A 57,671-nucleotide genomic window follows, 5' to 3' on the forward strand; every position below is an offset into this window, starting at 1 on the left:
AAAAAAGAAAATTAAAAATTTTTTTAAAACAAGGAAAGTTTCTTTTTTTTTAAGAAAAATAGCTTTTCCAACGAGAAGCAACTTGCTTCTTAGTGATCTCGTCTGCTTCCACTTCTTTAGGATACTGAGGTTTCATAAGAGCATTGAGGATCATAGGAGGAGTATAGTGGATCTTATGATTTGTGACGTGACTAAAGGGAATGTGTAGATCTGTTGCTGGAGATGACCGAGTAAACGTTCGCCACAAAAATTCCTTCTGGGATGAAAAAGATTTAGATAGATTTTCCAGCAAAATAACTAAAGGCCAGGATGCTAGGTAAGGTGTTTTAAGTAGAGAAGAAATATCCACTTGTTGAACCGAGGTTTCTAAAATTAAGCATCCTTTGCAAAATACTTCTATACGAGAAATTCCTGGAAGAGAAGGCCCACAATATCGCTCAGGTAAAGAGCGAATAGGTTCTCCAACGCCTAAAAAGATACTTTTTGATCCTCGGTTCAGTGCTGTGCCTGTGTAATCCAAGGTATCATTTGCGGTATCCGACAGAATAAGAAGATCACGATCCAGACGTATCCGTTCCAGAACACATTCGAGTAGTTTAGAGAAGTTGTTAAGATCAACAGGCTGATCTGTAACAAATAAAAATTTTGTTAAAGAGAGCTGTCCTTCTCCGAGTATTCTCAAAGCTGAGCGTAAGGCTTCTTTCCAATAACGTTCCTTAACTACAGCTGCTGCTACAGCATGGAAGCCAGCCTCCCCATAACTTTTTAAATCTTGAACTCCTGGCATAATAAGAGGAAAGAGTGGAGATAGAAGTTCTTGTAGTTTATTTCCGAGGAAAAAATCCTCCTGGAAAGGTTTACCTACAATAGTTGCTGGATAGATAGCCTTCTTCTTATAGTACAAGCGTTTACATTTGAAGACAGGGAAGTCGTGCGTTAAACTATAGTAGCCAAAATGATCTCCAAAAGGTCCTTCTGGACGACGTTCTCCTGCAATAGCTTCTCCTGTTAAGATGAATTCAGAATCACACAGAAGCGGATGCCCAGACTGCGGAAGTTTTTTTGTAAAAGTGAGTTTTTTATTTTGCAAAAAAGAACAAAACACTAGTTCTGGAACATTTTCTGGGAGAGGAGCAATCGCTGATAAAATAAGAAAAGGGTTTCCAGAAAGAAATACTGTAACAGGAAGATTTTGCTGTTTTTTTTCTGCTTCTATGAAGTGGGCTCCACCACCTTTTTGGATTTGGAAATGCAGCCCTAAAGTATGATGGTCGAAGCGTTGCATACGATACATCCCTAGATTAGGAGCTCCATTATCGGGTGATTGGGTATATACCAGGGGAAGAGTCAAAAAGGGGCCACCATCTTCAGGCCAGCTTGTGAGCATTGGTAACTGCAAGAGATTAGGAGGATCTTGCGTAAGAAAAGGAGAAGAGAGACAACATCGTTTATGTAGTCCTAAAGATGACATTCCTCGCTTTAAAAGAGAGCGATGTTGCCATAAGGAAGAAAGAGAAGGGGAGGAAGATAATAAACGGACGATCTGATCGAAAAGACTCGAAGAAAGTTCTGGGAACAACAGATTGACACGCTTCTGTGTTCCAAACAAGTTTGTAAGTACCGGGAAAGGGGACCCTTGAACACAATGAAATAGAAGGGCCGGACCTTCTTCATCCACAACACGACGATGAATTTCAGCAATCTCTAAGTAAGGATCTACAGGAACATAGATATCAATAAGTTCTCGTTGAGAACGTAAATAATCTACCAAAGACTGTAAGGAAAACACTCTGTAGTCCGTTTACTCGAAATTAAAAACAGTTTTCCATCCTCCCAAATAAATGAGGACGTCAAGGAGATTGCGGATACGCATGCCGAGATAGGATTTTGCTCCCAGCATGCGTATTGAGAATTAAAAACCTTTGCTCTTAGCTTTAGCAACAACCTTATCTAGCCCTAATTTATCAACAAGGCGTAAAGCTGCTGCAGAAATTTTAAACTTGAGAAAACGTTTTTCTTCCGTAGACCAAAGTCTTTTTGTCATCATATTAGGGAAGAACCGACGTTTAGTTCTCCCTGTGACTTTTAAACCAATTCCTTTTTTCTTCTTGGAAATCCCTCGGATAGCGTAGCTATAACCGCGACGAGGCTTCCTTCCTGTAAGCGCACACTTCTTCGACATGACTTTCCTATATTCACTGGCCGCTATCTCTCGACAGGGCAACCGTAACAAAAAGAGACTATGTTAGACCTTTTTTAATATATCGGGAAGAAGTTTTCTTGAAAATGTGGCAGAAAATGTATTTCAAAATAAAATTACTCAAGAAGGCTTAAAATAGAGACTCAAGCAAAAAATTCAGCTTTGAATGTGCAAATAATCTTTCAATAGAAGGTTTAACTCGATAGACCCAATTATTTTTTGAAATTGTTCCTGGGAGATTGATTCTTTCACGAAAAGAATCTTTTGAGATTAAGTCAGGACATAGAGCAAGGTAATCATTGATAAGATTGATGTGAAAAATTGAAGAAGTTTTATGAGACAGCTTTAGAATTTCCTTATGATTTTGAAAAGTAAGCGAGGTAGTATAGGGAATTTCTAAGAATTGAGAAAAAAGTTTAGCTTCTTGAGGAGATTCTTGCCACCATAAGGATAGTGTTGAGGAGTCGTGCGTGGAAAGACTAGTCACAGACAAGGGATCATATTGCTCAAAAGGAATGAACGCACCGCTTCCATTCCAATCTCTCTCCCAGCGAGGAATTCGTGTTCCACATATTGCTAAGGATTCTAATGTTTGTTTTACATCTAAAGGAATTGTTCCTAAATCTTCTCCTATGGGCAGCATAGAAGAGGATTTCAATAAATGAGATAAAATATCTTGTCCTTGAGATAAGTAGTCTTTAGGATCGTGAGGTTCAAAGCGTCCGCGCCCCGATTCATCCCACACCCAAAAACGAAACAGTCCTACAACATGATCAAGCCGATATAAGGAATAAAAATTTTCTGCATAGCGTAAGCGCTCTTTCCACCAAAGGTAGTTATCTCGTTTCAACACTTTCATGTTATAAATAGGGAGATGCCAATTTTGACCTTTTGTGTTGTAAAGATCTGGAGGAGCTCCTACGGATTCAGCAGAAGAGAAATATTCTCTATAAAACCAGACATCGCAGCTATCTTTACTGATTAGAATAGGGATATCTCCCTTAATGAGACAGTGCTTGTGATCAGCATGTTTACGAACTTGTCGCATTTGTTGGAAGCAAAGGTATTGTAGATAGGAATGAAACTGTATATTTTCTGCAAACGTTTGTTCATGTTGAGGAATATAAGAGAGATCGATGTAGGTTGCTGGCCAGTGATCGATCGGCAGGTGTTTGAGATGTTCACGAATAGAACAAAAAAGAGCATAGGGATGTAACCAATACTGTTCACGTTCGTAAAAAGCATAGACATCTGGATGCTCAGTGAGTTTTTTACTCTTACATATCTTGTAATATTCTTTTAAAAAAGCTCTCTTCATAGGGAGAAGACGTTCATAATCTACTTGAGAAAGCTGAGAAAGTTTCTGCATTTCTAAGAGATATTTTTCCGAAAAAGGGACTTCGTCTTTGTAAGGAAGAGCTGTTATAGATAGGTGTAAAGGATTTAAAGCTATGGAGGAGATACTATTATAAGGACTCGAACAGGATCCAGTATCATTAATAGGAAGAATTTGAAGAATTTGAAATCCTCGATCGGTACACCAGTTGATCATTGGTATTAAATCAAGAAACTCCCCAATGCCACAACTGTCTTGGGTGTGGAGAGAAAATAATGGAACACATACACCATGTTTAGGAGAAGTATCGATACATTGCCAAACTTTTCGAATAAGAGAATTTTGTATGATACGTGAAGAGCGAGATGACAATGGCATATTTTATAGGTGATACATACCTAAGGCATGTAGATCTGGGAGCTCTCCTTTTGACAGAGATTGCATCCAAATTTTTGCATGTTGAGAAAAGAGAACTAAGTAGCGCGCAAGTTTTTCGCCATTTAAGTAGGTCATGTTGAGTCGATCGCAAAGATATAATTGGTTAGAGATTTCTCCATAACCAAGAGTGCCTTTAATATTGGACTGTGGAGAACCATTGATCGATAAAGCTGCTTTGAAAACTTTTTGTCTAAAAGTGTCTTCCGTAAGTTTCCCAAGAATAACACCAGCCATTAAAAAACCAGAATTTCCATCTTCTTCAATTTGTACAGCGACGTTGTTGTACCCGAATCGAACAACGCAAGCATTATTTTGATCAGGAGAGAGAGGACTGTTGATTTGTGTACCAAGTTCCGTAAGAAGTTGTTCAAATTGATTTTGCATATTAGGAAGAGCACTTTTTCTGTTTTGGTTCTTATGTTAGGCTGCAAGTATTGTTGGTGAAGCTAGAATACTAGGGAGGAGGAGGTACAGGATCGTGAGGAGGTGTGCTGGAGAAAGAAGATCTCGGAAAATCTCCAGGTTTAGGATAATCTTCGTTATCGGCATTCACAGTATCTAATGCGTTAGAGATAGCTGTTGCCAGCTGTTGTTTTTTCTCCGCGCCAGTAAATATTCTAGGAGAGCAGCCATTAAGGGCTCGATAGAATAAATTTAAAACTTCTGTTTGTGGACCTGTATCAGGGCCAACAAGATCGGAGACTGCTTTTTGAGTTTTTGAAGAAGATGGAAATTTGTCTTCAACTAGCTTTAAAAAAGTTTCTGCAAGCTTGTTAGGGGTTAAGGATGGGCTAGTGGTATGGCCTTCGCTTTTTAAGTTTCCTTCTAAATTTTTTATATTTTTATCAAAAAAGCTATCTACAGAGTTAAGGGCTTGTAAATTACTTAGCTCTGACATGTATGTTTGTAGTTTGGGAGGTGAGATGGAAGGTCCTTCTGATTTGAGATCTGCAACCATTCCATTCATCAAAAAGTGTATGACCTCTCCTTTTTCTGAAGGAGAATAAGGGGAGAGCAATTGACGTAAACTTGCACAATTAGAAGAAGCCGAAGTTACTTGGAGATAGAGCGTCCGCAACGAAGATGGGGATGTATGAACTTTGGCAGCAAAAGTTTCTGATGCCATAAGGACATTGCGTCCTCCAAGTATAGCTTGAGGGTTCTGATTTACAAGTTGTTGTTTTGCTTGGATTAAAGCTGCTTTTAATTTCCCATCAGAAGGAGCTGTTTGAATAAGGTAATCAAGAGCAAGGTCTTTAGTTACCGGGTCAGAAAATTTGCTTGAGACTGCTTCAAGGATCTCTTCAGGAGAAGAGTCATCGTCTAAAGAATTTTTTAACCCTCGAAAATCTTCTCCTGAAACCTCGGAAAGATTTTCCGTAAAACGATCTTCTAAGGGCGTGTCTCCCTTCTCTTCAGTGCTTTCAGATTTTTTCTCAGTCTGGCTTGTAGTTTTACGACGAGCTTCTAGGGATTGAAATTTATCTTCTTTTTTTTTGACTCTAGTAGCTGCCGCAGGATTCGAGAGATCTTCGCTTCCTTTGACCATGCTCATTTCTGAAGTCTCTTGGGAAGCTATAATTTCCTGTGCATCTTGGGAAGCAGCAGCAGCTTGTGCTTGTGCTACGTTTACTGTTTGAGCGCCGCCTAGCCCCCCTGCTCCTCCAGATGCTGTCATTCTTTCTCACCTCACGGTTAGAAAATTTGAATTCTTCCTAAAGGCTGGATTCTGATTTCAGGCAAGACCTCTTGATAAGAAATCACAGCAATATCAGGGAATTCCGTTTCTATTAATTTCCGTACATATCGTCTGACGTCAATTGCTGTCAATAATACAGGAGGTTGACCTCCAGGTGGAGTTGGAGTAATCGTCATCCGCATAGATTTTAGGATGAGGTTTACAGAATCTGGGTCTAAGGCTAGATAAGATCCGGCAGAGGTTTGTTTAATAGCTCCACGGATCATTTCTTCAATTTCAGGATCTAACAGATATACAGAAATAGCAGACTGCCCTTGAGAGAATTTGAAACTGATATAAAGCTTTAAGGAAGAACGAACATATTCGGTGAGTAACACCGTATCTTTTTCTGTCTGAGCCCATTCACTCAAAGATTCTAAAATCGTACGCAAGTCCTTAATAGAAATTTGTTCCTGAACCAAACGTTTAAAGATTTCTGTAAGCTTCTGTAAAGGAATGAGACGGGTGACTTCTTTAACAAGGTCAGGAAAGGAGCGCTCCATAAATTCGATCATAGAGCGAACTTCCTGAATACCCAAGAATTCTTGAGAGTTTCTGTGGAAGAAGTAAGACAAATGCAGAATAATCACTTCCAATGGGGACCAGTATTTGATAGCAGCTTTCTCTAAAATAGTGAGAGCATCCGTACTGACCCATGTAGAAGGTAACCCTGCTGCATTCTTGTAAGTAATGAATGGTAAGTTATACCGAGCAAGGTTCTCTTCGACTTCATTTGTTAACACGTGATTAGGAGGAATTTTTCCTCGAACATAGGGGACTTCATTGAGAAGGATCATATAGTCATTCCCCTCTAAAGATGGAGAATCTGTGCGTACATGAATTCCCGGATAACGAATACCTATATCTTGGTAGAGAGCTTGGCGCATTTTAGGAATCATATCATCCACAAAGCTTTGACCTGTTTTAGTTCTTTGTTGAATGAGTTTAGAGAGATCTTTCCCAAGCTCAAGAATCACAGGGAGAGTGAGAGCATAATCATCAGAGTTTTCTCCTGAGGTTGCAGCTCCATCAGCGGCTCCTACAGTAGTAGAAGAGCTGGTACCTCCTTTTTTCCCTGAAGAATTTTTCTTTGTGATTAATAAAATACCCAATACGGCAAAGAGAACTGCCATTAAAGCAAATGACCATAAAGGGAAGCCTTTGAAGAATCCAATTCCTAAAGTCGCTCCTGCAGATAGGAGGAGCGCACGAGGCTCTTTAACCAACTGGCTAGAAATTTCTTTCCCTAAGTTTGTATCTTTATCACTGGATACTCGAGTAGTTACGATACCCGCTGTCAAAGAAATCAATAAGGAGGGGATTTGGGAGACTAAGCCATCCCCAATGGTAATCAGTGTATAAATATGAGCCGCTTGAGCCATCGTCATACCTTTCATTGTGATACCGATGACTAATCCTCCAACGATGTTAATCAGGGAAATGACGATTCCTGCAATAACGTCTCCTTTAATGAACTTCATGGCTCCGTCCATGGCTCCGTAAAGCTCACTCTCTTTCTGAATTTGGGCTCGTTTATCACGGGCTTGGGTTGCATCAATCATTCCTGCTCGAAGGTCTGCATCAATAGCCATCTGTTTCCCTGGCATGGCGTCTAGTCGGAATCGAGCGGCAACTTCAGCAACCCTTTCGGCACCTTTGGTAACCACAATGAATTGGATAATGGTAATGATTAGAAAGATAATGAACCCGACAACATAGTTCCCTCCAACGACGAAATCTCCAAAAGCTTGGATCACGTGCCCTGCATAAGCATGAAGGAGAATTTGTCGAGAAGAGGAAATGTTAATTCCTAGTCGAAACATCGTAGTAATCAAAAGTAAAGAGGGGAAAACAGAAAGTTGTAATGCGCTAGGAATATATAAGGCAACCATCAATAGGAACACAGAGATTGCCAAGTTAATGGTGATCATGAAGTCCACCATAACTGGAGGCAATGGCAGAATGATCATCAAGACCACTCCCAACATCCACATAGCTAGGATGAGGTCACTGGACTTGTTTATCATATTCAGGGCTGCATCTCCCCCGAATGTTCTACTAACAAAATTGAGTAGCTTGTTCATTACAGATTATCGAATTGGTTAATGTTTTTATTCTCAAGGTTTTGCGCATTAAGAGAAGTGATATAAAGAAGGATTTCCCCAACAGCTTCATATGTGGTCTCTGGAATAAACTTCAACTCTTTTCCTTCATCTAAAAGCTGATGTGCTAAAGGAACATTTCGCATGATGGGGATTCCATATTTCTCAGCTTCTGCAATAATCCTCTTAGCTCTTAAGTTAACTCCCATAGCAATGATCCATGGAGCTTTATATTTTTCTGGCATGTAGCCAATTGCTACAGCAATATCTTTAGGGTTAGACACAACAGTACTAGCATGTTTGATTTGTGACGACGTATCTTCGTAGGCGATCTCTTGGGCAATCTGTCGACGGCGTCCTTTGATTTCAGGGTTCCCTTCTGTATCCTTGAATTCTTGTTTAACTTCGAACTTTTCCATCTTTAGCTCCTTAGCAAAGCTATGTCGTTGATAAACGAGATCTATCACAGCAACCACTAAGAAGAACATCCCTATAGAAGTAACAGCTTTATACAAAATCTCTTTAAAGATTTGAGCTGTCACGATGGGAGGGACACCGGCTGTTTCAACAACGAGTTCTACACGATTTTTCAGGACAATATACAAAATAAGTGCCGCACCACAGATTTTAAAAATGGATTTTAGCAACTCGATAAAAGTTTTTAACTTAAATTTTTGTTTAAGGTTATCAATAGGATTAAATTTTTTTAAATCCGGTTTAAAAACTTCAGTAGAAAAAGTAGGGCCAACGACTAAAAAACCTATCAATAATCCAACAAATCCAACGGCTCCTAATAAGGGGAGTGAGGCTGTAAGAATTAGTACTAAACAGTTCTTCAGATAATAAACAGCTAAGCGAGGATCATGCTGGCGAGGCGCCATTTTGAAAACGGAAACCAGAAAACTCCCTAGATGCTCAGCAAAAAAAGTAGATAAAGAAAACGTCATAAACATGGATACAATGAACGTAATCGCAGAAGGAAAATCTTGAGATTTGGCTACTTGCCCTTTTTTTCTAGCGTCGCGAAGACGCTTAGGGGTCGCCTTTTCTGTTTTTTCGCCCATAAGTGGCCAGTTGCTTAAGCGCTATAAGGAATATCCCGCAAATTACCGCATGTAAATGTTTTTCTCAAGAAAGAAGGTGGTTGAAGTTTATCTCTTTCATAGGCAGTGAGTAAAGGATTTTTAGGAGAAAAGTGTTTTTCATGAAGCGCGAATCTGACTTTTTCTTTAAAATCCTTTTCCCCTTAGCAATGAAGAAAAAAGGCGTCTTTTGCCTTAAGGAAGGTTATAGAAATGGGACAAACAGAGTGTGGAATAGTGGGGCTCCCTAATGTAGGGAAGTCAGGGTTATTTAATGCCCTAACAGGGGCGCAAGTTGCTTCTTGTAATTACCCTTTTTGCTCAATTGATCCCAATGTTGGCATTGTTCCCGTTGTTGACTCAAGGCTAAAGACGTTAGCAGACATTAGCCAAAGTCAAAAAGTAATCTACGCCGATATGAAATTTGTAGATATCGCGGGATTGGTTAAAGGTGCTGCAAGTGGTGCTGGACTAGGGAATCGTTTTTTATCACATATTCGAGAGACTCATGCCATTGCCCATGTCGTGCGTTGTTTTGATAACGATGATGTGACACATGTATCTGGCAAGATCGATCCTGAAGAAGATATTGCTGTGATCAATTTGGAACTTGTACTAGCAGATTTTTCTTCTGCCACTAGTATTCGAGATAAATTAGGGAAACAGGCTAAAGGGAAAAAAGATATTGGGCAGTTAATTCCTCTTATGGATCGCATAATAGAACATCTAGAATCTGGTTTCCCTGTTCGAACTCTTACATTTTCTTTAGAGGAAAAGCTTTTACTGAAGCCATATCCCTTTTTGACTAGCAAACCAGTGCTTTATATTGCCAATATTGATGAAAATTCTCTAACGGATTTAGACAATCTTTATGTGCAAAAGGTACGGGAGATTGCTCAACGGGAGAATGCTGATGTAGTTCCTATTTGTGTAAAATTAGAAGAAGAAATTCTCTCTCTTCCTGCGGAAGAACGCGAAGACTTTTTACATAGTTTAGGTTTACAGGAGTCTGGGTTAAATCGTTTAGTATATTCAGCATATAGAACTCTTGGGTTGATTTCCTATTTCACTACAGGCCCACAAGAAACGCGGGCTTGGACAATTGCCAAAGGCGCTACAGCAGCAGAAGCTGCCGGGGAAATTCATTCAGACATTCAAAAAGGATTTATTCGCGCTGAAGTTGTGATAATGGAAGATATTGTTACTTATAATGGTAGAGCAGGAGCAAGAGAGGCTGGGAAACTGCGTGCTGAAGGACGAGATTATATTGTCCAAGACGGAGATGTTATACTCTTTTTACATAATTAAAAGAAAAGCTCTAACTCAGACGGGCTTTGCGAATATCTTCTTGAATCGCGCAGATAAGCTCATTTTTGGAGGAAAAGTTTTTTTCCTCCCTCAAAAACTGTTTCGGAATGATGGTAACGCGTTTCCGATAAAGATTTTCAGATAGATCGAAGATGTGCGCTTCTAAGCAAAGTTCATTTCTTTGTACTGTGGGAGCCACTCCTAAATTCATTACTCCTGAATAACTTTGCTTTTCAATGAGTACTGAGCAACTATACACTCCTAATGGGAGGAGAGAATGTGGGAGAGGTAAGTTGATAGTAGCATAGCCAAGAGAAGAACCTATTCCTTGGCCATGGGATACAATCCCTGTATAAGAAAAAGGACGACCAAGAAATTTTTCAGCTGAGATGAGGTCGCCTTCTCGAAGAAACTGTCGAATCTTCCTGCTAGATACAATGGTACCGTCGATACGTAATGGAGGGACCTCTTGTAAAGATATTCCTAAAAGCTTTGTGAAAGGTTTCAATGTTTGCGCTGTTCCAAGGCCTCCTTTCCCTAATCGAGAATCGTAGCCCAAGATGATTCTTGATGGCCGTAAAGTTTCGTGGATAGATAAAATAAACGTTTCTGCATCTTTATCTGCTACTTCCTGATCAAAAGGAAGAACGGCTAGGTAATCAATTTTACAATCTGCTAACAATCGAATACGTTCTTCCAGAGAAGAAATCGATGCTGGGGGGGAATTAGAAAGAATATATTCAGGATGTTGGCTAAATGTAATTACCCCAGATCTCCCAGGAAATTGTTTCATTACAGAAAGTAACTTCTGGTGTCCTAAATGACATCCATCAAAAAAACCTATAGTCACAGATTCAATAGAATCAGCGGGGGGATGCAGGCTGTAGAATAAGTCCATTTGCATCACGTAAATAGGGGGATATATCGAACCCGGGTTCGCTTAAAAGATTGCCATCGATGCACTGATCGATGGAGAAACTCCCACTGCGCAATCGACGAAGCTCTTCTAAATAAGCCCCACATCCCAGCATATTCCCAAGTTCATGAGCAATGCTTCGAATGTAGGTTCCTTTACTGCACTGAACAGTGAAATGTAAGCGAGGATATTCGTACTTCACCAAGCGAAGGGCTACTCTTACAGTCGCACAACTTCGTTCTATAGATAGCCCTTGTCTAGCATATTCATATAATTTTCTCCCCTGTACTTTCTTTGCTGAAAACATTGGAGGAATTTGCTGAATTTCTCCTTGGAAATAGCTTGTGCAAGCTAGGACCTCTTCGATTGTTGGAACTTTCTTAGACCGTCCAACAATTTTCCCATCACAATCATAGGTATCAGTTGTGGTTCCTAAATGGGCTACGGCAGCATACTCTTTATCTTCGAAAAGCATAACATCAGATAATCGGGTAAATTTTCTCCCAATTAACATAACCATAACGCCTGTAGCAAAAGGATCTAAAGTTCCTGCATGGCCGATCTTTTTCACGCCTATTAGCCTAACTAAAGAACGAATGAGGCTGAAAGAAGTTCTCCCCTGTGGTTTGTCTACCAGCAAAATGCCTTCAATAGATTCTGTCGCAAGTTCCATAGTATCGATAGTGGAGTTTAGAAGGATTTGTTGTTATGGGTTAGTTTTCTTATCTTGTTCTGCTATTTCCAGAAGAAGACGTTCTATATGGTCTTGCGGAGAGAAGATATCCTCCATATAAAAGCTTAAATCAGGAAAATACTTCAGAACTACGTCTTTCGAAGCTTGGAAAGCAATAAATCCTGCAGAAGCTTTCAATGCCTCAAGAGTTTCTTCCTGAGAGTTTTCATGCGGCATAATGGATACATAAACACGAGCAGACTGTAAATCTTTCGACAAGGATACTCGTGTTATTGTGATCCAGCGGTTTGAGATTTTGGGATGTTTGACATCCTTCAAAATAACTTTCGCAATTGCTTCTCGTAGCATAGCATTTGCTTTTTTTATTCGTCTATTTTCAGTCATATTAGCCTACAGTTTTTGTGGGTGATAAATGACCTCGTAGCACTGCAATACATCACCGATTTGTGCCTGCTGGTAATTATCCAAAAGAATACCGCATTCCATACCTTTTTTCACTTCTTTAACATCTTCTTTCAAGCGTTTTAAGGAGGAAAGAGATCCCTTCCAGAGAATTTCTTTATCTCTAATGATGCGAATTTTTTGATTACGCACCATAGTTCCTTCTGTAACTAGACAGCCATAAATTGTACCTAATTGAGAAGACTTGAACGTTGCTTTAATTTCCGCGGCACCCAAGTTTTTCTCTTCTGCTATAGGATCTAAAAGGCTTGTCATAATTTCTTTGATCGAATCTATGGCATGGTAAATTATATCGAATAGGCAAACTTTAATATTCAAATTTTTGATGAGAGCTTCGGCGTGGCTTTCGACACCTGTATGAAATCCGATAACCGTTGCTTTAGAAGCTGAGGCTAAGCGAATATCAGATTCAGAAATATCGCCAACCCCACTCGATAAGATTTCTACATCTACTTTCTCTGAACGAATGTTCAGTATCGAATGGGCTAAAGCTTCTATAGAGCCCTGAACATCTGCTTTGATAATTAATTTCAAAGTCTTCTTATTTTGCAACACAGCATCAAAATTTGGTCGTTTTTTCTGTAAAGCTGCTGATCTTTGCTGGCCTGCGAGTCGAGCGTTAATGATTTCTTTAGCTGCTTTCTCATTTTTTACGACTATGAAAGGATCGCCTGCTTTAGGAATCCCTGACAATCCCGTAATAAGCACTGGAGTTGAAGGTGTTGCTGACTGTAAAAGCTGATTATGCTCATTGTGCATGGTCTTCACTTTCCCATAACAGTCGTTAAACACTAAGGCCTCTCCAAGATGAAGAGTTCCATTTTGCACGAGTACAGTCGCAACTGCTCCTAACCCTTTATGTAGCTCAGATTCAATAACAATTCCTCGAGCTCTAGTAGAAGGATCTGCTTTCAATTCTAAAACTTCAGCTTGTAACGCGAGCATTTCAAGTAAATCTTGTAAGCCTTCTCCCGTTTTTGCAGAAGTATTAATGGTCGCGATAGATCCTCCCCAAGCTTCAGGAAGAAGATCAAGTTCCGCCAACTGACGATACACAGTTTCCGTGTTAAAATTAGGCTTATCACATTTATTAATAGCTACAACAATAGTAATGTTAGCAGCTTTTGCGTGTTGGATAGCCTCAACAGTTTGTTCCTTGATCCCTTCGTCCCCAGCAACAACTAATACTACAATGTCACAGGTTTCGGCTCCCCGGGCACGCATAGCCGAAAAAGCTTCGTGCCCTGGAGTATCAAGAACAGTAATGTCCCCGACTGGTGTACTGCATTTAAACGCTCCCATATGCTGGGTAATAGCACCAGCTTCTGAAGCTGCTATATTACTTTGGCGCAAAGCATCGATCAGTGTTGTTTTTCCATGATCCACGTGACCCATAAATGCGACAATAGGGGAGCGGATAACTAATTTTTGAGGATCTGTCTCATTGATTTCATCGCGAACTGTATTTTCCACTAAACAGAGTTTTTCTTTTTCTGAAGAATCAATCTCAATAGTACATCCAAATTCCAGTCCAATGTATTCCACAATAGTTTGACTATCTAAAACGTCATTTACTACGTAAGTCATACCATGAATAAACAGCTTCTGGATAAGCTCAGAAGCTTTTAGTTTCATCTCTGCTGCAAGATCTTTAACCGTAATAGGAAGGGCGATCTTGATATGCGAAGGACATTGTACGACATGCTCTTCAGACTGTTTTTTCGTTTTATGAACACGTTTTTTCCGCCATCTATCTTCTTCAGAAGAACCCTCGTTTAACCCGTAGCGATCTCGGCCTGTGAAAGCTTTCACGCTTTCGTCAGATCTTTTTGAACGCTCTCTTTCAGATCCTCGCTTCGAACTATTGTTATTGGAAGAATCCCTGCGATACGAAGGAGTAGCGAGAGTTGGACGAGTGTTTGTTCCAGAGGATGGCTGTTTATTAGCAGAAGTTGTCGGCTCTGTTTGAGATCGTGGTTGTTGCACGGACTCTTCAGCAACAGCCGCAGTCTTCGCTTCTTTAGCAGGAGCTTTGAAAGTTTTCGCTAATAGGTGGTTGATATGCTTTCCTGTAGGGCCAAATTTTGGCTTAATAGAAACTATGCTTTTAGGTTCTGTTCTTGTTCGGATAATGGGAGGCTCTTCTTTATGTTCCAAAACTTTTCCAGTAACTTCTGAAGACTCTTTTCCTTCTTGCTTACTGGAAAACGCTTCCGGAAGTTCCTCTTCTTGAAAAGTTATTTTTGGGGGAATAGAAGGATTTTCAACCAAATCTTGGGGTAAGGCGTCTAGTGTTAGACATGACGAATCCCCCGGTAAAACAGCTCCAGCTGCAATTGGCTCTACCGCAAATGAAGAATGATCTTTTGCTCGAATTCTTCGCGCTGTAGACTCTGCTATACCTGAATCTACCTCAGGTGTAAAAACAGGTGCGCCAGCAACCTTTTTAGAGCTCTTTTCTTTTGTTTGAGCCTTACTTGCTGGAGAATTTTTGGTATCAGAAGATCCGGCCTGAGCTAGTTTCTGTTTCAATTTATCTAAGCCAGCAGCCTTCGTCAATTGTGCGTTCTTAATCTTCAACTTTAGGTTTTTCGTCAACTTTGCCTTCTCCGTATTTGCTGACCTGTTCAAGAATCTTATAAGCCAGCTCTAGACTAATTCCTGGAACAGAAGCCAATTCGCTAGCACTAGCCAGCAATATTTTCCTAATCGTGTCGTATCCTGCGTGCTCTAGGTTCTGCAATACCAATGTACTGATTCCGTCCACTGCTAACGGTTGATCTAATCGAGGGTCTTCGAACTCTGCCAGCTGTAAACGTTGAATTTCCAACAATTTGTTGTACTCACTCATTCTTTGGACTTCAAGTTCATAGCCTAAAATTTGACTAATTAGGCGAGCATTGATACCTCGTTTACCAATAACGGTTGCGTAGTCCGAATCTTGGACGATAATAGCAATAACTTTATCATCTTCCAGAATAGCGATTTTTTGAATTTTTACAGGATAGAGCAAATTTTGTAACAATTCTGTCGATACAGGGGAATAATTTACAACGTCTATTTTCTCATCATTCAATTCGCGAATAATATTCTTAATACGAGACCCTCGCATCCCTACGAAAGCTCCTACAGCATCTGTTTGGGGATCCGAAGAGCGTACAGCCATTTTCGTTCGATAGCCTGCTTCTCTCGCAATCTTCACGATTTCAACTGATCCTTCTTCTAATTCAGGAACCTCTTGCATGAACAATTGCTTCACAAACTCTGGATGACTCCTGCTAAGAATGATTTCGGCTCCACCATTCTCAGATTCCTGTACCTCGTAAAGCAGAGCATAAATTTTATCGCCAATTTTATGTTTCTCTGTTTTTGGGTAAAAGCGAGTAGGCAACAACCCCTCTACCTTTCCTAAATCAATAATCAAATTCGCCCCTCGAGCAAAACTTTTGACCACTCCTGAAATGATCTCATTTTTGCGATGACGGTATTCTTCGTAAATCACATCACGTTCAGCATGACGAAGTTTTTGACCAATAACTTGGCGTGCAGCATGTGCAGCAATTCTTCCAAATTGATCAGAAATAAAAGGAACATCCATGTACTGCCCGATCTGACAGTCTGGATCATATTCACGGGCTTTGTCTAAAGGAATTTCCTTACTTGGATTTTGGCATTTTTCAACAATTTGTTTTTCGCAAAAAACTTCTATGTCCCCGGTGCGAGGATTGATACTCACGGATACATTTGCATCATCTCTAAGAGTCTTTTTCGCAGCAATTTTCAGAGCGGACTCAATAGCTCCAATGATTGTAGAGCGTTGAATACCTTTCTCTCTTTCCATGTAGTCAAAAATAGCCACAAGATCCTTGTTCATTAATACTCCTCTTATGGGTAAGGGAAAAAAAGCAAAAAAATAGCGCTAAGGGGAGCAGGGCTTTAGGCCCTGCCCTTATGTTTGCTCATTACTAACGAAACTCGCTAACAATGAGACTTAGTCTCTGTCAGAAGATATTTCCTCAGAATCTTGACCAGATTGTCCTCCATGAGCGAGGAATTCCTTAATAGAAAGAGAAACTTTCTTATGATCTGGATCTAACTTGATAACCTTAGCAAAAACCTTATCTCCAATGGAAAGAATATCTTCAATTTTAGCAAAAGGTTTATCAGAAAGTTCTGACACGTGAATTAGTCCTTCGATACCATTTTGTAACTCAACGAAAGCTCCGAAAGCCGTAATTTTAGTCACTATGCCAGAGATATCACTGCCAACAGGGAACATTGCTTCAATTTCATCCCATGGATTAGGAGTCAGTTGTTTCACTCCCAAAGTAATTTTTTTACTTTCTTTATCTACAGACAAAATAACTGCTTCAACCGTATTGCCCTTTTTGAAAAGTTCTGAAGGATGAGAAACTTTTTTAATCCAACTCATATCTGAAATGTGAATCAAGCCCTCAATTCCAGGTTCCAGTTCAACAAAAGCTCCGTAATTGGTCAAATTTTTGATCTCTGCGGATACTCGTAATCCAATAGGGTACTTCTCTTCAATATTATCCCAAGGATTGTGCTCTGTCTGCTTCAAACCAAGAGAAATTTTTCCTTCATCTTTTTGAATAGAAAGAACAACTACTTCAACTTCATCGCCTTTATTAACAACTTCGTTGGGATCTACGATATTTTTAACCCAAGACATCTCTGAAACGTGAATAAGACCTTCAATGCCTTCTTCAATTTCAATAAATGCCCCATACGGAAGAAGCTTAACAATTTTACCACGAACTCGTTTTCCTGGAGGATATTTCTTCTCAATATCTTCCCAAGGATTATGCTCTTTTTGCTTCAAGCCGAGAGCCACACGACCTTTCTCTTTGTCAACACTAAGAATAATGACTTCCAATTCTTGGTTGAGCTCAACCATTTCGGATGGGTGACGAATTCGTTTCCAAGTCATATCCGTAATGTGGAGCAAGCCATCGATACCATCAAGATCTAAGAAAACTCCGAAATCTGTGATATTTTTGACGATACCCTTGCGACGTTCTCCAATCGTAATTTGTTCAATTAACTCAGCTTTCTTAGAAATACGCTCGGCTTCAAGAAGTTCCCTTCTGGACACGACAACGTTTCTGCGATCCACATTGATTTTAAGAATTTTGAATTCGCAAACTTTGCCTACATAATCATCCAAATTTTTAATTTTTTTATTGTCTATTTGGGAGCCAGGAAGAAAAGCTTCCATACCAATGTCGACAATCAAACCGCCTTTAACTTTACGAGTGATTTGACCTTTAACAATAGATCCTTCTTCGCAATGAGCAAGGATATATTCCCATTGACGTTGTCTTGTTGCTTTCTCCCGAGATAAAACAACTTTTCCTTCTTCGTCTTCGGTTTGATCTAGATAAACTTCTACTTCAGCTCCGATGGTTAGCCCTTCTGAAGAGTCTATAAATTCTGACATAGGGATGACCCCTTCAGATTTTAATCCAACATCAACAACAACAAAGTCTTTGTTTATATCAACGACTGTACCTTTTAGGATCGCACCAGGCTGTACTTCGCTAGTGGGTTCTTCTTCTTCCGCGGTGAAGCCATGCATCGCGTAGAGAAGATCTTTAAACTGTTTAACGTCTTCTGGTAAGCAAGCTATCGTATCGAGATTCTTTTTTGCTTCCCAAGTGTAATCGGCTTGTTTTGGCATTTAATGATGTTCTCCTAAAAACTACAAAGTCAAAAAGAACAGTGTAAATATTCACCTTAAAAAAGGCAAGATCTCCCTTGCTCTAGAAAGTAATAAGCAGCTTCTCTTTATTAAAAAAGTTTTGTGAAAGTTTTTTTTGTATAAAATTAGTTTTAGTTTTTGTGATCTGAACAAATATTCTATCCATTCCCTACTCTTGTTTGGGGCCTTTCAGTTGCTGAAGTATGCATGTGTACGTGGGAGGGTGAATGTCATTTGCGGAAAAAGTTTTGTTCGCTATAGTTCCCCCTTTCACAGAGGTAAGAAAAAATTTTTTCTTTTGTGTGTATTTGTATTTTCTACTTGGATTAACAATTGATTATTAGGAGTTTTCATGACACATGCAAGGTTGGTCATCATAGGTTCTGGACCAGCAGGTTACACCGCCGCTATATATGCTTCTAGAGCTCTTTTGTCTCCATTGCTTTTTGAAGGATTCTTTTCTGGTATTGCTGGGGGGCAACTAATGACTACAACTGAGGTAGAAAATTTTCCTGGTTTTCCAGAAGGGGTGTTTGGGCAACAGCTGATGGATCGCATGAAAGCACAGGCTCTGCGTTTTGGAACCCAAGTGCTCCCTAAGGACATTACTTCTGTCGATTTTAATGTGAGACCTTTTGTTCTTAAATCAGGAGAAGAGACATTTACTTGTGATGCATGCATTATAGCCACAGGAGCTTCAGCTAAACGTTTATCAATTCCAGGGGCTGGAGATAATGAATTTTGGCAGAAAGGTGTGACAGCTTGTGCTGTTTGTGATGGAGCTTCTCCTATTTTCCGAGATAAAGACTTGTTTGTCGTTGGGGGAGGGGATTCTGCTTTAGAAGAGGCAATATTTCTAGCGCGTTATGGGAAGCGTGTGTTCATTGTTCACAGAAGGGATGTCTTACGTGCCTCTAAATCTATGATTAATAAGGCTAAGGCTAACGACAAAATCTTCTTCCTTTGGAATAGTGAGGTAGTGAAAATTTCTGGAGACTCTATAGTTCGTTCCATTGATATTTTTAATAATGTTGAGAAAACAACTACGACTATGGATGCTGCGGGAGTTTTCTTTGCTATAGGACACCAACCTAATACAGCTTTTTTAGGAGGACAGTTAGTCCTAGATGAAAATGGGTACATTATTACAGAAAAGGGAAGCTCTCGCACATCGATTCCTGGAGTTTTTGCTGCTGGGGATGTTCAAGATAAACACTACAGACAGGCGATCACTTCTGCTGGAAGTGGATGTATGGCTGCTTTAGATGCTGAAAGATTTTTAGATACTTAAGAGCTATGTTTGGAATTGGGACGGATATTATTGAGATTAACAGGATTCGTAAAACTCATGCGATCTACGGGGATAGATTTTTAAAAAGAATTTTTACGGAAAGGGAAAGAGAGTATTGCTTTTCTAAAGCAGATCCTTATGCTTCTTTAGCAGCTCGTTTTGCTGCTAAAGAAGCTGTTGCCAAGGCTTTAGGCACAGGTATAGGCAAACTCTTAAAATGGAAAGAAATTGAAATGCTTAGAAATTCATGCCATCCAAAGGTGATTGTTCCGGGCTCCCTTTTATGTTCTTTAGGGGTTCAAAGGATTCTCCTTTCTGTAAGTCATAGCAGGGATTATGCTACAGCTGTAGCTATTGCAGAATAGTCAACAGTAGTAGACAGAGTATTTAGCTTTTAATTTTTTGAGAGATTTCCAATGAGCTAAGCTTACTTTGAAAAGAGCATAACTTACAGATGAGCACATAAGGAATGATAAAAGAGGTTTTGTCGTTGGGTGCTGAAGTGTAGAGGATAGCATCAACATGATTAAAATTATCAACATCCTTCTCGATAAGAAAGATCTTTTAATGAAGACGAGAGGGGAAATTTCTTTAATCAATAGTTGAGCATCAAGCTCGTGCTGCCTTGTCATGCTTCTTTTTAAAACAAAACGATATTTAACTGAAGATAATACCCAGGCTGCAGCGAGTAGTTTTGCTGAAAGGACGAGCGGAAATTGATTGTGTAAAGCAAGATATAAAGCTTTTATCAATAGTTTCACACCAGAAAATAACCAGATGGCTAAAGGAATACAGGAGATACAAAATCTCAGTATCATCAGAGCTCCCTAGAATTCTTCTCAGAAAATAACCAATATGCCAGAGAGTGTTGATTAGGACAATGGATCTTGATTAATAAGCTATAGGTTCGTAGGATGAGGGACATATCTTGATTAGACCCATACTAGGGAGAGCTTTTCATGTTGCGACTGTTTCAACGAATGTTTAGTTTCATGGAAAACAACTCTTCTTTCATAGATGTTTCGCAAGAGCTTTCTTTTGTTGATGAAAACTTCCCTGATTCTATGCGTTGGGAAGTAGGAAGAATGCTCGGTTCTTTAGTTCTTTTATTAGGAATATTTGGAGTTGGTTGTTGGTTATTTCGGCGCTTCTTGCGTTCGCATGGCCATATTCCGAATGGCAATTCATCTATTAAAATTTTAGATCGAAGAGTTTTAGCTTCTAAAACCTCCATTTACGTAATTAAAGTAGTGAATAAAATTTTAGTGATTGCTGAAAGGGGGGATCAGGTAACTCTGCTGTCTGAATTCCCTCCAAATACAGATCTGAATGAGTTATTAAAACAGAACTTTCAGAAAGCAGTAGCTCCTCGCGGAGAGATGTTATCGGGATTTCTATCCCAATTAAAGAAGAAAAATAAAGCAGATAATTGTTTATAGAAAAAAGAGCTTTATCTTTTATGACTTTAGATAGATTGCTAGTTACGGATATCGACGGGACTATTACGCACTTACCACACCAGCTTCATGATCGTGTTGTGGAAGCTTTACACCAGTATCATGATTCCGGTTGGAAGTTATTTTTTCTAACTGGAAGATATTTTTCCTATGCGTATCCTCTTTTCCAGAATTTTTCTGTTCCCTTCTTACTAGGGAGCCAAAATGGCTCTTCTGTTTGGTCTTCTGAAGAAAAAAAATTTATTTATTTCCGAAGTTTGCCAAAAAGCTTTCTTTTGACCTTAGAAAAGTATTTTGAGGATATCAATCTGATCGTTTGCATAGAAGCAGGGGCTGCTAACCAGGATATGTATTTTCGACAAGGATTAGGAAACAATGCGCAAGAACTTAAAACAATTCTTGACTCGGTCTATTTCCCTTCACCAGAATCTGCTGAATTACTTATTGATATTCAAGAATGTCTTTCAGAAGAGTTTACTTGTGAAGAGTTTGCTGTCGCTAAATTTTTCGGGAAGCAGGAAGAAGTTAGGAAGATGGCTGAACGGTTTGCAAAATCTCCAGAGATCTTTTCTCAGGTTACTATGAACTATATGCGATGGCCTTTTGATTTTAACTATGCAGTGCTTTTATTAACTTTGAAGGATGTTTCAAAAGGATTTGCTTTAGATCAAGTGGTTCAATCTTTTTACAAAAAAAAACCTTTCATTATGACTTCTGGAGATGATGCTAACGACATAGATTTGTTATCTAGAGGGGATTTCAGAATTGTGATGCAGACTGCTCCGGAAGGGATGCATGAGTTAGCTGATTTTCTGGCTCCCCCAGCGAAGGAACTTGGAATCCTTTCTGCTTGGGAAGCCGGTGAGCAGCGATATAAACAGTGGATTAGTTCTTAGGTAGCATTTCTGGACCTATTCCCATAACATTAGCTCCATGATCTACGTATAATGTCTCTCCCGTGATAGCACTGGCTAACGGAGAAACAAGAAATGCTGCTGCCGCACCCACTTGTTCTGCCTCCATTGGGGATGGTAATGGTGCCCAATCTAGATAATAATCAACCATTCGTTCGATAAATCCAATGGCTTTACCGGCGCGGCTAGCTAATGGTCCTGCTGAAATCGTGTTGACACGGATTCCCCAGCGTCTTCCAGCTTCCCAAGCTAACACCTTCGTATCACTTTCCAAAGCAGCTTTTGCTGCACTCATGCCTCCTCCATATCCAGGAACTGCTCGCATAGAAGCTAGGTATGTTAAGGAAATTGTGCTAGCGCCCTCATTCATAATTGGACCAAAATGAGAGAGAAGGCTAATGAAGGAATAACTGGATGTACTTAATGCTGCGAGATAGCCTTTTCGAGAAGTGTCGAGTAAAGGTTTTGCTATCTCAGGGCTGTTGGCGAGCGAATGAACAAGAATATCGATATGCCCGAAATCTTTTTCTACCTGAGCTGCAATTTCTGATACAGAATATCCTGACAAGTCTTTGTACCGCTTGTTTTCTAAAATGTCTTGAGGAATATCTTCTGGATTATCAAAGCTTGCGTCCATTGGGTAAATTTTTGCAAAAGTAAGTAGTTCTCCGTTTGATAGTTTGCGAGACTCATTAAATTTTCCTAGTTCCCAAGATTGAGAAAAGATCTTGTAAATGGGAACCCAGGTTCCGACAAGGATAGTTGCACCCGCTTCTGCTAACATTTTTGCGATACCCCAACCATACCCTTGATCATCGCCAATACCAGCTATGAAGGCAATTTTTCCTGTTAAATCAATTTTCAACATGAGCTAACCCCGGTTTGTCTGCTTGAGAGAAGAGAGTATCAAATTCCTCATTATTGAGAAATGAGACTCGAAAGAGTTAAAGAATTTGATTGGCAAAATGAATAAATTTTCACAGTTGGTCAGCCTAACTTTTATGATTAAGTAGTTGTTTAAGAAAAATTTGATTTGTATTGAAATATATAAGAATAATTTTTCTTTGAAAAAATTAAGTAAATTTCTTTTTTTTCAAAGTGTAAAAAACTGCTTCTATATGTAGAATTTTTCAGATAATAATCTTCCAAAGTATTCGGGAGTTGAAAATATGTCTGCAATTAGTAATTTGTGTTCATCCATATGGGGTTGCTTTGTTACCAATGAAGGTGAGAATACAGAGACGGACGGTGTTTCTTCGCAATCGCAAAACACTCAATCCGAACAAATTTCCACTGTGTGCGGTGGTATAGGTAATCCTTCTTTATCGGGAGCGGGTTCGCTTGGTATGCAACAAATGCATTCAGGGCGCGGAGGAACAGACTTTGGTAAGAAATGTGGAAATAGATTTTCTTATGCAGGCGTTAACATCTACGATCTAGAGTGTTCTGGAGGGGATTTTGTTGATGGTGCTACTCCTTCTGTAATAGTTCAGCAACCTTCAAAATCGAGCACAGGGGATGGTGTGAGATCATCACACGGATTGACCTCAAATTCAGCCTTATTAGGGGTTCTGCTTTCAGGAATGAGTCGAAGTTCAAATAATAACATTATTCAATTATTTGAAGAAAGTGGTATGAATTCCCTGCAATCTGAAGTAGACGGGGGCTTAGCTGCTTCAATATTACCACCGTTATCACCATCCGATATCAGAAACATTACGAGAGGCATGAAGTTGCAAGACACTTTGGATGCATTAGCAGGATTGGCTGGTACGCAAATGAGCGACGGATCTCCTTTGGCTCAGTCATTAGTCGGTAACTGCACTTTTTCACTCTCGGGAGATGTAAATGTTCTGCTACAGCTTGTTGAGATGTTGCAAAAAGTGCAGAAAGAAGGCTCTTCGGAAAGTTCAAATCGATCGGGGATAGGAGAATGCTGTACTAATGTGTGTAGTTTGCTTGCTGCTTCTTCTAATCCGATTATTGGAGCTGTTGGTGTTGCCGGGGGTGGTTTAGCGAACCTCTTGATTATGGCAGCGAATAGTAAACATGTCAAGAAAGGGATGGATGCTTGCCACGACTCTTGTAAACCTTGTTGCACACGTTCTTGTGGATGTTCTGCTTTTGGTTGTGATGGTGGAGAAGGAGGATGCGGAAGTATAGGGGCTCTTTTATGTAGCTACGCAGAATCTTGGTGTTGCACCGGATCTTCTGATGAAGGGATAGATATTTCAGAATATGCTCAACAAATTCAAGCTTTAGAACAAGCTATGGGAAGCACTACATTTATGCTTGGATTGCAGAATTTAGGTATCACAATTTCTGACCTAATATCGGGGAATCTTCCACATATTCCTACTCCAGAAGAACTAGAGGAGTCTTGCAAACAGGCTGTGTCTTCTATCGGGCAGGTTATGATGCAAATGAATCACAAAAAGTGGTTAATGCGTCTTTGTTCTTGTGCGAATCTTTTGGACAATCCGTTCTGGTGTGACGCTCTCTGTTCTGGATTGTCGGGAGAAACATCAATAATGTCTCTAGGGGATTTAGGGAGTCGTGTTAAAATTATTGGAAGTTCGGGGGGCGGGCAATCTGCTGTCAATTTTAATCCTGAACTATTACTACCTGCTTTGTCTTGTTTACAATTAACTAGTGAAGACGGTGAAGATAGGTTGACATCAGAGCAGAAAGCTATGCTTCTTGCCAAAGTTTGTGCTGTTCTTTCTGCTGCTGTTGGAAATGAATGCACTCCTATCTGGTTAACGCCTAAACAATTAACAGAACTTGTTTGTGTCTGCATGGTTATGAGTGGAATTTCAGTAGAAGGAGGCCCTTCTTCTAACAGTAAAGAGTACAAAGGTTTCCAAGAGATTGTGCTTCAAGCAAGTGTGCAGTGTTCACGGGATCCTTTAAGATGCTCTAAGAATGTGGCTAACCAAGCTCGTCAGAATCTTTATAAGATAGTAAAGGCCTATGACTCAAAAAGTGCTTTCGTAGAACTTCTTAAGGAGTTAAGAGATCCTAATAGTTCATCAAGTCGAACTCTTTTAAGAGAGTGTTTTGCTTCTTGGGCAGGTAAAGTTGGTTTGGTAACAAACGGCAATCCTTAGGATAGAAAACTTTGTTTTGCTTGAATAATAAGCCTTTTCGCTGGTTCAGCGAAAGGGCTTTTTTTTTGGTGGTGGTGGGGGGACTAAAAATTTTTAAAGAAAAGGCCCTTAGATCCTAGCAGTACAAATTTTTAGATCATGGCTTTTTAGGTAAACAAGGAGTGCTTAAGAGATTTTGTTATTGTGGGTCAAGTTATACAGATTTGAAATCTGCATAAAAAGGATAGTGATCTGAAGAAGACACCTCTATTTTTTCTTGAGAGAAAGGCGAATAAAAACTAAGACTTACCGCATGGAGCAAATGTCGAACAATTTGTTTTGGTTGTTCTTTGTTTCCATAATCAATATCTCCAACAATAGGATGTCCAATCGTTTTCATATGTAGGCGTATTTGGTGTGTTCTTCCTGTGATAGGACGACAAAGAAGTAGTGAGTATTTAGGATAGTTAGTGAGCACCCGCCATTCTGTAATAGTGATCTTCCCTTTATTTTTTTCCGTGTTGCTGAATAATACAGCTCCGACGCGTCTATGACAGGGAGCTGTGTAGGTGGTTATGGTACCTGTTTGTTGGCGGGGATGACCAAAGACTAAAGCAACATAACGTTTATCAATTTTCCGTGTTTTGAATAATTGTGTAGTAAGAGTTACAGCCTTTGCATGTTTTGCAAAAAGAATACATCCGGATGTATCTCGATCTAGGCGATGAACAAGATGAACTTGGAGTTGCTTTGCTAATTCTTCAGAGGTTTGTTTTGCAGGTTTGTTATAAATACAGAGATGCTCATCCTCCCAGAGTAATTGTGGACAGGAGCGCTCAATGATTTGTAAAGTAACATGATCCCCAGGCTGAAGTTTGTAAGATTCAAAACGTTCGATGCGTCCATTTACTCGACATCCATGATAGCGAATAGATTCTAAAATAATTTTTTTAGGCAAATGAGCTAAGGAGGATCGGAGAAAAGAGGCTAGTCTTATGTGGCGATCTGCTATACCAGTAAATTCTTGCATAATCCGCTACCTATAAGTATGTTAGTACAATTTTACGAGAATCTTTATGATAAGAACAGCTTTTTTCCAGAATAAGGAATCTTTCCCTCTGGAAGCATTACGTTCATGGTTTTTGGAATATAAAAGATCTTTTCCCTGGAGAGAAGCACCTACTCCTTATCATGTTTGGGTTTCAGAGGTAATGCTTCAACAAACTCGGGCAGAAGTTGTTGTTCCCTATTTTTTGAAATGGATGGAAAAATTCCCTTCTATACAAGCTCTTGCAGAAGCTGAAGAGAGTGAGGTGATACGTCTATGGGAAGTGTTAGGATATTATTCTCGAGCACGTAGTCTTTTAGAGGGAGCGCGTGTTATCACTAGATTTTTTCAAGGAAAAATTCCTCAAGATCCGGATCTTCTTGTTTCTATTAAAGGGATTGGTCCCTATACAGCAAACGCTATTCTAGCATTTGCTTTTAAGCAAAAAAAAGCTGCTGTAGATGGAAATGTTTTGCGAGTAATGAGTCGCCTATTTGCTATAGATCAATCTATAGATAGCATCAAGACTCGACAAAAAATTACGAAGATGTGCGAAGGCCTTCTTCCAGAAAAAGAGCCTCACGTTATAGCTGAAGCCTTTATTGAATTAGGCGCAAAGCTTTGTAAGCGCCAGCCTATTTGTACACAATGTCCTTTAAACTCTTTTTGCCAAGCATATCAAAAAGGGATGATGACTCAATATCCGATCAGAAAGAAACGTTATGATAATACAGTCTTGGACCGCGCTGTGGTCATTATCATGAGTAAAGATCGTGTTCTTATGAAGAAGAGAGATGAAAAAGAAATCATGGCAGGGTTGTACGAGTTCCCTTACTATTAACTCTCTAAAGAAGATTGCTTGAATATTGAACGAATCACCGAACTAGCTCGAGGAGATTTTGGAGAATCGCTATCTTTTGTTCAAAAGCTTCCTAGTCAAAAACAGGTTTTTACGCGTTATCGGGTTCTACTATTTCCATATATTTTTCGCATAGAAGCGTTTTCTTCAGAACAAGAAAGCTATTTATTAGAAGATTTACCGAACCTTCCAAGTTCTTCTGGTCACCGTAGAATTAAAGAAGTTTTTTTATCAGAATACAGAAAATTTGCGGAAGGGATAGCAAATTATGAGAGAAAATAAATATAAATAAGGTCTTCTTTTGTGATGAGTTTTCGATATGAACGTTTCTGATCTTCTTAATATTTTGAATGAACTATTACATCCTGAATTTTTCCATGATTATGGGCCTAATGGTTTACAGGTTGGTGATCCACAAGCTTTAGTTCACAAAATTGCAGTTGCTGTAACGGCAGATTTAGCAACAATTGAAAAGGCGATTGTTAGCGAAGCGAATGTTTTAATTGTTCATCACGGTATATTTTGGAAAGGAATGCCTTATCCCATCACGGGGGTAGTTTATCAACGAGTACGACGTCTCATTGAAAAGAATATACATTTAATAGCCTATCATCTTCCTTTAGATGCTCATTCAAAGATTGGAAATAATTGGAAAGCTGCTCAAGATTTAGGATGGCAACAATTAGAGGCTTTTGGAAGTTCCCGACCATCTTTAGGAGTAAAGGGAGTTTTTCCTGAAAAAGACATTCAAGATTTTATTGCTGAATTATCTTCATATTATCAAACCACAGTGTTGGCCCAGGCTTTAGGAGGAAAAGAGAAAGTGGCTTCGGCAGCTCTTATTTCAGGGGGTGCTTATCGAGAAGTTTATGAAGCTAAGTGTCAAGATGTGGATTGTTTCATTACTGGGAATTTCGATGAACCAGCGTGGTCTTTAGCACATGAATTGGCTATTAATTTCTTAGCTTTTGGGCATACAGCCACTGAGAAAGTAGGGCCGAAAGCTTTAGTTCAACACCTGAAAGAATTGGGGATTTGTCCCGTTGAGTTTCTTGATACCGAGAATCCTTTTTAATCAAAATTAGAGCTACCGAAATAGTAATTCTTTCATAAATTCTTCGAGCTCGTGAGCAAAATTAGAAGGGAAGGCTCCATCTTTTTTTAGATGTGAGTATTCAGACAGAGAAGAGTTAAAATAAGTTCGAGCTTGTTTAGAAAGAGGACGGGCTATATCTCCAGAGATATTGGCATGAAAGAAACTTTCTTCAACAATCAGATAAAGCAAGGCTCTAGTTGTTTCTCCTAAGGTTAGTAAAGGGAAAGAAGATAAAGATCCTCGAAACTCCATAGAAGGAACCGGAGTAGTAGGAATCTCTTTGTGATTATTTTTGATACCATGTACTCGAGTGTTTGTACATAAACAACGCTTAATAAACACTGGGATTGTGTTGATCGTTGATTCAAAAGTTTGAGAGTGGCGGAATTGCATATCAGTATTGCTACCGATGAAATTATCCCAAAAAAAAGACCAATTCGTTTTTGTTGATCCCTCATATGGGAATACAGTCAACGAAGTCCCTTGTAAAAAAACATCAGAAATATCAATTTTTTTTGAAAGAAGCATTGTGACAATCGAGTATTTGAGAGACACGCACTCAATTTCCACCGCGTAAGGATACCTATCTGAAGGAAGAGGATTATGAATACATAGATGACGAATTTTTGTTTTAGAGAAACCAGGAGAGATATTTCCAACAGTTACTTGAGTATGTAATTGTTGGGATAGCCAATGTTCCACAATACTTTCTTTTCTTATCCAGAAATATCCTAGGACACAACAACCAAGAAGAAAGGCGCTTTTGATCAACTTAAACATAGGGCAGGATAGTCATAAGCACTAGATATTTACGATAGTAGAATAAAGAAATATTAGAAACCGAAAAAAAAGCCTCGTTCTTGTAAGAAAACGAGGCTCAATGGAAAACCTATTCCTTTATTAAGAAATTAATAATCCATTCCTGCTCCAGGCATTGCAGGAGCTGGTGCAGGTTTCTCTTCTGGAATTTCTGCAATAAGAGCTTCTGTTGTCAAAAGTAATCCTGCAACAGATGCAGCACTTTCTAAAGCTGAACGAGTCACTTTAGCAGGATCTAAAATACCAGCTTCAAGCATGTCTGTGTAAGCATCACGCAAAGCATCATATCCTTCGTTTGCAGAGCGGGACATTACTTGTTGGAAGATAATGGCTCCCTCTTTTCCTGCATTTGCCGCAATTTGTTTTAAAGGTGCAGACAGAGCTTTCAAAACAATACGTGCTCCAATTTGCTCATCTTCATTAGTTAGCATTGGTAAAAAGGCTTCTAAAGTTGGGATGCAACGAACTAAAGCCGTTCCTCCTCCAGGAAGAATTCCTTCTTCAACAGCAGCAATTGTAGCATGCTGAGCATCATCTACACGGTCTTTTTTCTCTTTCATTTCGATTTCTGTTGCAGCTCCAACTCGAATGACCGCTACGCCGCCAGAAAGCTTAGCAAGACGCTCCTGAAGTTTTTCTTTATCATAATCAGAAGTGCTATCCTCGATTTGTTTTTTAATACTTTCGCAACGAGCTTCTAAAGCTTCTTTTTCGCCCATTCCCTCAACGATAGTCGTATCTTCTTTAGAAACAATTACTTTTTTAGCCTTACCAAGCACTGCTAAATTGGCATTTTCTAGCTTCATGCCTAACTCTTCGCTGATAAGTTGGCCGCCCGTCAAGATTGCGATGTCTTCTAACATAGCTTTTCTTCTGTCTCCAAATCCAGGAGCCTTAACAGCACAAACTCTGAATCCACCACGAATTCGGTTAACAACCAATGTTGCTAATGCTTCACCTTCGATATCTTCTGCGATAATAAGAAGAGGGCGTCCGGATTCAGCAACTTGTTGCAAGACAGGAAGAAAATCTTTGATGCCTGAAATTTTTTTATCATAGATTAAAACAAGCGCATCTTCCAGCACACACTCTTGAGTTTCTGGATTTGTTGCAAAATAGCTAGAGAGATACCCTCTGTTGAAATTCATTCCCTCAACGACATCTAGTACCGTCTCAAATCCTTTTGCTTCTTCAACGGTGATAGAGCCATTTTTACCAACCTTCTCCATTGCTTCTGCAATAAGATTACCGATTTCAGCATCGTTGTTAGCGGAAATGGTCGCTACTTGAGCGATTTCTTTATGGTGTTGAACTGGTTTACTGATCTTTCTAATTTGATCTACGACAACCTTAACAGCTTTGTCGATTCCTCTTTTGAGATCCATTGGATTCGCACCAGCTGTCACATTGCGTAATCCCTCTGTGTAGATTGCTTCTGCGAGAACAGTAGCTGTTGTTGTTCCATCCCCAGCTTTATCTGCGGTCTTACTAGCAACCTCTTTAACCATTTGAGCGCCCATATTCTCATGCTTATCGGCAAGCTCAACTTCTTTTGCAACAGTAACCCCATCTTTAGTTACTTGAGGAGACCCAAAGCTTTTATCGATGACAACATGACGTCCTTTAGGACCTAGAGTAACCTTTACAGCCTCAGCTAAAGTTTTAACCCCTTTTTGAATCTTTTTTCTGGCGTCTTCGTTATATTTAATGTTTTTAGCGACCATTGATGCGCTCCTTAAATCTTACTTCACTCTTCACTTTCTTGGTTCTTATTGCAAAACTGCGATAACTTCGCTCATTTGAACGATAACATACTCTTCGCCGTCGATAGTGAGCTCTTGGCCAGAATACTTGTCAATTAAAACAACGTCACCAACTTGAACTTCAAAAGGAAGTTGCTGCCCGTTATCATCTTTTTTGCCTGTTCCTAAAGCTAGAACCTCGGCTCTATCTTGTTTTTTCTTGGCGGTATCAGGAAGAATGATTCCGCCTCTTGCAGTGGAAGCTTCTTCTTCTCTTTTAACTAAAATTCTATCTCCCAAAGGTTTAATCTTGAGGGTCGTTGCTTGGTCTGACATGTTTAAGCTCCTCGTATTTTCATATTCTATGAGGCCCCGTTGCTCGGCCTTTCTTGCCATCAACGTAGGGATTTGAACGCCAGAGCGTTCAGAGGAGCAACGATAACAAAGCCATAGCTTTTTTGCAATAAGTTTAGCAGTTGAGTGCTTCAACTGCTATTTTAAAAAAATTATAAAAGATTCGCGAGTTCTTCTAATTTCCGCTCGATGTAAGAAAAAGCTTTGAGCATAGGAGCTTGAGAGGTCATATCTAGCCCGGATTTTTTCAAAATTTCAATAGGGAAATCTGATCCCCCACTTTGCAAAAATGTAAGATATGCTTCTTGAGCCCCGGGTTCTTTGGAAAGAATTTTTTCAGAAAAGCATAAGGAAGCGACAATCCCCGTTGCATACTGATAAACATAGAAGTTATAGTAAAAATGTGGAATGCGAGCCCATTCTATGGAGCTGAGTTCATCAAATGTTACACAATCTCCATAAAAAGTTTGTTGAAGCTTGTTATAGCATGAGGAGAAGAATTCTTCCGTTAAAGGGATCCCTTGCTCCGCTGCAGAATGAATTTCTAATTCAAAAGCTGCAAATAACGTCTGGCGGAATAAAGTTGCAAAAATCGTGTCTAAAGATCGAGAAAGGATTGCGATTTTCTCTTCTTTAGAAGGAGCTTTTTTTAACAGAGACTCCATTAGTAATGTCTCGTTCAAAGTTGAGGCAATTTCAGCCAAAAAAATAGGATATTGCGCTTCATGGTAAGACTGGTGTTTGTGACTCAAGAACGAGTGCATGCTATGTCCTACTTCGTGTGCAATCACCGAAACGTCATAAAGCGTTCCCGTATAGTTTAAAAGGATAAAGGGCTTGCTGTCATAACATCCAGACGAGTACGCACCAGAACGCTTATTAGCACTTTCATACTTATCAACCCATCTATCGGATAAGAGACCCTTGCGCAGAACTTCTACATACTCGTCTCCTAAAGGAGTTAAGCTGTCATAGATCAAGGACACGCCTTCCTCATAGGAATATGCTCGAGAGGCTTCGCTAACAACTAATGGAGCATAGACATCGTAGAAGTGAAAATCTGGTAAAGAAAGAGCTTTTTGTTTTAGTTGAAAATATTTTGTAATCAAATGAGTATGTTGTTTTACAGTGCTAATGAGCGTTGTAACCACACTAGTACTAATATCATTTTGAAACAAAGCTGCTTCCAAACACGAGTGATAATTGTGAGCTTTAGCCTTAAAAAGGTGTGCTTGGATTTTTCCATTAAGTAAGTTAGCAAGGGATAAACGGTAGCTGTGATAACGTTCACACTGCTTTTGATAAGTGCTTTGTCGTAATGCTCGATCATTAGATTGCATGTAGAGAGAGGCTAGAGCATGAGATAGAGGATGAGATTTCCCTTCTGAATCGATAGCTTCGCCAAAAGGAATTTCTGAATCTGTCAAGCTAGAAAATGTCTTATAGGATACTTCCAAAGCAGGGAAGGCGGAAGCTAGAATTTTTTCTTCTCGAGAAGACCCTGTGTGTGAAGCTAGACGAAATATTTTTTTTAGATAGAAGTGGTATTCTTGAAGAACGGGAGAATCAAGAAGTTTTTTAGAATTTTCTTCTGGAAGGGCTGTGAGAGCAGGTTGAATCCAAGAGATCTCTTCTGAAAAAGAGGTGAGCAAATAAGTAATGGATTTAAGATCCGCGGCAGATTCTTGATTAGCTATATTTTCATCATGAATGAGATGAGCGTAAACGTATAGCTTGTCCAAATTTCTCTCAATAGCAAAAACTGTTGTTAATAGCTTATGAAGAGAGCCTGGATCTTCTATATGAAAATTTTTCTCGTTAAGATGAGGCCAGAACGGAGCTTCTGCCGCTCCCACTTTTTTTAAATCTTCTTTCCAGGCTTCACGACTCTCATACAAACTTGCAGTATCCCAACGATCTGTTGGGGAAATATCTTCTCTAGAAGGCAGTGCTGTTTGTGAAACCGGGGAAGGGGTTGTCATATGGGCTCCTTGGGGGATACAATTTATGGTCAGTAGTGAACAAATTCTCCTTTTAGTCCACACCTTGAAAGAAAGGGAGCAGTTTTGATCATCAATGATTTCTAATCAAGTTTTTTACCAGAAGCTGTTCTGATAAAAATTACCAGAGCTCTTTTATTGACTGTAAGAGGATTAAACTGTATGGATATGAGGTCTGTTTATTGACCCGTAAGATAGAGAATCTCTAGCTTTCGGGAAGGAATGAGAAAGTTTTCTGCAAAAGTAAAAGTTTTGGTAAAAGGTGCTTATGGAGAAGTTTTCTGATGCGGTAAGCGAGGCTTTAGAAAAGGCTTTTGAATTGGCTCGAGATTCTAAGCATTCGTATGTGACAGAAAATCATTTATTGAAAAATCTTCTTCAAAATCCCAGCTCCTTGTTTTGTTTAGTTATCAAGGATATGCATGGCAATCTTAACTTGTTGATGTCCGCTGTAGACGATGCTTTGCATAGAGAGCCGACCGTAGTTGAAGGAAGTATTACACCAAAAATCTCTCCAGGTTTACAACGGCTATTGCTGAATGCTCATGAAGAAGCACGCAGTATGGGGGATAAATATCTTTCAGGAGACCACTTATTATTAGCTTTTTGGCGTTCAACTAAGGAGCCTTTTGCTTCTTGGAGAAAGACCGTAAAGACGTCTCCCGAGGCTTTGAAAGAGTTGATTATTAAATTGAGACAAGGAAGTCGTATGGACTCACCGAGCGCTGAGGAGAATCTTAAAGGATTAGAAAAATACTGTAAAAATTTAACTGCTCTTGCAAAAGAAGGGAAGCTTGACCCTGTAATTGGTCGTGATGAAGAGATTAGACGTACAATTCAGGTGCTTTCTAGACGAACAAAGAACAATCCTATGTTGATAGGAGAACCGGGGGTTGGGAAGACTGCAATTGCCGAAGGCTTGGCGCTTCGGATCGTACAGGGAGATATTCCGGAAAGCTTAAAAGATAAGCAGCTTTATGTATTAGATATGGGGGCTCTGATTGCTGGGGCCAAATATCGAGGAGAATTTGAAGAGCGTTTAAAAAGTGTTTTAAAAGGGGTGGAAGCCTCTGAAGGAGCATGTATTTTATTTATCGACGAGGTGCATACTTTAGTTGGAGCTGGAGCTACAGATGGGGCAATGGATGCAGCAAATTTGTTGAAGCCAGCTTTAGCGAGGGGGACTTTGCATTGTGTTGGTGCAACGACTCTGAATGAATACCAAAAATATATTGAGAAAGATGCTGCTTTAGAAAGACGTTTTCAGCCTATTTTTGTCACCGAGCCCTCCTTAGAAGATGCTGTTTTTATCCTTAGGGGCTTAAGAGAAAAATATGAAATTTTTCACGGGGTACGTATCACTGAAGGGGCATTGAATGCTGCCGTAGTTCTTTCCTATCGCTATATAACAGATCGTTTTCTTCCTGATAAGGCTATCGATTTAATTGACGAAGCAGCAAGTTTGATTCGCATGCAGATAGGAAGTCTTCCTTTGCCCATAGATGAGAAAGAAAGAGAGCTGTCTGCATTGATTGTCAAGCAGGAGGCTATCAAGCGTGAGCAGGCTCCTGCTTATAAAGAAGAAGCTGAAGAGATGCAGAAAGCTATAGATCGAGTTAAAGAAGAACTGGCTGCTTTGCGGTTGCGCTGGGATGAAGAGAAAGGATTAATTTCTGGGCTGAAAGAAAAGAAAAATTCGTTAGAGAATCTGAAGTTTGCAGAAGAAGAAGCTGAACGGACAGCGGATTATAATCGAGTAGCAGAGCTTCGATATAGTTTGATTCCTTCACTTGAAAAAGAAATTCGTTTAGCTGAAGAGGCTTTAAATCAAAGAGATGAGCGCCTTTTGCAAGAAGAAGTTGATGAGCGGTTGATTGCTCAGGTTGTTGCAAATTGGACGGGGATTCCTGTTCAGAAAATGTTGGAAGGAGAATCGGAAAAGTTACTGGTCTTAGAGGAATCTTTGGAAGAGCGGGTGGTTGGGCAGCCTTTTGCTGTTGCAGCGGTTAGTGATTCAATTCGAGCTGCGCGAGTTGGCTTGAGTGATCCTCAGCGTCCATTAGGGGTGTTTCTTTTTCTTGGTCCAACAGGAGTTGGAAAAACAGAACTTGCAAAGGCTTTAGCAGAACTTTTGTTTAACAAAGAAGAGGCTATGATTCGGTTTGATATGACCGAATACATGGAAAAACACTCTGTTTCGAAGTTAATAGGATCACCTCCGGGGTATGTGGGATACGAGGAAGGTGGGAGTCTCTCAGAAGCTCTTAGGAGAAGACCTTATTCTGTAGTACTTTTTGATGAGATAGAAAAAGCTGATAAAGAGGTCTTCAATATTTTATTGCAAATTTTTGACGACGGGATCCTCACGGATAGTAAGAAGCGTAAAGTGAATTGTAAAAATGCGCTTTTTATTATGACATCTAATATCGGTTCGCAGGAGCTAGCCAATTATTGTGCAAAAAAAGGAAGTCTTGTAGACAAAGAGACCGTATTATCTGTTGTTGCTCCTGCGCTAAAAAATTACTTCAGTCCAGAATTTATCAACCGAATTGATGAGATCCTTCCGTTTGTGCCTTTGACTACCGAGGATATTGTGAAGATTGTAGGTATTCAAATGAAGCGGGTCGCTTTACGTTTATTAGAAAGAAAAATTTCTTTAACGTGGGATGATTCTGTGGTTCTTTTCCTTAGCGAGCAAGGTTACGACAGTGCTTTCGGAGCACGGCCCTTAAAGCGTTTGATACAGCAAAAAATCGTGACTATGCTTTCTAAAGCTCTTTTGAAAGGCGACATTAAATCAGGGATGTCTGTAGAGTTAACTATGGCTAAAGATATTGTTGTTTTTAAAGTTAAGACGAATACCGCTGTATAGGATGTTTGTGTGTGTTGGCACTGGGTTAGGTTTATTGGGATAACAAAAATTCTGTTATTTACAATTTGCGTGCCAACAAGGGGGCTTCAGGGGGCTTCTGTCTCTTTGGAAAGCTCGAGACATTTCTGGAATATAGATCCTTATTGTTTAGAGTCTATTTGTGCTTGCTTTGTCGTTAATCAGGATGCATCGAGTGTTGAGCGGTTATTGTTTTTATTCCCTCAGCTTTCTCAAGAAGATGTGCCGATCTTTGCTAAATGCATTTTAGCGTCAAGAGATACTGACTACTTGTTTTCTGATGTCGAAGAGGCCATTTTTTCGAAACTCGTTTTGCCGAAAGTTTCCCTGTCTTCTAAGCTGACGGAGGACTTAGTGCAAGCATTAGTATTAATGGATCCTTCTGTAGGAGTGCAAAAAGCTCGATATTATTCTCTATATTTAGATGTGCTTGCTTTGCGCGCGTATGTTGAAAGAGAGCGTTTGGTGAATGCAGCTTGCAAAGATATAACGCGAGTGGATCTGGCAACTATAGAAGCAATTAATACCATTCTTTTTCAAGAAGAAGGTTTGCGTTATCCTGCAAAAAAAGAGATGTTTGAAAGTCGGTTTTCAGAGTTAGCAGCAGTTGCCGACAGTAAATTTGGTGTATGTTTAGGGAGTGCCGTACTTTATCAGGCTGTTGCTCAGCGACTTGATCTTTCTCTAGAAGCAGTGACTCCTCCTGGACACATTTACTTGCGTTACAAGGAGATTGTGAATATTGAAACAACTTCTGGTGGCAGACATATCCCCACAGAAAGATATTGTGAATATATAAAAAGCTCTTTGTTACGAGTGCGTTCTCAATCAGAATTAATAGGCCTAACTTTTATGAATAGAGGGGCTTTCTTTTTACAAAAAGGGGAGTTCTTGAAGGCATCTCAAGCTTATGAGAAAGCTAAAGAATATCTGTCGGATGAGCAAATCCTGGATTTGTTAGGTATCACATATATTCTTTCTGGAAGAAAAAGAGAAGGGGAGTCTCTTTTAAAAAAATCTACAGATAGGGATTGTAAAGGCTCTGTCGTACATGACTATCTTCAAGGTTATATTTCATCTGAGGCTTTGGGAGTGTTGTTTATAGATTCTGGAACAACGTATCAGGAAACGTTAGCCTATCGAAAAAAACTTCTTACGATTGCAGAAAAATTCCCCAAAAGTTGTTCTTTGCGTTTAAAGCTTGCGGCAACAGCGTTGGAGCTGGGGTTGGTGAAGGAAGGAGTGAGTCTTTTAGAACAGAGCGTGAATGATGCTCCTGAGGATCTTTCCTTGCGGCTACAGTTTTGTAAAATTCTTTGCGATAGATGCGATTATGTTCGAGCTAAGCAGCATTTCGATAAAGCCGAGGAAATTTTATCCAAAGAGGGCCTACTTTTTGAAGAGTCCTCCTATACTTTCTTAAAGGTTTTAAGAAAAAAGATGGCTCTTGTTGCTCCAAATTCACCCTAAGTTTTTTTGTGTGTGAACTTTTAAAAATCTTAACAATTAGCGTTCTGCGTAAATCTTAGAAAAATTTTTTCAGATTTTTATTTTTATTAAAAAGATTTATTTTAAATAAATTTTTAGCTACAATTTTTCCTCGAAATCATTTAATTTAATGAATTTTTGTTTGAACCAAGATGAGCATAAAAGCTTCGGGGGAATTTATGGGGAAAATTTGCGGCACAAAATATCGGCTCAACTTGGAAAGAATAGATCTTCTAGAAAAAAGCTTAAATCCGAAGAATGTATCACCGACAGCACAGAAGTTGACTGCGGTTGCTTTGACTGTCTTGCTATCCATAGTCCTTTTAGTAGTTGCCGGATTGTTATTTGCCGGGGTGATTTGTTCCCCAGCCCCATTTGTACTTTCAGCCCTTTTCTTTGGAGCAGGGGCGTTTTTCTTGGGAGGAGCCTTAGTTGGTGGGATTCTGACTGTAGAAGCTGCAACAAGAGATCAGATGTATCGATCGCAGATTTTATCTTGGAATAACTTCTGCTGTAAAACAATCAGACCTCATTGAAGTAAGAACAAAATCTGAAGCTATAATCTTGAAGTCATCGGTATGTAAGAACTCAATTTATAAAAAAAATAGGGTGTGGTAATACGTTGACGCCCTTTTAAAAAATGCCTTGAATATAATGTCTTCTAAAGACAAAAGGTGGAGGAATTTTTATGGATTGTATCAAACAGTTATGTAGAGACAATTTGTGTTTGGATAAGATAACGGTTCCCGTTCGGTCTTTAATGACCAATGGGAGCACTCGAGATAAAGTTCAGGCTGCGTCTGGAGTGTTTGGTGTGATTGTTTCAATGGCTTGTCTTGTTTTAGGGATTATGGCGTTAATAGCTGGTTGTTGTGTAGCTGGTTGGTTTTCCTTTTCCGCTGGGATAGTAGCTCTTCTTTTAGGGATTGTGGTGTTCTGTATATCAACTCTAGAGGTTCTAGAGCGCCATGGGTTAGGATGTCCTTTGAAACCATCATTACCAAAAATAGAGCCGTCTGTATTATTTGTTAAAGGTAAGGATGGGTTAGAGGACTCTGTTCTGACAATCGGATAAAATTTGTAGGAGACGTGATGATACCGTGTGTGAAAAGAGATAGTGATGTGGTTGAAAATCGTCTCGGAAGATACGAATTGGGTCGTGTGGTGAGAGCAGTTGTTCGTGTTGCTAAACTTATAACTACTCTTGCTGCACTGGCTTTAAATGGGTCTTTATTCGTGTTATCATTGGTCGCTATATGTGCTGGTGCCACCCCTATAGGGCCTTTAGGCTGTTTAGCAGCGGTAACATTAGCAAGCTTCTTTTGTGCTGCGTATATTCTATTTATGATTATTAAAGACCCCGAGTGGTTGTCTTCTATTCGCTTAGATTTTTCTAAAGCGAAGACCTTTTTGATAACAAAAAGTGATATTGAATAATGGGATAGAAAATGATTTATTGTGAGAAAACTTCATCAGGAGGAACAGAAAATCTTCCTGTCGTAGATAAATTCCTTGAATGTAAATGCCTGAATGTTCTGAAGAGAGTAGCTACTGTAGCGATATCCCTGTTTTCTTTCTTTGCTTCAGGATGTTTGATGGCACTGGCTGCTGTTGCATTGTTTAGCGTAACCACATCTGTTCTGCCGTACTTGTTCATATTAACAACAGCTTTGTCAGGGCTGATTTGTGCTGCTATGGTGTTATGGGACTCTTTATCGGGAATTCGCTGTAAGGAGCAGGTTTCATCAAAGCTTGAGGAGATATCCAAAGATTTTGTTGGAAAAAAGAAAAAGGAAGAAGACTTGGTTCTAGCTCAGTCAACGCAGGAAGGGATTGATTCATCAACAAAAGCAGTTGGTGGTTATCTTTGTTCTATAGGGGATGATGTCGCTGGTGCTTTTGATGATATCAATAAGGTAGGGCGACGTCCTAGATCGAATAGTCAGTAGGAATTTTTTAGTAGTTTTGAAACAAAAAAAGAAGGAAATTTTCTCTCTTTTTTCACTAATTTCTTTGTTTTAAGAAATACATTGTGTGTGTGGGAAGCATAAGTCCTGCTTCTCTCATCGTTGTCATTAATAAACAGAAAAAAAGCCTCTTTTAAGAATACTTTTTGGAATAAGTTCAATTCTCATCGCAAAGAATTGAACTTATAGATCTTATAGATATTTAAGCGTCGGGATCTTCAGGAGATGCGACAGCTCTATGAGATTGGCTGAGAGCATCTTTTATGCTTAAGCATAATTTTTCATTCTCTTCCTTTTGTTTCTCGTTCTCTTCCCTTTGTTGTTTAATTTGCTCTCCAAGAGTGCTTGAAAGATCAGAGAGTTGTTTGATTTCCTTCGTCAAGTTGTTACGAACAATTTTTAGATCTTCAATAGTTTCCGTTAACGTTTGTTTATTTTCTGCCAGATGCCGAACTTCTTCTGCTAAAGGAGAAAGTGCTTCTACTTCTTTTTTTAGATTGGCAACAGAAGTTGTAAGATTCCGGACCATTTCTCCTGAAAAGATTTTTCGTAGTTCTTCCACGGAATCTTTGTAATCATTAAATAGGGATTCAAAATTCCCACAGGTATCTTGAAGATTTTGTAAAGAAGAACAGAAATCAAAAGATATTACAGAAAGGTCCTCAGATGTTGTCGCAAACTCTTTTGATAAACTGAGAAACTCTTTCTGAAGGTTGGACAGCATCAAATTAATTTCTTTCAGCGAAGCGACTTCCTTTTGAAGCTCTTTGTACAGATGCAACGGAGCTGTTTTATATAAATAAAAAGCACATCCAGCCAAGGCAATAATAAACATTACGAGAAGAACAATGGATACTTGAGGAAATATTAGGAATCCGATCACATGCCCTAAAAGAGCTAAGAGGCCTATTACTCCCACAATGATTAAAGCTGCAAAAGCAACTATTCGTTGAATAGCTTCTACTAATGGAAGCTTGACGGGGGAACTTTTGTGTACGTTTTCCTTTGGGAAAGAATCGGAAGGAGAAGATGAAGAAGCCACGATTGGAGTAGGTATTGTCATAATCATTTTCTCGTATAAAAATTTATTCCGGACAATAGTAGGGTTTTTTATTATAAAAATGCTACATAAAATATCATTTTGACATGTTTCTGAGCTTGTTTTTTTTCGGTTTGATATCATGTATTCTTACAATGGAAAACATGTTTATTAAGTTGTTTTGGAGTGGATGATAAAATATTTTTGGCAATGATTAGTCGAAATTACAAGTAGAAAGCTTTTCGAGGCTTTTTTAGAGTGTATGCTTTGAAGTGTGTGAGAAGAACAGTTCTTAGGAAGTAAACAAGTTGTAAAAATGGAGCAAGACTTTTTTATAAAGATTTTTTTAAATAAGAAAAACTTTGTTAGATAAGAGAAACTCTTGTGTTTCCCAAAAATATTTGCCATTGTACACTCCTTCTTACTGTTAGAGTGACAGTCTTTGATTGCAAGGTCTCGAAGGCTATAAGGATTGCACATTTATATAAGGAACAAAAAAAGATCATGAAAAAACAAGGAGTATTGATAGCTCCCTCCATCATGGGAGCTGATTTGACTTGTTTAGGGAGTGAAGCACGGAATATACAAGAATCTGGAGCTGATCTTATTCATATCGACGTCATGGACGGGCATTTTGTTCCTAACATTACTTTTGGTCCGGGGGTTGTTGCAGCGATTAATCGGTCGACGGACCTGTTCCTTGAAGTTCATGCTATGATTTACACTCCTTTTGAGTTTGTCGAGGCATTTGTCAAAGCAGGAGCGGACCGTATTGTTGTGCATTTCGAGGCTGCAGAAAATCTTAAAGAAATTATCAGCTATATTAAAAAGTGCGGAGTACAAGTAGGAATAGCCTTCTCTCCAGAGACTTCCATAGAATTTGTTACGACTTTCATTCCACTTTGTGATGTGATTTTGTTAATGTCTGTACATCCAGGGTTTTGTGGACAGAAGTTCATTCTTGATACGATAGAAAAGATTCGATTTGTGAAAAAGGCAATACAGGCTTCTGGAAGGGAGGGGAGCTGCTTGATTGAGGTTGACGGTGGTATTGATGTCGAGTCTGCTCGTATGTGTAGGGAAGCAGGTGCAGATATTTTAGTTGCAGCTTCCTACTTTTTTGGGAAAGATTCTATAAACATAAAAGAAAAAGTTCTGTTACTTCGAGGGGAAGAACATGGTGTTAAGTAGCCAACTTTCAGTAGGGATGTTTATTTCTACAAAAGATGGCCTGTATAAAGTGGTTTCTGTTTCAAAAGTTTCTGGAAATAAGGGAGATACTTTTATCAAGACTGCGCTTCAGGCTGCGGGATCTGACGTAATAGTTGAGAGGAACTTTAAGGCTGGTCAAGAGATTAAAGAAGCTCAATTTGAACCGAGAAACTTAGAGTATTTATATCTCGAAGAAGACAACTATCTGTTCTTAGACTTGGGAAATTACGATAAGATTTATATTCCGAAGGAAATTATGAAAGAAAACGCTATGTTCTTAAAAGCTGGCGTTACAGTCTCCGCTATGGTACACGAGGGGGTTGTTTTTTCCATGGAATTACCTCATTTCTTGGAATTAATGGTTTCCAAGACAGATTTTCCTGGAGACTCTTTATCTTTATCTGGAGGAGCTAAGAAAGCTCTTTTAGAGACGGGTGTAGAGGTTTTGGTTCCACCTTTTGTAGAAATAGGGGATGTTATTAAGGTCGATACGCGTACATGTGAATACATTCAACGTGTCTAAATTAGGGATAACATGGATTTAAAGCAGATAGAAAAACTCATGATTGCTATGGGACGTAACAACATGAAACGCATTGCAATCAAACGTGAAGGGTTAGAGCTAGAATTAGAAAGAGAGTCGGGGACAGGCATCCAGGATCCCGTTTTTTACGATAACAGGTTGTTTGCAGGATTTTCTCAAGAGCGGTCCATCCCTGCGGATCAAAATCTCAACAACCCCATTGTTAAAGAAGGTGTTGAGAAAAAAGAAAGTGATGCTGCTGAAGGGGATTTTATAACCTCTCCGTTAGTAGGTACTTTTTATGGAGCTCCTTCTCCAGAAGCTCCAGCATTTGTTAAGCCCGGAGATACTGTTTCTGAAGATACTATTGTTTGTATTGTAGAAGCTATGAAGGTTATGAACGAAGTAAAAGCGGGGATGGCTGGTCGTGTTGAAGAGGTATTGATTACTAACGGTGATCCAGTTCAGTTTGGTTCCAAGTTATTCCGTATAGTTAAGGCTTAGTTAATGAAGAAAGTTTTGATTGCAAATAGAGGCGAAATAGCTGTTCGGATTATTCGGGCTTGTCATGATCTGGGTTTGGCTACAGTTGCTGTTTATTCCATAGCTGATCAAGAAGCTCTTCACGTCCTTCTTGCGGACGAGGCGGTTTGTATTGGAGAAGCTCAAGCAACGAAGTCCTATCTAAAAATTGCAAATATATTAGCGGCTTGTGAAATCACTGGAGCTGATGCAGTGCATCCTGGGTATGGTTTTTTGAGTGAAAATCCAAACTTTGCCTCTATTTGTGAAAGTTGTGGACTAACATTCATTGGGCCCAGCTCTGAGTCCATAGCAACCATGGGGGATAAGGTTGCGGCTAAACAGTTAGCTAAAAAAATTAAATGCCCTGTTATTCCAGGATCAGAAGGCATTGTCAAAGATGAAATAGAGGGGATAAGAATCGCGGAAAAGATTGGATTCCCTATCGTAATTAAGGCTGTCGCTGGAGGTGGTGGACGAGGGATTCGTATTGTTAGGGAAAAAGACGAATTTTATAGAGCTTTTTCTGCGGCAAGAGCTGAAGCAGCAGCGGGATTCAATAACCCTGATGTGTATATTGAAAAATTTATTGAAAATCCAAGGCATTTAGAAGTCCAAGTGATCGGGGATAAGCATGGAAACTATGTGTATCTTGGAGAAAGGGACTGTACTGTACAAAGGCGGCGACAAAAATTAATAGAAGAAACTCCAAGTCCAATTTTAACTCCAGAAATGCGAGTTAAGGTTGGGAAAATCGCAGTTGATTTAGCTCGGAGTGCGGGGTATTTTTCAGTTGGAACTATAGAGTTTTTATTAGACAAAGACAAGCGCTTTTACTTCATGGAAATGAATACACGTATTCAAGTGGAGCATACGATTACGGAAGAAGTGACTGGCATTGATCTTCTGAAGGCACAGATCGGTGTTGCTAAAGGTGAGAAGCTTCCATGGAAGCAGAAGAATATCGAAATGAAAGGGCACGTTATTCAGTGCCGCATTAATGCTGAAGATCCAAGTAATAATTTCACTCCCTCTCCCGGTCGTTTGGATTATTATCTTCCTCCTGCTGGCCCAGCAGTTCGAGTAGATGGGGCTTGTTATAGCGGTTACGCAATTCCTCCTTACTATGATTCGATGATTGCTAAGGTAATTACGAAAGGGAAGAATCGAGAAGAGGCTATAGCCATCATGAAAAGGGCTTTGAAAGAATTTCATATAGGCGGTGTTCATTCGACTATTCCTTTTCATCAGTTTATGTTAGACAATCCCAAATTTATTCAATCTGATTACGATATCAATTATGTGGATCAATTGTTGTCAGAGAGTGGCACTTTCTTGAAACTGACAGAGCAAGATTAGTTGGTTTTTTGAAATGCTAGTAGAGACTAAGCACTAAAAGACAAAAATTTTTTGAATTTTTCTTTTTTAGATTTTTTAGAAGGTAACAGCGACCGCTTTTTGTTTGGAAAAAATAATCATCAAAATTATAATCGTTCCCTCTGATAAGGTGATTTAAGTTATGGAAAAAAGAAAAGATACGAAAACGACCCTAGCGAAGGCTTCGGACGAGCAAAACAAAGCCTGGTATGTGATTAATGCTGAAGGGAAGACCTTGGGGAGATTATCTTCAGAAGTCGCAAAAATCCTGAAAGGTAAGCATAAGGTGACTTTTACTCCTCATGTGGCGATGGGAGATGGTGTCATCGTAATCAATGCTGAAAAAGTACGTTTAACTGGAGCGAAAAGAGCTCAAAAGGTGTATCACTATTACACAGGCTTTATTTCTGGGATGCGAGAGGTCCCTTTTGAGAATATGATTGCGCGGAAACCTGCGTATGTTATTGAGCATGCTGTTAAAGGAATGTTGCCTAAGACTAAACTCGGAAAACGTCAAATAAAATCTTTGAGAGTTGTGAAAGGTAGTTCTTATGCGCAGTATGAAGCCATTAAACCAATTGTTTTAGACGCGTAATTTGGAGTAATTTGTGACAAAAAATACGATACAAGAATCTGTTGCAACAGGCAGAAGAAAACAGGCTGTTTCTAGCGTTCGTCTTCGTTCGGGAAATGGAAAGATTGATGTAAATGGAAAGACTTTAGAGCAGTATTTCCCTCTTGAAGTGCAAAGAGCAACAATTTTGGCTCCGCTCAGAATGCTCGGGGATGTGAATGGTTTTGATTTGATTATTCGAGTAAGTGGTGGGGGCGTTCAGGGACAAGTTATCGCAACTCGATTGGGGTTGGCTAGAGCTGTCTTGCGAGAGAAAGAAGATATGAAGCAAGAGTTAAAAGCTCAGGGCTTTTTAACTCGAGATCCTCGTAAGAAAGAACGTAAGAAGTATGGACGTAAGAAAGCTCGTAAAAGTTTCCAGTTTTCCAAACGATAAAATTGTTGTTTATCTGGTGTCTGAAACAGAAAAGCCTTCTTTTAAAAGAAGGCTTTTCTGTTTTTCGGAATCCCAAACACAGCTTCCTGGGATTTTTCTTCCGAATAAAACATATTTCTTTTAAAGAAATATTTATCTCCTAAGGTTACTTTTTCTACCTTCCCTTTTGTCTCTGTGGCATGTATGAACTGGTTCTCAGAGATTTTCATCATGACATGATTAATTTGTCCTGTAGTATTTTTTTTTAAGAAAACAAGGCCTCCTATAGGTAAAAGTGAAAAATTTTTTACAGAAGAACAGTCTTTATATTGATCTCTAGCGTTACGAGGGATATTCCTTCCTGCTACTTGATACAACAATTGAATAAATCCTGAACAATCAACTCCATTTTGAGGAAGATGTTTGTGAACACAGCGCCCCCCCCAAACATAAGAAGTTTCTATAAATTGTTCAGCAAGATCTACTAAATCTTTTGAAGAGAAAGAAGCATTTAAGAAACGAAAATGCTTTGCTGAACAAAAAGCCTTTGTACAATTTTTTTTTGAAAAAGAATTTAGCAAAGCTATGCTTTCTGAAGATAGAGACACTTGATCATGTCTGCTTATATGAAGCGGAGAAGAAAAAGGAAGAGGTAGATGCCAAGGCTCTAAAAAAGCTTCTTGAGAGCATATAACAGCATTGGGAGAGATGGATTCAGAAGAGAAAAGGGGAATTTCTTTAAAAAAATCCCCTGGATACGGTTGCCAAAAGGAAGAAAAAAACAGTTGGGAATAGGCATAGTGACGATTATTGTGCTCAATAACTCTTTCTCCAAACAAAATTTGCGTTTCTATTCCCGCAGAATCTGACAATAAATCGCAAACTGGAGACAACAAAACGTCTGGCATAAAAACTTTTAGCAAATAGATTTTAGAAGAACCACGATCTCTTTATTCCCTTATCCAACTCCTTGCTAAAGGAGAGCTTTGGGCTTTGTAGACTAATCTTCGCAGTCACAACAACCGTGGTCATAGTTACTTTCTTTATACGTAGAGTATTCAGGTTTTAGGAGATCTAAAATTCTTTTGAACACTTCTTCTATTGATGCGTTTGCGTCGATGGTAACGAGTTTCTGTATACTCGCATAATAATCAAGAACTGGCTGAGTTTCTCGCTTATATGTTTCAATTCTATTGAGGATTACCTCTGGAGTATCATCAGATCTTCGAACAAGAGTCGCGGAACACCGAGGACAGCAAGAGAAACCTTGTTGTTCATTATAAGTCCCTTGACAAGATGGGCATATATAGCGAGAAGTTAGGCGACTAAGTATCTCCTTATCAGAGATGTCTAGAAGAATTACTTTATAATCGGGGAAATACGAACAAAGAAATTCATGTAAAAGCTCTGCTTGAGCTACAGTCCGCGGAAACCCATCTAAAACGGCACCATCCTCAGGATGCGATAGAAAAGAAAGTTTTCGTAGCAAGGTATCTTGTTGTAGTTCATCAAGTCTTTCATGAACTAATTTCCACACTAGCTCATCAGGAAGTAGCTTGCCTTGATCCAAACAAGATTTAATTTCTTGACTAAGAGGTGTATCTTTAGAGACTGCGACCCTAAGCAGATCCCCTGAACTAATATGCAAGAGAGACAGCTCAGATGCTAATAGCTTTGATTGGGTGCCTTTCCCGGATCCTGGGGCTCCCATCATGATAAGAAAAAGAGAGGGTTGATCCATATAGTCCTAAAAAATATCTCTGAAGGCAGCAAAAAATATTGCCGAAAGGGTAGAATGTACACGAGTTTTTATTTTTTCGGAACATAAGCTGTATAAAAATTTTTCAATAAAAGATTTTTAATTGGGAAAATCTTTTTTTATAAAAACTTTTGGGTCAATATGATCAGCAAGAATTCTTTGCAACACTGATAATAGGATAAAAGATAGTGGAGCACTACTTATTAACAGCAAAATTACTTCTTCGTGGATGTGGTTATACGTTGTTTATTACAGCGATTTCCTTAGTGTGCGGATTTGTTCTTGGTTGGATGATAGGAACTATCAATTCTCGATATTTCCCTTGCCGAATAACTAAGTTTTTGGGGAATTTTTATGTAATGGCAGTTCGGGGGACTCCTTTATTTATTCAAATTTTAATTGTGTATTTTGGTTTGCCTTCACTAATAAAAGTGAATTTATCTCCGCTTGTTGCAGGGCTTATTGCCCTGACTCTAAATTCTGCAGCATACTTAGCAGAAAATGTTCGTGGAGGTATTAACACACTTCCTCTTCAGCAATGGGAGGCAGCGAAAGTCCTGGGATATAAGGGACCACAAATATTTTTGCATATTCTTTATCCCCAAGTTTTTAAGAATATTTTGCCTTCTATAACGAATGAATTTGTTTCTCTGATTAAAGAAAGTAGCATTCTCATGGTAGTCGGAGTTCCTGAGCTAACAAAGGTAACAAAAGATATTGTGGCTCGAGAGCTGAATCCTATGAAGATGTATTTGATTTGTGCGGGGTTATATTTGATGATGACCTCTGCTTTTTCTTATTGTGCTAGATTGTCGGAGAAGGAGACTTCATGACTGTTAAAGTTCAAGATTTGACTGTGACTGTAAATGGCAAAGAGATCATTTCACAAGTATCGTTCTCTTTACTTCCTGGGCGCATCACTTTATTCATTGGAAGAAGTGGATCAGGGAAAACTACAATTTTGCGTTCTTTAGTAGGGTTGGCTCCTATTTCTAGGGGAAGTATTCTTGTTGAGGGAGACTCTCCAGGATTTGTGTTTCAACAGCCCGAACTTTTTCCACATATGACAGTATTGGATAATTGTGTGCATCCACAGATAGTAGTCAAAAAAAGAGGGGTCGAAGAGGCTAGAGAAAAAGCAGAAGACCTTCTTAATTTATTAGAAGTTCGGGAACACATGTCAAGCTATCCTCATCAGTTATCTGGAGGACAGAGACAACGTGTTGCTATTGCCAGAACGCTTGCATTAGACACGCGAACGATTCTCTTCGATGAGCCAACTTCTGCTTTGGACCCTTTTTCTGCATCGAAATTTTTCCAAATGATTCTTTCTTTGAAAGAGAGAGAGATGACCATTGCAATGTCTACTCATGATATGTTACTGATTAATCAATGCCTAGATAGGGCGTATCTCGTGGAAAAAGGGCGAATTGCTGGCTTCTATGATAGCCAAAACGAAGACTCACAGGCAAGTAGTCCCGTAAAACAGTATCTTTCTTTACAAGAGACTTCTTTAGGGTTTCATGAGTAGAGGAGAGAGTCATTTTGATTCGAAATTTTCCCAGGGGAGAGGCGTAATTGTTTGCGGAGGAGTGGGTTCTCCCAATGATGAGAACAATTTGTCTGCTAATGAGTTTAAAGGTCCAGCGAGTGTATAGCTTTTCAGTAAGGCAATGCGAGCATATGCGGAAGACCAGTCAATTTCTGGAGATGCAATTGGTCCTCGGATTTTAATTAGGAAAAAATTTTTTGTTTTCAGCATAGTATTGCGGAACAGCTTTTTAATTAGCTCGGGATCAATACCCAAAGTCATTGCTAATCGTTCACGAATCACGTCTGTTTTCCCCCATAAAGCTAAGCGTATGCGGCCGTCAATCAGGGCATCGAAGCGCTTGCAGATAATTTGACCATTTTGTACGGAAAAAAATATAGGAGTGAACCAGGCCTCGACACGTTGCTGTTCTGCTTCAACGTCTAAGAATTGAAATAAATCTTGCATGGTTCCTGTATTAGTAATTTCTATTTTTCCAAAATCTAAAGAAGCTGATTGAATATGAAAATTTTCTAAAGAGTATGGCTTCACGGGGAGATAAAAATCTTGTTGATTTACCCGTAAACTGACGGGATGTTTGGAATAGGCTCCTCCCTCGGAAATGAGCGGATTAAACTCTCTTAGAAAGGCCTTATTAATTTCCTCATTAATGTGTAAAGATGCTGTCAGGTCTTCTTTTAAGAGGATGGCATGTTCTGTAAGTGCCAAAGGGAAGTAGGCTGTGAGGTTTTCAGAATCTACTTTGATAGTTAAAGGTCCTTCTCCTTTAACGAAGTCATTGTGAATAGCTACTTGGATTTTAGGCCCTGCCAAAGAAGTGAGCTTAGCACGAACTCCTGGAGAAATGGGAAAAATCCCTGTGATAAAAGAGGTTGGAATATTAGTCCAGGTGGCTGTTTGAGTTAAAGCTCTTGTCTCATTCATTAAAATGTTTTTGACTTTGCCTTCGATTACAAAAGATATAGGATTTTTGTTGTCTTGGTTAGGAGTTAAACAGTTTCCATTGAGTTTATATTGTATTAAATCATTTAAGTTTTGCGCATGAATGGATCCTGTTACATTGTTCACAATGAAGTTTTCTTTAGACAAATGGTCGTAAAAAACTAGGGGGGTTGAAGATAATTGTCCTTCTATCCCACCCTCCGATAATAAGGCTAGACAGGAATAGCCAGTTTTCTTGTCTGAGCAAGATATTTTAGAGAGGTCAAGGCGGACTATTGTTGGCCGGTGCAACACACAAGAAGGAGAACAAGAAGTTTTTTCAAAAAATGAACTATAACGCTCAGGAGAAACTTCCCATTGTAATGTCCCTCGAGTTTGGGTGGTTAGAGATAATGAATGGTCCATGACAAAACGAAAATCTCCAGTAAGAGCATCGGTTTTAATTGTAGAAGAGATTGTGATCGGGTCTTCTTTATGGGGAGAATAGAGAAATTGGAAGGAGGCTTCTCCTGTTTCTCCAATATAACGAGATAGAGAGGCATCCTTATTCTGTAATCGAATAAACCGGTCTACAGGAAATTGCAGAAGTTCTCCGGAAGCTTGAATTGAAATGTTTTCAGTTGTCCAAGGAGAGTCTGGATCTAAAGATGAGATAACTATGTCAGGAATAAGAACTTTTGTTTCTGGTAGGAGAGGTGATTCTGGATCTGATAATGATATTTTTACATTCCCCTTTAGTAAAGCTTTGCTCCCATCAGAATGTAGAGAAAAACTGGAGCGTGTTATTTGTAGTGGAGCGAATTTAGAGGAGTAAAGATCTAGAGGTAAATTCGCTAGCGTCCCATAAATGAGAAGCGAGGAGTTAGAGGGCTTGATTTCTTCACTAGCTTTACCGAATTTCCCGTGAATGAAAATTTCATTTTCTCCTGCAAGAAGGCGCCCAGACAGTTTAGGTAGAAAGATATGTTTTTGAGCAAAGTGTATCTTACCGGAGAAAAAAGCTTGTATTTGTAAGAAATGAGGAGATAAATGCTCTTTCCAACGTTCAGAAGTTGTATAGGCTCCTTTCCCATTAAATTGTAAAGTTTGTAAGGGACCAGAAAGATGGCAAGACAGGCGTAGAAGAGGGTTGTCTAGTAAAGCTTCGCAAGAGATCTGCGAATTGCGATAAGTCCCTTGGATATCTAAGGTATAATAAGGAACTTCAAGTGGAGTATTGATTTCAAAAGGTTTAGGGAGAAGAGCGCGTAAATAAGTATGGGGTAGAAGAGAGTGCTGAATGCGAAATTCAGCAGAATGTTTACGATTGTCTATAGAAAGCGTGCTATGGATATAGGAGGAAGAAGCTCCTCCCAGTTTCGCTGCGGAAGAAGACCGAATTATTGTAAAACGGTCCGTTTTGTTCACAGAAATTTTGGTATTCTCTGTTTGAATAGAGAGATTAGGATCAGAAGTTTCTACGGAAATTTGTGGTAAGTTTGCCTGTAATGAAAATTCGGCAGAGCTCCATTTTGATAAAGAGATAGGGATTTTGGCTTCTGATATGAAAAAGTACGTTTCTTTTGAATGAATGGGGGTATTCACTGGAATAAATTCTGAGAGTATGCTGGAAGCTATTTGAGGTTGTAAAACTATAGAAGAGGCGCTTCCTTGTGTGATTAAAAATGTATTATCACGAATGTCACCACGAAGTTTTGCTGTGATTTGATTTCCTTCTGTTGACAAAGTGATCAATGTAGAGTCTTTTTTTTGAGTAGCTTTTGCTGTTAAGTTGATGAGATCTTCTGTTGATAAAATACGGTCAATGGAAGGAGAGGCAATAAATAACTTGAAAAGTGAAGCAGGCACTGAAGACAGACTGATATTTAAAACGAAATTGGGGGATAAGGCTCCTTCTACAGATACAGAGCCTTGAATGTCATTTTCTTTTGTGAGAGCTCGGATAAGTAATTGTTGAGCGGTTTTTTTGACATAAAATCCTGAAACAGAGAGTGTAGATCCTTTTATAGTTTTCATTGTTATAGAACCTAACTCGGAGATAATGTCGCTACGTTCTATTCTAGACAGAAGAGAGCCTGGGTCTAAGTGATAAAGAGAAGGAGCATTGATGGATAAAGATTCATCGATTTGTAAGGACCATCCTGTAAGAGTTAAGGCTTTTGGAAATCTATAAAGAAGCAACCGAGGAAGGGATCCCCGTATAACAATATTTTCTGCAAAAAATATTTCTGATTCTGAATTGATACCACGAATGCGGACTTTTTTAGCAGTTTGAGAACCAAACCAGGACAGACTTAATTGTTCCACTTCGCATTGTAATCCAGTTTCTTTATTCAAGATAGAAAGAAAGATGTACTTTCCAGATTCACTAGAAAAAATTTTGGGAAGCAAAATAACAAAAATTAACGGTAGACCTACGAGTAGGTAATAAGTAAGTCTTTTGTACCAAGGAGAACGCTTCATGAATTCACTTTTTTAGCAATTTCTGAAAGGGACAGGTTATGTGAGCTTTTTTTGATTTCAGCAAGCATACGGATAAGGTCTTTTTGTATAGGCTTTAGAGAAGATGTACAGATTTTTGAGAATGAGGAGGATTTTGTAAGCTGGTTAAAGATAACGTCTATATGAAGACCGGAAATATTATGAGCTGGCTTGTAACCTTCTTTGTGTTTTAGAATCAGACTCTCTTTTTCTAAAATGTTTAAACATTGGGAGGCTTCTCCAATAGAAGTTTTTGCCTTTTTAGCGAGATAGCTAACAGTAGGTGGAGGAAGAGATCTATCGAAATATTCCGTAATAAGAGCCAAAAAGTACAAACACAAAACAAACTTAAGATAACTATTAGGGAAAAGATTATCTTTAGGGATAAGAGTGTTAAATCCTTTATTCTGTAGTAAAAAGGTTAAGGCGCCTCCGAATAAGTAAATGATAGCGTAAAGATAAAGAAGTAAGAGGAAAGAAGGTAGGGCAACTAAAGCCCCATAGGTAAAGCTGTAATTAAAGATATACAGCTGTAAACAAAAGAAAATTTTTTGAGAAACAACCCAAGCGCTACCGGCTATAGCAGCGGAAAGAAATGCGGCAGATTTTTGTGTAGGAACTCTGGAAAGGAATGCGTAACAACAAAAAAGTATTCCGTATAGCAGGATGTAGGGGACTAACCGCGAGATAATATAAACGCAGACCATAGTATGGTTGAAACTAAATAATTTAGGGTAATTGATAGGCATGATCTGTGTAATATAAATCCAAGATCCACAAACAATAATGAAAATCATTGGACTGATAAGGGTAATGATCAGATAGCTAATTAGTCTTTTTAAAGAGGCCTGCGTAATTCCTGAGCAAAATATTTTATTTAATCCATCTTCTAATGATTGAAGCATAAGAATACCTGCCCAACAGAAAACAAAGAAACTGCTGACCAGAACTACTCCAATGTTACTTGTTGTTGAATAAGCTGCTTCAAAAATGGCTAAGATTGGGATTTTGTAATCTGGGAAATGGAACAATAGCCATTCTTTCCAATCTAAACTAATAAATAGATACTGAGAAAGTCTTAGAAAAAAGACGAGTATTGGAATGCAACTAAATAATCCGTAATAACTTAATACGCAGGCTTCTTTAGAGGCCTCATTGTGATAAAGGACTTGTGGAGCGTTTAGAAAAGATCTGATTACGAAATTGTTGCGAAAAGCAAGGTGAAGCTTTTTAAAAAAAGACAAAGGGCGCAACATGACGAAGCTATAATAATAAAAAAGATCCTAACAAGATTTTAAACTAAAAAGAAAATTTTTAATTATTACTTTTTAATTAAAGATCACGATCTTTTTAATGCTGAGATAAACAAGAAAAGTGGGAATTCTTTGCGACAAAGATTTTCTGCGCGAGCTCTTTTCCCAGATGAATTTTTTGGAGAAATCCATTCTTCAATATTTTCAATGAGGAAATGATTGTCCGATAAAGCTTTTGTCCAATAGCTTAGAGGAAAATGGAAAGAATAGGTCGTTTCAGAGTATTTTTCCCCAGGATGAGCCACAATAGGAATGGCTAAAGGAGAGAGGTAACGATCTATTTTTCTCGATAAAAGTTTCTTAGGTTCATCATAAAGCCAGGAAGAGAGGCGAGGGATACGGAAGCATGGATGGTTCAATACGATGAATAATCTACCTTGGGGAGCTAAAAGCTTTGCTGTGTGTGAAATCGCCTGCTCTGGAGATTCCATGTTTTGAAGAGATAGGATAGCAACGGCATCAGAGAACCGATTATGGTATGTTGTCGGTAGAGGCTTGGTCATATCATGGTGAAGAAAGCAGTGAGACCGCGATGAAGCACTTTTTTTAGCAAAACGCAATAAACTGGGGGAAAGGTCTATCCCTAAATAAGAAAGTGTTTGAGGTACATGTTTCTCTAAAATACCTTGACCACACCCTATATCAACAAGAGATGACGTGGGTGAAAAACGGAACTTAGGAAGCAAATTTGGAAGGATAACCTGTTTGTGGTAAAAATGACCCTCACAATCGACAGCCTCATGGTAATCATGAGCGATGGCTTCCCAGGAAGTGTCTTGGGGCTGCTGTTTCGCGGAGTATTTTTTTTGATACGAGGATTGGCTGGAAGCCGCCTTTTTAGGCATAAAAAAGTGTTCCAATTTCTTATTCTTGAGTAAGATAAGTTGTTTCTAATGTTTCGTCAAGAAGGAATTTACGTAAAATTCTTAACAAAAAATTTAAAGTCAAAAACTATAATTCTCTCTGTAAAAAATAATAAGTTTTTTTTGACTAAAAAGATTTCGTCTTCGGAATAGCTGATTTTTTCCCTCTAAGGTAAAATACTCCCCAGATTGAGTTTTTTTTGTAAAACTCTTCTTATCAGAGATAAGCTTCCGGTAAAACTGTTTAAAGGCAGGTTCATAAAGAAGAGAGCAAGATAGAAAAGATTCCACTGTAGGAGGTGGGCGGTTATGGCTTGTTGTGCTTGTGTGTATGGTTACGATGAGGTCTGCCATAAGGAGACTACGGAAAAAGTGGTCGCAGTTGGAATAGACTTCATGCTTTTCCATATAGCTGCAGCTGTAGCTACAGTTATTTCTGCTGTGATGCTCTTAATTAGGTTGCTTGTTTGTATTTTCCACAATTATTGCTCTTCGGAAAAGCCAATAAATCTCCTTCCTATGACAGAAAGTCGTATTGAGTGGCTCTCACTAGTTCCTGTTTTAGGACCTATGGTGGTTGCCGCGGTTGTCTATGCTAAAGCCAGGGAAGATGGTTATGGATGTCTGGACTCTTTAGTGTGTGCCATGCAATCTCCATGGATGTTATTGGATTCCATTCGCTTAAATCGAAAAGATCCAGAATTTTTGACAGTCTAAGAAATACCCAAGAGCTTTTTTGAAAAAAGAATAGAAAAAGGTTTTCTGAAAATGATCAATTACGGCTCGAATCTACAATGTCAAGATGTTGGCGTAACATACAGCGATATTCAGTCAATGCTAAGTAGTGCAGCTCATTCTTCTGGCGGTGTAGGGCTTTTGACTCCTAAGGCGCGTTCTCCTATGAGCTGTTTCTGTTCTTCTGAGGGGAATTATGATGCCAAAGTTTTAAGAACTCGCATTCAACAGTTTGTTCAATATTCGGGCCCTGTTGATGGATTTTATTCTGTGCACAATGAAAGAATTTTGTTCGATGAGGCTTTTATTCCTACTGTGATTAAAGCTGTAGAAGCAACTTTTTGGATATCTGCTCTCACTAGATTGAGAGATGATCAACCTTCGACATGTGATACTGTAATTATGAGTTGCTTTGTTGGTCTGATTTCATTGGCTTGCGGAGCTATGTTTGTAGCTATTGTTTCTTGTGCTCTTAAGATTCACCGTATTTTGAAAATTTTGATGCAGGTACGTGTATGCAAAAAAAATGTATTGCAACAGATAACTCCTAAAGCAACAAATATTCGTTCTGCCTTTGTAAAACTTAAAGGAATTATTGCTTTGCGAGCGCTTGATCAAGTTGATCGAGCCTATCGTAAACTAAGAAGTAAGATGATCGCTTCTTTTGTTGCTAATTTATTGATCACGATTGCTTTTGGAGCTTTACTAGCTTCAGCAGTGATAGCTGCGTTCTTTTTTGGCTCGGTGAGTCTTGGGTTGATGAGTGCTTTCTTTGGATGTTTAGGAGGAGGTCTTGGAGCTCTGGTTATCGGGATGCTTGTAGGGATTGTTTCCGCAATTTGTCAACGTCGTTATAAGCAAGAAGCTGCACGGTATATTCAAAGAGGAGCGCTCTATTCTCTTATTTTTGAACAAATGCAGCGCTATCCTAAATCTTTCTTCAAAGATGGTGTAGCAAAAAGTGTTGTTGCTTTTCAGGCTGAAGAATCTTTAGCTAATGGAGAGTTGATTTGGGAAGAGATGTCGAGTGTTACAGCTTGTTTAGGTAGAGAAGGGAGAGATGCTCAGGCTTACTCTTTTATTTCTATAAATCCCTTGGATGCTTGCGTAGAAGAAGCTTTCTATCCACAGAGTTTTTTGCCCGAAAAAACTTGATCAAAGATTTTTCTGCTCATAGCGACAAGTTTATGGTATAGTTTCTCTTTAAGCTTTGAATATGCTTAGAGAGACATATGGGGTATTCTTTTTTTCTTCGAAAGCTTGCTGGGGTAGAGTTCATAGAAAGCCCTGGAAATCCTGATCATCCTGCGATCATTTTCTGCCATGGATATGGGGCTAGCGCTGACAATCTTACGTTTTTCCCTTCTATGTGCGTTTGTGAACATCTTCATCCTACATGGATATTTCCTCAAGGTATAGAACGGCTTCCTCATGAGTTGGGGGGTGGACGAGCTTGGTTCCCTTTAGATACGAAGCTTTTTGAAAGTTTGATTTCCTCTCAGGAGATTACTGCCGAAACTGATCTCTTGTATCAGCAGTTGTTAGATGTGGATTTTGAAAAACCTAGACAAGCCTTGGAAGGGTTGATTCATGAATTGGGAAGGCCAAGATCCGAGGTGATTATAGGAGGCTTTAGTCAAGGAGCTATGATGACAACCCACCTCATGCTTTCTTCTCGCCTTCCGTATAAAGGAGCATTGATTTGCTCTGGTGCAGCTGTTCCTAATCAATCATGGGAGGAGAAATCTCTATTATGTGGAAAAACTCCTTACATACAAAGTCATGGGTATGATGATCCCATATTACCATATTTTTTGGGTGAGCGTTTGTATAAAACACTAGCTTCTTCTTTAGAAGGCCAGTTTATTGCTTTCCATGGAGGACACGAAATCCCTGTTATCATGATGCAAAAAATACAGGAAAGCATCACTTTGTGGAGCCAAGTGTGAGTCAATAGAGAGAGTTGTTAGTGTTTTTACCTGAAATTGACAAAATTAAAGCTGGACAGGTTATTGCTTTCCCAACGGATACTGTATATGGTCTAGGAGTGGCTCTTCAAGCTCCCAAAGCAGATGAGCGTTTGTTTGCTCTTAAGAGAAGATCTTCTCAGAAAGCTTTATCGGTCTATGTTTCTTCTTTGGAAGAGCTGGAAATGATTTCTCAGCTTTCTTTGGGGGCTTCATCTAAAAAAATAGCACAAGCATTTCTTCCAGGACCTCTTACCCTAATTACAAGACATAAAAATCCTAAATTTTCGCAGAAAACTTTAGGATTTAGGATAGTTGATCATCCCGTAGTTAGGCAGATTATAAAGCAAGTTGGGCCTTTGCTAGCTACATCTGCGAATATATCTGGATTCCCTTCAGCAGTTTCTTCTGATGAAGTAAAACAAGACTTCTTGCATGAAGACGTCCTGGTGATTCCTGGAGATTGTTCTATAGGTTTAGAGTCGACTGTCGTAGATCCTGAAGAGGGTGTTGTATATCGTGAGGGGGTAATTTCTATTGCGGACATAGAAGCTGTTCTCGGAAAAAATTGTGTTTGCACCACTCAAGAGTTTGTTTTTAGGAAACAGTTAATGATTCATGTAGTGAAAAATTGTACAGATTTGCACTCATTCCTCTCTGTTAGACCTAACTTTAAAGGTGTGATATGTAAACATCCTCGGCCACTTACTTTTTACTCTGTACTGAGGCAAGCTTTACGATCGTCTACACAAGAAGTTATTTTTATTTATGATTTAGGGGATACAGAATATCCCATTCTTTCCCGCTTTTTAGGAGTAAGTTATGATAGTGGATATGCATTGTGATATGCTGTCGCATGAAAATTTTCTTGTCTCAAACCCTGCTGTAAGAAGTTCTCCTGATCAGTTGATAGAAGGTGGGGTTAACTTGCAGGTATGTGCCTTATTTACAGAGACACAAGAGTTCTCCACGTTAAAAAAACAAAACCGGTTATTTTTTTCCTTGATTGAAGAAGATCAGCGATTAGTTCCAATATCCTACGAACCTCAATTAGAAGGCTCTTTAAAAATAATTCGCAGTATAGAAAATGCTTCCGGACTAGGATCTGATGATCTTCCTTTGCAGAAACTTTTTGATGAGCTCTTAGTATTGCATGAACAGGGGCCCTTAGCATATATGGGTCCTGTTTGGAATTTTGCGAATCGCTTTGGTGGAGGTGTTTTAGAGCCTAAACGGCTTTCAGGAGAGGGGAGAAACCTTTTAGAATTATTGCATGTTTTAGCTATTCCTGTAGATCTTAGTCACTGTTCGGATCCTTTAACGGAAGATATTTTAGATTTTACTGCAGATAAGTTTCCAGATATGCCCGTGTTGGCAAGTCACTC

At 39.1% G+C, this 57,671-nt stretch carries 52 protein-coding genes and 1 pseudogene (1 of these 53 running past the window's edge); 27 read left to right on the forward strand and 26 right to left on the reverse strand.

Annotated elements, in window-relative coordinates:
* Positions 1-49: 49 nt before the first annotated feature.
* The 7 genes from IJ490_RS02765 to cdsU form a co-directional block, all read right to left on the reverse strand.
* Positions 50-1,789, reverse strand: a complete 1,740-nt coding sequence (locus tag IJ490_RS02765) for a menaquinone biosynthesis decarboxylase (protein WP_291893669.1) — start codon at positions 1,787-1,789, stop codon at positions 50-52.
* A 123-nt stretch (positions 1,790-1,912) separates the two neighbouring features.
* A complete protein-coding gene (gene rpmB, locus IJ490_RS02770) occupies positions 1,913-2,182 on the reverse strand; it encodes a 50S ribosomal protein L28 (RefSeq protein WP_291893672.1) in 270 nt (89 codons plus the stop codon).
* 148 nt (positions 2,183-2,330) lie between these two features.
* Positions 2,331-3,914 carry a 4-alpha-glucanotransferase gene (locus IJ490_RS02775; protein ID WP_291893675.1) on the reverse strand — a complete coding sequence of 528 codons (1,584 nt, stop codon included), beginning with the start codon at positions 3,912-3,914 and terminating at the stop codon, positions 2,331-2,333.
* A gap of 3 nt (positions 3,915-3,917) precedes the next feature.
* The gene (locus tag IJ490_RS02780) at positions 3,918-4,358 is read right to left on the reverse strand and encodes a CesT family type III secretion system chaperone (RefSeq protein WP_291893678.1); all 441 of its coding nucleotides are present in this window, start codon (positions 4,356-4,358) and stop codon (positions 3,918-3,920) included.
* A gap of 70 nt (positions 4,359-4,428) precedes the next feature.
* Positions 4,429-5,652 carry a type III secretion system gatekeeper subunit SctW gene (gene sctW / locus IJ490_RS02785; protein ID WP_291893681.1) on the reverse strand — a complete coding sequence of 408 codons (1,224 nt, stop codon included), beginning with the start codon at positions 5,650-5,652 and terminating at the stop codon, positions 4,429-4,431.
* Between the two features lie 17 nt (positions 5,653-5,669).
* Positions 5,670-7,796, reverse strand: a complete 2,127-nt coding sequence (gene cdsV, locus IJ490_RS02790) for a SctV family type III secretion system export apparatus subunit CdsV (RefSeq protein WP_291893684.1) — start codon at positions 7,794-7,796, stop codon at positions 5,670-5,672.
* The gene (gene cdsU, locus IJ490_RS02795) at positions 7,796-8,878 is read right to left on the reverse strand and encodes a SctU family type III secretion system export apparatus subunit CdsU (protein ID WP_291893688.1); all 1,083 of its coding nucleotides are present in this window, start codon (positions 8,876-8,878) and stop codon (positions 7,796-7,798) included. The genes cdsV and cdsU overlap by 1 nt, the downstream gene beginning before the upstream one ends.
* A gap of 225 nt (positions 8,879-9,103) precedes the next feature.
* Here cdsU and ychF point away from each other — a divergent pair, with 225 nt between their 5' ends.
* Positions 9,104-10,204, forward strand: coding sequence for a redox-regulated ATPase YchF (gene ychF, locus IJ490_RS02800; protein ID WP_291893822.1), 1,101 nt, complete (start codon positions 9,104-9,106; stop codon positions 10,202-10,204).
* A 10-nt stretch (positions 10,205-10,214) separates the two neighbouring features.
* Here the strand turns inward: ychF and IJ490_RS02805 are convergent, their stop codons facing one another.
* The 6 genes from IJ490_RS02805 to rpsA all read right to left on the reverse strand — a co-directional run bounded on the left by IJ490_RS02805 (position 10,215) and on the right by rpsA (position 17,977).
* On the reverse strand, positions 10,215-11,111 hold the full coding sequence (locus tag IJ490_RS02805) for a bifunctional riboflavin kinase/FAD synthetase (RefSeq protein WP_291893689.1): 897 nt from the start codon (positions 11,109-11,111) through the stop codon (positions 10,215-10,217).
* Positions 11,068-11,793 carry a tRNA pseudouridine(55) synthase TruB gene (gene truB, locus IJ490_RS02810; RefSeq protein WP_291893692.1) on the reverse strand — a complete coding sequence of 242 codons (726 nt, stop codon included), beginning with the start codon at positions 11,791-11,793 and terminating at the stop codon, positions 11,068-11,070. The genes IJ490_RS02805 and truB overlap by 44 nt, the downstream gene beginning before the upstream one ends.
* A gap of 33 nt (positions 11,794-11,826) precedes the next feature.
* Positions 11,827-12,198: a 30S ribosome-binding factor RbfA gene (gene rbfA, locus IJ490_RS02815; protein ID WP_291893694.1), complete on the reverse strand. Its 372-nt coding sequence runs from the start codon at positions 12,196-12,198 to the stop codon at positions 11,827-11,829.
* Between the two features lie 6 nt (positions 12,199-12,204).
* Positions 12,205-14,907: a translation initiation factor IF-2 gene (infB, locus tag IJ490_RS02820; protein ID WP_291893697.1), complete on the reverse strand. Its 2,703-nt coding sequence runs from the start codon at positions 14,905-14,907 to the stop codon at positions 12,205-12,207.
* Positions 14,846-16,150, reverse strand: coding sequence for a transcription termination factor NusA (gene nusA / locus IJ490_RS02825; RefSeq protein WP_291893700.1), 1,305 nt, complete (start codon positions 16,148-16,150; stop codon positions 14,846-14,848). The genes infB and nusA overlap by 62 nt, the downstream gene beginning before the upstream one ends.
* Before the next feature lie 117 nt (positions 16,151-16,267).
* Positions 16,268-17,977 carry a 30S ribosomal protein S1 gene (rpsA, locus tag IJ490_RS02830; protein ID WP_291893702.1) on the reverse strand — a complete coding sequence of 570 codons (1,710 nt, stop codon included), beginning with the start codon at positions 17,975-17,977 and terminating at the stop codon, positions 16,268-16,270.
* 373 nt (positions 17,978-18,350) lie between these two features.
* Between rpsA and trxB the strand changes: the two genes are divergently transcribed.
* Both trxB and acpS read left to right on the forward strand, forming a co-directional pair.
* Positions 18,351-19,289: a thioredoxin-disulfide reductase gene (gene trxB, locus IJ490_RS02835; RefSeq protein WP_291893706.1), complete on the forward strand. Its 939-nt coding sequence runs from the start codon at positions 18,351-18,353 to the stop codon at positions 19,287-19,289.
* Positions 19,290-19,294: 5 nt separating this feature from the next.
* Positions 19,295-19,654, forward strand: a complete 360-nt coding sequence (acpS, locus tag IJ490_RS02840; RefSeq protein WP_291893710.1) for a holo-ACP synthase — start codon at positions 19,295-19,297, stop codon at positions 19,652-19,654.
* Here acpS and IJ490_RS02845 read toward each other — a convergent pair whose 3' ends face one another.
* Positions 19,655-20,107: a hypothetical protein gene (locus tag IJ490_RS02845; protein WP_291893713.1), complete on the reverse strand. Its 453-nt coding sequence runs from the start codon at positions 20,105-20,107 to the stop codon at positions 19,655-19,657.
* Positions 20,108-20,248: 141 nt separating this feature from the next.
* Between IJ490_RS02845 and IJ490_RS02850 the strand changes: the two genes are divergently transcribed.
* Together IJ490_RS02850 and IJ490_RS02855 are read left to right on the forward strand one after the other, a co-directional pair.
* On the forward strand, positions 20,249-20,728 hold the full coding sequence (locus tag IJ490_RS02850) for a FliO/MopB family protein (RefSeq protein ID WP_291893718.1): 480 nt from the start codon (positions 20,249-20,251) through the stop codon (positions 20,726-20,728).
* 20 nt (positions 20,729-20,748) lie between these two features.
* Entirely contained in the window at positions 20,749-21,642 is an 894-nt protein-coding gene (locus IJ490_RS02855) for an HAD family hydrolase (protein ID WP_291893722.1), read from the forward strand.
* On the opposite strand, the gene IJ490_RS02860 is transcribed toward IJ490_RS02855, so the two are convergent.
* Positions 21,632-22,528, reverse strand: a complete 897-nt coding sequence (locus IJ490_RS02860) for an enoyl-[acyl-carrier-protein] reductase (protein WP_291893725.1) — start codon at positions 22,526-22,528, stop codon at positions 21,632-21,634. The genes IJ490_RS02855 and IJ490_RS02860 overlap by 11 nt on opposite strands.
* Before the next feature lie 301 nt (positions 22,529-22,829).
* Between IJ490_RS02860 and IJ490_RS02865 the strand changes: the two genes are divergently transcribed.
* Complete coding sequence (locus tag IJ490_RS02865) at positions 22,830-24,770, forward strand: hypothetical protein (protein ID WP_291893727.1); 1,941 nt, start codon at positions 22,830-22,832, stop codon at positions 24,768-24,770.
* A 193-nt stretch (positions 24,771-24,963) separates the two neighbouring features.
* On the opposite strand, the gene IJ490_RS02870 is transcribed toward IJ490_RS02865, so the two are convergent.
* Complete coding sequence (locus IJ490_RS02870; RefSeq protein ID WP_291893729.1) at positions 24,964-25,779, reverse strand: RluA family pseudouridine synthase; 816 nt, start codon at positions 25,777-25,779, stop codon at positions 24,964-24,966.
* A 46-nt stretch (positions 25,780-25,825) separates the two neighbouring features.
* Between IJ490_RS02870 and mutY the strand changes: the two are divergent.
* Positions 25,826-26,938, forward strand: a pseudogene (mutY, locus tag IJ490_RS02875) (A/G-specific adenine glycosylase).
* A gap of 37 nt (positions 26,939-26,975) precedes the next feature.
* Positions 26,976-27,731, forward strand: coding sequence for a Nif3-like dinuclear metal center hexameric protein (locus IJ490_RS02880; protein ID WP_291893731.1), 756 nt, complete (start codon positions 26,976-26,978; stop codon positions 27,729-27,731).
* Between the two features lie 12 nt (positions 27,732-27,743).
* Here the strand turns inward: IJ490_RS02880 and IJ490_RS02885 are convergent, their stop codons facing one another.
* The 4 genes from IJ490_RS02885 to pepF form a co-directional block, all read right to left on the reverse strand.
* Positions 27,744-28,532: a hypothetical protein gene (locus IJ490_RS02885; RefSeq protein WP_291893734.1), complete on the reverse strand. Its 789-nt coding sequence runs from the start codon at positions 28,530-28,532 to the stop codon at positions 27,744-27,746.
* A 128-nt stretch (positions 28,533-28,660) separates the two neighbouring features.
* Positions 28,661-30,295: a chaperonin GroEL gene (gene groL, locus IJ490_RS02890; protein WP_291893737.1), complete on the reverse strand. Its 1,635-nt coding sequence runs from the start codon at positions 30,293-30,295 to the stop codon at positions 28,661-28,663.
* Between the two features lie 45 nt (positions 30,296-30,340).
* Entirely contained in the window at positions 30,341-30,649 is a 309-nt protein-coding gene (locus IJ490_RS02895; protein WP_291893740.1) for a co-chaperone GroES, read from the reverse strand.
* A gap of 170 nt (positions 30,650-30,819) precedes the next feature.
* Positions 30,820-32,649 carry an oligoendopeptidase F gene (gene pepF, locus IJ490_RS02900; RefSeq protein ID WP_291893742.1) on the reverse strand — a complete coding sequence of 610 codons (1,830 nt, stop codon included), beginning with the start codon at positions 32,647-32,649 and terminating at the stop codon, positions 30,820-30,822.
* A 286-nt stretch (positions 32,650-32,935) separates the two neighbouring features.
* On the opposite strand from pepF, the gene IJ490_RS02905 reads away from it, so the two are divergent.
* The 6 genes from IJ490_RS02905 (at position 32,936) to IJ490_RS02930 (ending at position 38,994) form a co-directional block, all read left to right on the forward strand.
* A complete protein-coding gene (locus IJ490_RS02905; RefSeq protein ID WP_291893745.1) occupies positions 32,936-35,539 on the forward strand; it encodes an AAA family ATPase in 2,604 nt (867 codons plus the stop codon).
* A gap of 63 nt (positions 35,540-35,602) precedes the next feature.
* Positions 35,603-37,027 (forward strand): transglutaminase family protein, encoded by a 1,425-nt coding sequence (locus IJ490_RS02910; protein WP_291893823.1) that lies wholly within the window; start codon positions 35,603-35,605, stop codon positions 37,025-37,027.
* 170 nt (positions 37,028-37,197) lie between these two features.
* Positions 37,198-37,581 carry an inclusion membrane protein IncD gene (gene incD / locus IJ490_RS02915; protein ID WP_291893748.1) on the forward strand — a complete coding sequence of 128 codons (384 nt, stop codon included), beginning with the start codon at positions 37,198-37,200 and terminating at the stop codon, positions 37,579-37,581.
* A 152-nt stretch (positions 37,582-37,733) separates the two neighbouring features.
* Positions 37,734-38,120 (forward strand): inclusion membrane protein IncE, encoded by a 387-nt coding sequence (gene incE, locus IJ490_RS02920; RefSeq protein ID WP_291893751.1) that lies wholly within the window; start codon positions 37,734-37,736, stop codon positions 38,118-38,120.
* A 17-nt stretch (positions 38,121-38,137) separates the two neighbouring features.
* Positions 38,138-38,482 carry an inclusion membrane protein IncF gene (gene incF / locus IJ490_RS02925; protein ID WP_291893826.1) on the forward strand — a complete coding sequence of 115 codons (345 nt, stop codon included), beginning with the start codon at positions 38,138-38,140 and terminating at the stop codon, positions 38,480-38,482.
* A gap of 11 nt (positions 38,483-38,493) precedes the next feature.
* Positions 38,494-38,994, forward strand: coding sequence for a hypothetical protein (locus IJ490_RS02930; RefSeq protein WP_291893754.1), 501 nt, complete (start codon positions 38,494-38,496; stop codon positions 38,992-38,994).
* Positions 38,995-39,214: 220 nt separating this feature from the next.
* Here IJ490_RS02930 and IJ490_RS02935 read toward each other — a convergent pair whose 3' ends face one another.
* On the reverse strand, positions 39,215-40,075 hold the full coding sequence (locus IJ490_RS02935; RefSeq protein WP_291893757.1) for a hypothetical protein: 861 nt from the start codon (positions 40,073-40,075) through the stop codon (positions 39,215-39,217).
* Positions 40,076-40,555: 480 nt separating this feature from the next.
* Here IJ490_RS02935 and rpe point away from each other — a divergent pair, with 480 nt between their 5' ends.
* The 6 genes from rpe (at position 40,556) to rpsI (ending at position 44,695) form a co-directional block, all read left to right on the forward strand.
* Positions 40,556-41,242, forward strand: a complete 687-nt coding sequence (gene rpe, locus IJ490_RS02940) for a ribulose-phosphate 3-epimerase (protein ID WP_291893761.1) — start codon at positions 40,556-40,558, stop codon at positions 41,240-41,242.
* The gene (locus IJ490_RS02945; protein ID WP_291893764.1) at positions 41,229-41,786 is read left to right on the forward strand and encodes an elongation factor P; all 558 of its coding nucleotides are present in this window, start codon (positions 41,229-41,231) and stop codon (positions 41,784-41,786) included. The genes rpe and IJ490_RS02945 overlap by 14 nt, the downstream gene beginning before the upstream one ends.
* Before the next feature lie 12 nt (positions 41,787-41,798).
* A complete protein-coding gene (gene accB, locus IJ490_RS02950; protein ID WP_291893767.1) occupies positions 41,799-42,290 on the forward strand; it encodes an acetyl-CoA carboxylase biotin carboxyl carrier protein in 492 nt (163 codons plus the stop codon).
* A gap of 3 nt (positions 42,291-42,293) precedes the next feature.
* Positions 42,294-43,667, forward strand: coding sequence for an acetyl-CoA carboxylase biotin carboxylase subunit (gene accC / locus IJ490_RS02955; RefSeq protein WP_291893770.1), 1,374 nt, complete (start codon positions 42,294-42,296; stop codon positions 43,665-43,667).
* A 160-nt stretch (positions 43,668-43,827) separates the two neighbouring features.
* Positions 43,828-44,280, forward strand: coding sequence for a 50S ribosomal protein L13 (gene rplM, locus IJ490_RS02960; protein ID WP_291893773.1), 453 nt, complete (start codon positions 43,828-43,830; stop codon positions 44,278-44,280).
* Positions 44,281-44,293: 13 nt separating this feature from the next.
* On the forward strand, positions 44,294-44,695 hold the full coding sequence (gene rpsI, locus IJ490_RS02965) for a 30S ribosomal protein S9 (protein WP_291893775.1): 402 nt from the start codon (positions 44,294-44,296) through the stop codon (positions 44,693-44,695).
* 41 nt (positions 44,696-44,736) lie between these two features.
* On the opposite strand, the gene IJ490_RS02970 is transcribed toward rpsI, so the two are convergent.
* Positions 44,737-45,582 carry a C40 family peptidase gene (locus IJ490_RS02970; RefSeq protein WP_291893779.1) on the reverse strand — a complete coding sequence of 282 codons (846 nt, stop codon included), beginning with the start codon at positions 45,580-45,582 and terminating at the stop codon, positions 44,737-44,739.
* 92 nt (positions 45,583-45,674) lie between these two features.
* Positions 45,675-46,415: an adenylate kinase gene (locus IJ490_RS02975; protein WP_291893782.1), complete on the reverse strand. Its 741-nt coding sequence runs from the start codon at positions 46,413-46,415 to the stop codon at positions 45,675-45,677.
* A gap of 206 nt (positions 46,416-46,621) precedes the next feature.
* On the opposite strand from IJ490_RS02975, the gene IJ490_RS02980 reads away from it, so the two are divergent.
* A complete protein-coding gene (locus IJ490_RS02980) occupies positions 46,622-47,266 on the forward strand; it encodes an amino acid ABC transporter permease (RefSeq protein WP_291893785.1) in 645 nt (214 codons plus the stop codon).
* A complete protein-coding gene (locus IJ490_RS02985; protein ID WP_291893788.1) occupies positions 47,263-47,964 on the forward strand; it encodes an ATP-binding cassette domain-containing protein in 702 nt (233 codons plus the stop codon). The genes IJ490_RS02980 and IJ490_RS02985 overlap by 4 nt, the downstream gene beginning before the upstream one ends.
* A gap of 9 nt (positions 47,965-47,973) precedes the next feature.
* On the opposite strand, the gene IJ490_RS02990 is transcribed toward IJ490_RS02985, so the two are convergent.
* The 3 genes from IJ490_RS02990 to IJ490_RS03000 form a co-directional block, all read right to left on the reverse strand.
* Positions 47,974-51,390, reverse strand: coding sequence for a hypothetical protein (locus IJ490_RS02990; protein ID WP_291893791.1), 3,417 nt, complete (start codon positions 51,388-51,390; stop codon positions 47,974-47,976).
* Entirely contained in the window at positions 51,387-52,664 is a 1,278-nt protein-coding gene (locus tag IJ490_RS02995; RefSeq protein ID WP_291893793.1) for a YihY/virulence factor BrkB family protein, read from the reverse strand. The genes IJ490_RS02990 and IJ490_RS02995 overlap by 4 nt, the downstream gene beginning before the upstream one ends.
* An 83-nt stretch (positions 52,665-52,747) precedes the next feature.
* Positions 52,748-53,566 carry a class I SAM-dependent methyltransferase gene (locus tag IJ490_RS03000; RefSeq protein WP_291893797.1) on the reverse strand — a complete coding sequence of 273 codons (819 nt, stop codon included), beginning with the start codon at positions 53,564-53,566 and terminating at the stop codon, positions 52,748-52,750.
* A 327-nt stretch (positions 53,567-53,893) separates the two neighbouring features.
* On the opposite strand from IJ490_RS03000, the gene IJ490_RS03005 reads away from it, so the two are divergent.
* The 5 genes from IJ490_RS03005 to IJ490_RS03025 all read left to right on the forward strand — a co-directional run.
* A complete protein-coding gene (locus IJ490_RS03005) occupies positions 53,894-54,301 on the forward strand; it encodes a hypothetical protein (RefSeq protein WP_291893799.1) in 408 nt (135 codons plus the stop codon).
* A gap of 51 nt (positions 54,302-54,352) precedes the next feature.
* Positions 54,353-55,474, forward strand: a complete 1,122-nt coding sequence (locus IJ490_RS03010) for a hypothetical protein (protein WP_291893802.1) — start codon at positions 54,353-54,355, stop codon at positions 55,472-55,474.
* Between the two features lie 77 nt (positions 55,475-55,551).
* Positions 55,552-56,268, forward strand: a complete 717-nt coding sequence (locus tag IJ490_RS03015; protein WP_291893805.1) for an alpha/beta hydrolase — start codon at positions 55,552-55,554, stop codon at positions 56,266-56,268.
* A 20-nt stretch (positions 56,269-56,288) separates the two neighbouring features.
* On the forward strand, positions 56,289-57,131 hold the full coding sequence (locus tag IJ490_RS03020) for an L-threonylcarbamoyladenylate synthase (RefSeq protein ID WP_291893808.1): 843 nt from the start codon (positions 56,289-56,291) through the stop codon (positions 57,129-57,131).
* Positions 57,109-57,671, forward strand: partial view of a membrane dipeptidase gene (locus IJ490_RS03025; RefSeq protein WP_291893811.1) — the 5' portion only. Its footprint extends 385 nt past the window's final position; the window shows 563 of its 948 coding nt (coding positions 1-563); its start codon is at positions 57,109-57,111; its stop codon lies off the right edge, out of view. The genes IJ490_RS03020 and IJ490_RS03025 overlap by 23 nt, the downstream gene beginning before the upstream one ends.

The organism is Chlamydia sp. (assembly GCF_017472245.1).
Lineage (GTDB): Bacteria > Chlamydiota > Chlamydiia > Chlamydiales > Chlamydiaceae > Chlamydia.

Bases quoted from the DNA above. Each gene is read 5' to 3' on its own strand.
- rpmB (WP_291893672.1), bottom strand. From the start codon at position 2,182: ATGTCGAAGAAGTGTGCGCTTACAGGAAGGAAGCCTCGTCGCGGTTAT.
- IJ490_RS02775 (WP_291893675.1), bottom strand. From the start codon at position 3,914: ATGCCATTGTCATCTCGCTCTTCACGTATCATACAAAATTCTCTTATT.
- IJ490_RS02780 (WP_291893678.1), bottom strand. From the start codon at position 4,358: ATGCAAAATCAATTTGAACAACTTCTTACGGAACTTGGTACACAAATC.
- sctW (WP_291893681.1), bottom strand. From the start codon at position 5,652: ATGACAGCATCTGGAGGAGCAGGGGGGCTAGGCGGCGCTCAAACAGTA.
- cdsV (WP_291893684.1), bottom strand. From the start codon at position 7,796: ATGAACAAGCTACTCAATTTTGTTAGTAGAACATTCGGGGGAGATGCA.
- cdsU (WP_291893688.1), bottom strand. From the start codon at position 8,878: ATGGGCGAAAAAACAGAAAAGGCGACCCCTAAGCGTCTTCGCGACGCT.
- truB (WP_291893692.1), bottom strand. From the start codon at position 11,793: ATGGAACTTGCGACAGAATCTATTGAAGGCATTTTGCTGGTAGACAAA.
- rbfA (WP_291893694.1), bottom strand. From the start codon at position 12,198: ATGACTGAAAATAGACGAATAAAAAAAGCAAATGCTATGCTACGAGAA.
- nusA (WP_291893700.1), bottom strand. From the start codon at position 16,150: ATGAACAAGGATCTTGTGGCTATTTTTGACTACATGGAAAGAGAGAAA.
- rpsA (WP_291893702.1), bottom strand. From the start codon at position 17,977: ATGCCAAAACAAGCCGATTACACTTGGGAAGCAAAAAAGAATCTCGAT.
- trxB (WP_291893706.1), top strand. From the start codon at position 18,351: ATGACACATGCAAGGTTGGTCATCATAGGTTCTGGACCAGCAGGTTAC.
- acpS (WP_291893710.1), top strand. From the start codon at position 19,295: ATGTTTGGAATTGGGACGGATATTATTGAGATTAACAGGATTCGTAAA.
- IJ490_RS02845 (WP_291893713.1), bottom strand. From the start codon at position 20,107: ATGATACTGAGATTTTGTATCTCCTGTATTCCTTTAGCCATCTGGTTA.
- IJ490_RS02850 (WP_291893718.1), top strand. From the start codon at position 20,249: ATGTTGCGACTGTTTCAACGAATGTTTAGTTTCATGGAAAACAACTCT.
- IJ490_RS02855 (WP_291893722.1), top strand. From the start codon at position 20,749: ATGACTTTAGATAGATTGCTAGTTACGGATATCGACGGGACTATTACG.
- IJ490_RS02860 (WP_291893725.1), bottom strand. From the start codon at position 22,528: ATGTTGAAAATTGATTTAACAGGAAAAATTGCCTTCATAGCTGGTATT.
- IJ490_RS02865 (WP_291893727.1), top strand. From the start codon at position 22,830: ATGTCTGCAATTAGTAATTTGTGTTCATCCATATGGGGTTGCTTTGTT.
- IJ490_RS02870 (WP_291893729.1), bottom strand. From the start codon at position 25,779: ATGCAAGAATTTACTGGTATAGCAGATCGCCACATAAGACTAGCCTCT.
- IJ490_RS02880 (WP_291893731.1), top strand. From the start codon at position 26,976: ATGAACGTTTCTGATCTTCTTAATATTTTGAATGAACTATTACATCCT.
- IJ490_RS02885 (WP_291893734.1), bottom strand. From the start codon at position 28,532: ATGTTTAAGTTGATCAAAAGCGCCTTTCTTCTTGGTTGTTGTGTCCTA.
- groL (WP_291893737.1), bottom strand. From the start codon at position 30,295: ATGGTCGCTAAAAACATTAAATATAACGAAGACGCCAGAAAAAAGATT.
- IJ490_RS02895 (WP_291893740.1), bottom strand. From the start codon at position 30,649: ATGTCAGACCAAGCAACGACCCTCAAGATTAAACCTTTGGGAGATAGA.
- pepF (WP_291893742.1), bottom strand. From the start codon at position 32,649: ATGACAACCCCTTCCCCGGTTTCACAAACAGCACTGCCTTCTAGAGAA.
- IJ490_RS02905 (WP_291893745.1), top strand. From the start codon at position 32,936: ATGGAGAAGTTTTCTGATGCGGTAAGCGAGGCTTTAGAAAAGGCTTTT.
- incD (WP_291893748.1), top strand. From the start codon at position 37,198: ATGAGCATAAAAGCTTCGGGGGAATTTATGGGGAAAATTTGCGGCACA.
- incE (WP_291893751.1), top strand. From the start codon at position 37,734: ATGGATTGTATCAAACAGTTATGTAGAGACAATTTGTGTTTGGATAAG.
- incF (WP_291893826.1), top strand. From the start codon at position 38,138: ATGATACCGTGTGTGAAAAGAGATAGTGATGTGGTTGAAAATCGTCTC.
- IJ490_RS02930 (WP_291893754.1), top strand. From the start codon at position 38,494: ATGATTTATTGTGAGAAAACTTCATCAGGAGGAACAGAAAATCTTCCT.
- IJ490_RS02935 (WP_291893757.1), bottom strand. From the start codon at position 40,075: ATGACAATACCTACTCCAATCGTGGCTTCTTCATCTTCTCCTTCCGAT.
- rpe (WP_291893761.1), top strand. From the start codon at position 40,556: ATGAAAAAACAAGGAGTATTGATAGCTCCCTCCATCATGGGAGCTGAT.
- IJ490_RS02945 (WP_291893764.1), top strand. From the start codon at position 41,229: ATGGTGTTAAGTAGCCAACTTTCAGTAGGGATGTTTATTTCTACAAAA.
- accB (WP_291893767.1), top strand. From the start codon at position 41,799: ATGGATTTAAAGCAGATAGAAAAACTCATGATTGCTATGGGACGTAAC.
- accC (WP_291893770.1), top strand. From the start codon at position 42,294: ATGAAGAAAGTTTTGATTGCAAATAGAGGCGAAATAGCTGTTCGGATT.
- rplM (WP_291893773.1), top strand. From the start codon at position 43,828: ATGGAAAAAAGAAAAGATACGAAAACGACCCTAGCGAAGGCTTCGGAC.
- IJ490_RS02970 (WP_291893779.1), bottom strand. From the start codon at position 45,582: ATGCCAGACGTTTTGTTGTCTCCAGTTTGCGATTTATTGTCAGATTCT.
- IJ490_RS02975 (WP_291893782.1), bottom strand. From the start codon at position 46,415: ATGGATCAACCCTCTCTTTTTCTTATCATGATGGGAGCCCCAGGATCC.
- IJ490_RS02985 (WP_291893788.1), top strand. From the start codon at position 47,263: ATGACTGTTAAAGTTCAAGATTTGACTGTGACTGTAAATGGCAAAGAG.
- IJ490_RS02990 (WP_291893791.1), bottom strand. From the start codon at position 51,390: ATGAAGCGTTCTCCTTGGTACAAAAGACTTACTTATTACCTACTCGTA.
- IJ490_RS02995 (WP_291893793.1), bottom strand. From the start codon at position 52,664: ATGTTGCGCCCTTTGTCTTTTTTTAAAAAGCTTCACCTTGCTTTTCGC.
- IJ490_RS03000 (WP_291893797.1), bottom strand. From the start codon at position 53,566: ATGCCTAAAAAGGCGGCTTCCAGCCAATCCTCGTATCAAAAAAAATAC.
- IJ490_RS03005 (WP_291893799.1), top strand. From the start codon at position 53,894: ATGGCTTGTTGTGCTTGTGTGTATGGTTACGATGAGGTCTGCCATAAG.
- IJ490_RS03010 (WP_291893802.1), top strand. From the start codon at position 54,353: ATGATCAATTACGGCTCGAATCTACAATGTCAAGATGTTGGCGTAACA.
- IJ490_RS03015 (WP_291893805.1), top strand. From the start codon at position 55,552: ATGGGGTATTCTTTTTTTCTTCGAAAGCTTGCTGGGGTAGAGTTCATA.